Below are 57,671 nucleotides of genomic sequence, written 5' to 3' on the forward strand. Positions count from 1 at the left end.
GCAATACTGGTTTAGCTTTACGGGCAGCTTCACGGAAAGCGGATTTAGCGCACAATTCAAATGACATCGCATCAGAATCCACCTGGTGGTAAGATCCGTCGAACAGACGAACTCTCAGGTTCACCAGCGGGAAGTTAGCGAGTACACCCTGGTTGAGGGATTGTTCGAAACCTTTCTGAACCGCAGGGATGAATTCTTTAGGGATGGAACCACCAAAGATATCATTGATGAACTGGAAGGATTTACCTTCATTTTCTTTCAGCCATTCTGCGTCTGCAGGTCCGATTTCGATCTGGATATCCGCGAACTTACCACGACCACCGGTTTGTTTCTTGAATACCTCGCGGTGTTCAACTTTGGTAGTCAGTGCTTCTTTGTAAGCAACTTGCGGCGCACCCTGGTTAACTTCTACCTTGAATTCGCGACGCATACGGTCAACGATGATTTCGAGGTGAAGCTCACCCATACCAGAGAGGATAGTCTGACCGGTTTCTTCGTCAGTTTTAGCTCTCAGGGTAGGATCTTCTTCTACCAGTTTAGAGATAGCCAGACCCATTTTATCAACGTCTGCCTGAGTTTTAGGCTCGATAGCGATGTGGATAACCGGTTCAGGGAAAGTCATTGATTCCAGGATAATCGGTGATTTTTCATCACACAGGGTATCACCGGTTTTAATATCTTTAAAACCAACAGCAGCACCGATATCACCAGCTTCGATGAAATCGATCGGGTTCTGCTTGTTAGCGTGCATCTGCATGATACGGCTGATACGTTCGTTTTTGCCGGTACGGGTATTGAGTACATAAGAACCCGCATCCAGGTGACCGGAGTAAACCCGGAAGAACGCCAGACGACCTACGAAAGGATCGGTTGCGATTTTGAAAGCCAGTGCAGACAGCGGAGCTTTAGCATCTGGTTTACGTTCAACTTCTTCACCGGTGTCAGGGTTGGTACCTTTAACCGCTTCAACGTCCATTGGAGAAGGCAGGTAACGGCAAACCGCATCCAGCATTTTCTGAACGCCTTTGTTTTTGAAAGAGGAACCGCACATCATCGGGATGATAGCGATATCGATAGTAGCTTTACGGATAGCTTCGTGGATCTCGTCTTCAGAAATTGAATTCGGATCTTCGAAGAATTTCTCCATCAGTTTGTCATCGTATTCAGCAACTGCTTCCACGAGTTTAGCTCTCCACTCTTCTGCTTCAGCAACCATGTCTTCCGGAATAGGAATTTCCTGGTAAGTAGCACCTTTACCTTCTTCGTCCCAGATAATACCTTTCATGGTAATCAGATCTACCACACCTTTGAAGCTGTCTTCAGCTCCGATTGGTAATGTTAAAGGTACCGGGTTAGCGCCCAGCATTTCTTTAACCTGTTTAACCACGTTCAGGAAGTCAGCGCCGGAACGGTCCATTTTATTAACGAAACCGATACGTGGTACACGGTAGCGGTTAGCCTGGCGCCAAACGGTTTCAGACTGAGGTTCAACACCGGATACAGCGCAGAACAATGCCACCAGACCATCCAGTACACGGAGGGAACGTTCTACCTCTACGGTAAAGTCCACGTGACCCGGGGTATCGATGATATTGAATTTATATTGTTTGGTATCAGGTAAGGCTTTACCTTGTAAGGTTGGAAAATTCCAGAAACAAGTGGTTGCCGCAGATGTGATGGTAATACCTCTCTCCTGCTCCTGTGCCATCCAGTCCATTGTAGCAGCACCCTCGTGCACTTCTCCAATTTTGTGGGATTTACCTGTATAATACAGGATACGTTCTGTGGTAGTGGTTTTACCCGCATCGATGTGCGCCGCAATACCAAAGTTCCTTTGAAATTTTAAGTCTGCCATAATATTAAAGTGACTAAATAATGCAATTTGGGGGGCAAAGGTAACTTATTTTTGACAATAAATAAAATGACCTTCTTTTCCAAATTGTTATTTCTTTTTAACAAGCGCGGGCGTTATTCACATTAAATTTAATAACGATAAATAGTTCCCCGAAAACCAGTTTTTAGATGGTAGCAACCACTTGTATATGAAATTCAACCAAACGTTAAATTAGCATTTTCCGGGTGCCATAATTCTGTCATATTCGTAGTAAGTTATAAAAAGGATATACCCACTGAAGAAGAATGCTAGTAAAACAGTCCAAAAGTAGAATTGAAATATCGATTTCCCTAAAAATGAAAAACAACATGAAATAAAAGTTACTCAACGCGCTTGTATAACAGGCTGATACCTTATTTACTATTGTACCCTTTCCTGTCCCGGCGCTGTAGCGGTTCCCGAACACTTATTTACTTATAACCATACATAATATGAGAACAATTGTACTCAGATGCACTCACGCACTGTTGCTGCTGATGTGTGCCTGTATTTCGTCCTCCGCCCAGGTAGCACTTAAACGACAGGTAGTTGCCGTCACAGGTGGTTCCGCTGTCATCCAGAACATCCAGTTCCAGTATACCGTAGGAGAGCCCATTATTTTACCTGTTACAGATGGCAGGGTGTTGCTCACGCAGGGATTCCAGCAACCCGAAGATTTTTCAAAGCTGACGCCCGGCGTAAACCCGGTAAAGAGCTACCTACTGTTCCCCAATCCTGCAATTACCAATACCAGAATTGTATTTGACCTGCTGTCGAAAGTCAGTGTAACGATCGAACTGATTAACCCCGCCGGTCAGGTGATACATCACCAATTCCTGGAAATGGGTCCGGGTAAAAGCACGGTGGTATTGCCTGTGAACCATTTTGCCGCAGGTATTTACACCGTGATGCTGAACGTAAGCGGAAATGTATTCTTCGAGAAACTCATTGTGCAATAACACTACACAATCACCCTTTAACAGATGACACCATGAAATACGGTTATACAATTGTACTTCTTGCAGGTATACTGACAATCAGTATGCGGCTGTCGGCACAAAAAGCAACCCAGAAGCCTCCGAATATCGGCGCCAGCTTCCTGCTGGTAAACCCCGACGCCAGGAGCAGCGGTACCGGGGATGCAGCTATCGGCCTATCGCCCGACGCCAACTCCCTGTTTTCAAACGCTGCGAAAATAGTGTTTGCGGGCGACTGGGGCCTGAGCGCCAACTACTCCCCCTGGATGTGGGAACTGAATAATAATAAGTCAAATATGGCTTATGTATCCGGCTATAAAACATGGAACGGATCGGAAGGAGTAGGACTTTCCATGAAGTACTTCAACTATGGCTCCGTTACTTTCCGGGATGATAACGGCACGGTACTCCAGGACTATAATCCCAAAGAATTTGCGATAGACGGCGCCTATGCCAGGAAGCTGGGAAACCACACCTCGCTGGCACTCAGCATCCGGTACGTTCGCAGCCAGCTGGGACAAGGTTCTTACAATAATATTCAGCAGAAACCCGCATCAGCCGTGGCCGGCGACATCGCTTATTATTACCAGAACAGTGTGGATAAACTGGATTTCGGTAACCGCTACTGCTTTGGCGTAAGTATTACCAACATCGGAACAAAGCTGCAATACTCAGACGATAACAACCGGAAAAGTTTTCTGCCGATGAACCTCCGTATCGGTGGCGGCTATACGTTTGTGCATACCCACGAACACGAGTTTACCCTTTCGGTAGACATCAACAAGCTACTGGTACCTACCCCACCGCTGTATGCCCTCGATTCCAACGGAATAGAAACCAGCCAGATCCTGAAAGGAAAAGATCCTGACCGGGGCATAGTAGACGCTATGTTCTCTTCCTTCGGCGATGCCCCCGGCGGCTTCCATGAAGAATTAAGGGAATTCACTATTGGCTCCGGTATTGAATATGCCTACAGGCAGGCATTTTTTGTACGTGCAGGGTATTTCTATGAACATCCGAATAAAGGCTACCGGCAGCATTTTTCTGCGGGACTGGGCGTACGTGTATCAAACCTTGCGCTGGATATCGCCTATCAGCTTCCTACCGGAGAAAGCCTGATTCAGAAAAGGACCCTGAAGTTTTCGCTGGTGTACAACATTGGCGGAACGCGGGATGAAGCCATTCAACAACCGTAATTCATCTACTAAAATATCCAACATGAAAAGCGAATTTATAACACCCAATAATATGAAATCACTGATCATACTTGCATTTCTTTTGTTTGCCGGATTCATGCCCGGTGTTTTTGCACAGGAATCTGTAAAACCAGATAACACCGGCGGTAGTACCGGAAGAGTGAAGGACATGCTTTTCCCTACTTTTCAGAAAGATCTTGCTGACCTGAACCAGCGGTCAGCTATACCTCCTGCTGACCGTGCTGCCGTGTCTAAAGACAGCAAATCGCGTCTTTTCACCAACTACCAGGCGCCACGCAGCAATGCTGTTCCACAACTGCGGGCCGCTAAAAGCAGGCCGCTTCCTTCTGACAGTGCAGCAACTGCAAAACCGGATACCCAGGCTCCTAAAATTGTTCCTACACCTAACCAGGATGGCGGATCATCACCCAAAAAGAATTAAGCGCATCGTAAACTATCACAAAAATGATTATTATGAAAAAGATATGTTACCTGACCTTTCTCCTGTTGACGGTATCATTTCATATTGTATGGGCTCAAAGCGGATTAACCGGAACCAATTACCAGGCGGTAGCCCGCAATACAAATGGGACAGTACTCAGCAACCAATCCTTAACGGTGCGTTTTTCTATTTTGGGAGGTTCCGCAGCAGGACCTGTACAATACCAGGAAACACATAGTACTACCACCAATACCCTGGGATTATTCACTTTACAGATTGGTAAAGGAACTCCCTTAACAGGCACGTACAGCGGTGTTCCCTGGGCGAATGCCAATCAATTTTTAAAAGTAGAAGTATCTATAAACGGCGGCAACTTCAGTGAATTGGGTACTTCCCAGTTAATGAGCGTACCGTATGCGTTATTTGCAGCCAATGGCACTCCTGGTCCGGCCGGGGCAACAGGACCAGCCGGTCCTAAAGGCGATCCCGGTGTAGTTGGCCCTGTAGGGCCGATAGGACCAGTTGGTCCCGTGGGACCTGCCGGCGTTAAGGGAGATCCCGGTGTTGCCGGTCCTGTGGGCCCAATAGGACCAATAGGACCAGCCGGTGCTACCGGACCACAGGGTGCGAAAGGTGATCCGGGTGTGGCCGGACCAGTTGGACCAATTGGACCTATTGGTCCTGCTGGCGCCGTCGGACCACAGGGGGCGAAAGGTGATCCGGGTGTAGCCGGTCCGGTTGGACCGATTGGACCCGCCGGTGCTACCGGACCGAAAGGTGATCCCGGCGTAGCTGGTCCGCAAGGTATTCAGGGCGTACCCGGCGCACCCGGACCAGTTGGCCCGATGGGTCCTGCAGGTCCTGTGGGACCAATCGGTCCTGCCGGTGATATTAACGGTGTAGCCGCGGGTGGCGATCTTTCAGGTACTTATCCGAATCCTCTTATCGGGAATGGAAAGGTGACACTGGCGAAGATTGCCCCGGGTGTGATCCCAACTACCCTGCCTCCTAACGGTCCTGCTGGCGGAGATCTTTCCGGTACTTACCCCAATCCGGTTGTACAGGCCTTACAGGGTAAACCGGTAAGTAATGTAGCGCCGGCAGCAGGACAAATCCTCAAATTTGATGGTGCGCAATGGTTAGCGGGCGCACCTCCGGGAGGTGGTCTTACACTGCCGTTTGTAGCCACAGAAAACAATGCCGCTACGCTTTTCAGTATTACGAATGATGGAGACGGCACGTCGCTGGAAGGGGTTAACAATACCGCGACCAGCAGCATTGCAGCTGTGAGAGGCATTGTTTTCTCTACTTCCCCTGGTGGATTTTCCAGCGCGGTAAGAGGTATCAATAACGGCACCGGTGGTTTGGGTATAGGTGTATGGGGTTCCCAGGCTGGTTCGGGCTGGGGTGTGTACGGTGTAACGCCGAACGGGCTTGGTGTATATGGTAATAGCAGCGCCGGTGGAACCGGCCTCTATGGAAACAGTAATACCGGTACCGGCTTAACAGCTACCAGTAACAACGGTATAGCCGCCAGTATTGCCATCTTCAATAATGCCAATAACAATAATGCTTTAAATGCCAGCAGCCTTGGAAATGGTACTGTGGTGAATGTAACTTCCAGCGGTAACGGGGCAGGCGTACGTAGCAGTACCGGCGCCGGTTTTGCCATTCATGGTATTACAAGTGCGCAAACCTCAGCTGGTGTTATAGGCGATAACAACGGAGCCGGAGAGGCCGTAGTTGGACGGACCACCAGTGACATTGCGGGGGCCGTAGTTGGACGGAATGACGGTGGTGGATATGGTGTACGCGGTTTTATTTCGACCAACACTTCAGGCACGGCAATAGGCGTATTAGGCCAGGTAGGTTTAAACAACAGTACCGGAAGAGCCGGACGTTTTGAGAATTTCAATGCCACCAATACTACCGGAAATGTGTTGGAAGTAGCGACCAATGGTAACGGTAATATCCCGGATAACACACAGGGTAATGCTTCTTCCTTCCTGGTAGACAATACCAATAGTGTGGGCGCCGCAGTAAGGGGTGAGGTAAAAACTATTTTTGGCAACTTCGGAGCGGCTGCTTTGTTTGGTGTTTCTTCCGGTACTGGTGGATTTGCGGGGTTGTTCCATGCTTCCAATGCTGCAGGAAACGGTGCTGCACTGGTAGCTATAACGGATGGAAATGGTAATGCCATTACCGCCAATGCGAGCAAAAACGGCAATGGGGTAGAAACCAATATAGACGGCGGCGGAAATGCCTTGTATGCCTGGGTACCCACCTTTGCCACCGGCAGGGCAGGCAGGTTTAATATCTTTAATGAATCCAATACCAGCGATGCGGTTACTGTTACAACGGTAGGTAATGGCATTGCCGGCAACTTCAAGGTGGACAAAGTAACGGGCACCTCTCCGGCCGTAAAAGGAGAAGTAAACTCCCAGTTTTCCAATTTTGGTACAGCAGGCATTTTCGGATTATCGTCTGGTACCGGTGGTTTTGGGGGGCTGTTTTATGCATCGAACCCTTCGGGAAATGCGCCGGCTATTGTGGCGATTACCGAAGGCAGTGGTAATGGCATTACCGCTAATGCCGGCAAAAATGGTAATGGTGTGGAGGGAAGCTGTGATGGCACCGGAAACGGTGTTTATGGATGGGTACCTAATTTCGGTACCGGCCGTGGTGGACGCTTTTCCAACTTTAATGCCGCTAATTCCCGGGAAGTAGTATTAATCAGTAATGCCGGTACCGGCACCGGTTTGTTAATCAACCATACCGGTCCTTCCGGCAATTTAGCTGTTTTCCAGAGCGCCAGTGCAAATGTTGCCCGCATCAATAAGGCCGGACGTGGTTTCTTCAATGGCGGTACGCAGGCCAGTGGAGCGGATGTGGCGGAATCATTTGCCGTATCAGGCGAACGCAATACTTATGAAGCCGGTGATGTACTGGTGATTTCCACGCATACCGACCGGATGGTGGAAAAGTCATCCGAACCCTATTCCACCCTGGTAGCCGGAGTATTTGCCACTAAGCCGGGTTTGTTATTAACCGAAAAGGATATTGACGCCAATTTAGATGGTGAAGTGCCCATGGGGGTGATAGGTGTAATACCTACGAAAGTTTGCAATGAGAATGGCGCTATTCGCCGGGGCGACCTGCTGGTTACTTCCAGCAAGGCTGGTTATGCGATGAAGGCGGATATTGATAAAGTAAAGCCAGGTCAGGTACTTGGCAAGGCGCTGCAGGAATTCAGCGGTGCAGAAGGTAAGATCAATGTGCTGGTGAGTGTAAAATAAGTGATTCCGAAATAGCGAAAGGCGGGCATCTGCGGATGTCCGCCTTTTTGTTTGTGGCCTTCGGCCACTTAAATTGTCTTTCGCGGATTTTGTCTTTCTCAGGATTACGCTGATTATACTGATTAGCTGGATTTTTACTTTTTGGATTTTCTTTGGATTAAGGGAGATGGAAGCGGAGGTTATCTTTCCTTTATCAACACAAAAAGGCAAACAGCTCCAAAAGGAACTGTTTGCCAAATATATTGAGTTGCCTGTGACGGCTATAACTAGATTCTGAAGTGAGAGAAAGCTTTGTTCGCTTCTGCCATACGGTGAGTATCTTCTTTCTTCTTGAACGCTGCGCCTTCACCTTTGCTTGCTGCTACGATTTCATTCGCGAGCTTGTCAGCCATGCTTTTACCGTTTCTTTCGCCGGCGAAGCGTACTAACCATTTGATGCTCAGGGATATCTTTCTGTCAGGACGAACTTCCGCAGGAATCTGGAAGGTAGCACCACCGATACGGCGGCTTCTAACTTCTACACCCGGAGTAACGTTGGCCAATGCTTTTCTCCAAACCTCGTAACCGTTTTCACCGGTCATCGTGCTTACCTTATCCACAGCATCGTAGAAAATTTTATAGGCAATGCTCTTTTTTCCTTGTTCCATTACGTTATTAACAAAGCGGGTTACCAGCTTGTCATTGAACCGAGGATCCGGAGCCAGAGGCAATTTCTTTGCAGCTTGCTTTCTCATTTATTGAAAATTACGACTATTTATAATTATTATTTTTTAGCCTTTTCCTTTTTAGTACCATATTTGGAACGGCTCTGCTTTCTGTCTTTCACACCTGCAGTATCCAGGGAACCGCGAACGATGTGGTAACGAACACCTGGTAAATCTTTTACCCTTCCACCACGGATCAGTACGATGGAGTGCTCCTGCAAGTTGTGACCTTCACCAGGGATATAGGCAATCACCTCAACTTTGTTGGTTAAACGCACTTTCGCTACTTTACGCAGAGCGGAGTTCGGTTTCTTAGGCGTGGTAGTGTATACACGAGTACAAACGCCACGACGCTGAGGGCAGCTATCTAATGCCCTGGACTTAGACTTAGCCCGGATAATTTCTCTTCCTTTTCTTACTAATTGTTGTATAGTAGGCATTCTTTACCTAGTTTTTTTATGTCGGTTTACAATGACATCCAAATTCCCCACATAGGGATTTTGGGACGGCAAAGGTAAAACTATATGTGTGAATAACAAAATTGTTTCGAAAATATTTTTGCCGGAATGATCTCCCGGGTAAACAGGGAAGGTCTTATTATTCTGGTAGCAGCTCAGGATTACCAAAAACCGGATTGCAAAGGTATGATATCCGTTAGAAACTACCATAAAAAAATGGGGCCTTTTTATCGGCCCTATTCTTATCTCTATAATAATATATAAAACGCTTATTTCTTGTCTATTATGTAATTCCAGTGCCGGATATCGGTGGTGCGGCCGGTGCGGATATCATCGAGCCGCTGGATTACTTCCGCTCCTACTTCATATTTGGTAGTATCCAGTTTGATCTTCGTATCGAGGTAATCAAGCTGTTCTACATAAGCCACGCTGGAGGCGGTGCCGGTACCAAATACTTCGCGGAGGGTACCATTATTATAGGCAGTTACCACTTCATCGATAGAGATAGGCCTTTCTTCAATTTTAAGTCCCATATCTGCCAGCACGTCCATTACACTGGCGCGGGTAACGCCTTCCAGGATGGTGCCCTGGGTAAGGTCGGGCGTGATGGCGGTATTGCCGATAATCGCAAAAACGTTCATGGTACCGCATTCCTGCAGGTATTTATGTTCGTAGCCATCCACCCAGAGGATTTGGTCGTAGCCCTGTTTCCTTGCCTGCATGGTGGGGTACATGGTACCGCCATAATTGCCGGCAGCTTTGGCGTAACCAACGCCACCGGGGAAGGCGCGTACATACTTATCCTGCACCAGTAATTTGATGGGCTTATTAAAATAAGGGCCGGAAGGTGAGTTGATGATGGCAAACTTATAGGTATCGGACGGGCGGACGCCGATAAATTCATCTGCCGCAATCATAAAGGGACGCAGGTAGAGGGAACAGCCTTCACCGGTGGGTACCCAGTTGCGGTCCAGGTCTATCAGTAAATCCAATCCGCCTACAAACAACCACTCGGGTACCTGGGGCATGCCCATTCTTTCTGCGGAGGTATTAAAACGTTTATAGTTATCATATGGCCTGAAGATCATGGGATGACCTTCGGGATCTTTATAAGCCTTGATGCCTTCAAAAATGGCCTGCCCGTAATGCCAGGCAGCATTGGAAGGACTTACAGACAGGTTCTGGAAGGGCAGTATCTCCGCATTTTTCCATTCTTTACCATCAAAATCGGCCACCAGCATATGGTCGGCGTACATTTTACCAAATGCCAGGTTGTTGAAATCAACCTCACTGAGCCTGCTGTGCGTAGTTTTGGTGACTTTAATCTTCTGAAGTGCCTCTTCCTTAACTGTTGATTTATCTACCATCATGGTTAATCAATTTTATCTCAATATTTTTACATTTTAATCGCTGTGCCACCGGAGCCCTGGTGGAACCGGCAGTGCAAATAAACTGATTTTTCCCCAGAGGGGGTTTTCATATTAAACTAAACGATAATAAACATGTCGCTTGAGCAAACCCAACTTGACCCGTACTTTCTGGCTAAAATCTTTACCCAGCCAATCATTCCCGGGAAAAGCATGCCGGCTGAGGCCGTAGAAAAAGTGACGCCCAAAGTCAAATATTTAGGAGAAAATCAAAAAAACATTGCGCTCTTCATACAAAACGAAAACGAAGCGTATTTAAACGAAGAATTATTCAACCTCCTTACTAATATATTAAATGCCTGTAAACTGGGGATGCAGGATGTATCACTGATTAACGTAATCCACTACCCTTCCCTGACGTTCCCCGACTGGCAGGCGGCAGTGAAGATAGAACGGAGCGTTGTATTTGGGATTGCACCGGAACAACTTGGGTTAAATGATATACCACCATATCAGCTGGTGACTGTAAACGGTACCACCTTGTTGTTTTCCGATGAGCTATCCCTGATAGGCAGCGATAAAGTACTGAAGGCCAGGCTATGGGCCGGGTTAAAACAATTATTAGGCATTTAAACTTCTTTTCCAATCATATGAAATTGATATTCGCCACCAATAACCCAAACAAAGTAAAAGAGTTCCGGTCGTTGCTGGGAAACCAGTTTGAGATCGTTACCCTGCTGGAAGCCGGTATTGATATAGACATTCCGGAGCCACATGATACGCTTGAAGCCAATGCTACCGAAAAGTCGGTCACCATTCACCGCATGACCGGTGAAAACTGTTTCGCTGAAGACACCGGCCTGGAAATAACGGCGCTCAACGGTGCGCCGGGCGTTTTATCTGCCCGCTACGCCGGGGAACAGAAAGAGGCCGCCGACAACATCGCTAAAGTATTACGGGAACTGGAAGGCCAAAGCGACCGCAGTGCGCAGTTCCGCACCGTTATTTCCCTGATACTGGATGGTAAGGAACACCAGTTTGAGGGAGTGAGCAAAGGTCATATCACCACCGCTGTGAAAGGGGAAAAGGGATTTGGCTACGATCCGATTTTTGTTCCGGAAGGTGAAACACGCGCCTTTGCAGAAATGGATCTCACGGAAAAGAACAAGTATAGCCACCGGGCCCGGGCCTTTGAGAAATTTGTGGCCTTCCTGAAACAAACAGCAAACGTTTAGCATCTCCTAAAAAGTAAATATGGCAAGAGTCAAGATAGATTTACCTGCAACATTCCCGTTCAGCGTACAAATTCCCGTAAGGATACGGGATATTAACTATGGCAACCACGTAGGCAATGACGCCATCCTGTCTATTATTCATGAAGCCAGGATACAGTTCCTCAACAGCCTCGGCTATAAAGAACTGGATCATGAAGCCGGCGATGGTTTTATTATGGCTGATGTAGCCATTGCTTACAAAGGCGAAGGATTTTACGGAGATATATTTGACATCGCCATTGCGGCGGGCGAATTTAGTGCCCTGGGCTTCGAATTGTTTTATCGCATCACCACTAACCGTAACGGACAAACGATTACCATCGCAGAAGCTAAAACCGGTATGATATGCTTTGATTACAAAGCACATAAAGTAGCAAAACTACCGGCCGATATGAAGGCACGACTGGAAACAGGAAAATAAAAACAACAGATTATGGATGAAACAACCACCTCCACTGCAGTGGAGCAGGCGATTATAGCACGCCGTACGGTGAAACCCACCAGCATGAACGGCCGGAAGATTGCAGACGAAACGGTACAACAACTGTTGCAGCTGGCCGACTGGGCCCCCACACACGGATATACAGAACCCTGGTACTTTGTAGTATACAGCGGCGATAAGGTACAGCAGTTTTGTGCAGATCATGCAGATATGTACAAACAGTTTACCCCGGCTGATAAATATATTCCAGGTAACTACGACAAACTGAAAACACAGGGCAACCTGGCATCGCATGTACTGGCGATTTGCATGAAACGCGGGAACAATCCGAAGATCCCGGCGCTGGAAGAAATCGCCGCGGTATCCTGCGCAGTAGAAAATATCTGGTTGGGCGCTACTGCGCTGGGTATTGCCGCCTACTGGGGTTCCGGCGGGATGACCTACCACCCTGCCATGCAGGAATATTTTGGTTTGGGAGAAGAAGACCTGGTACTTGGCTTCTTTTATATGGGCTACACAGATGAGCCTGTGCAACCGGGAAGAAGAGTGAAACCTTTTAATGAGAAGTTCAAATGGATGTAATTTTATAAGAAGATGGGGACCTGTTGATCCCCATCTTCCTATAAATTATTTTAACAGATACCCGTTTACTTCATCAGCAAAGCTGCTGATCTGCGTAGCTACCCAATGTTCATCTTTATGTAATTCTTCCGCCATAATCCGGGCTACGGCAGGGGCTATACGCAGCGCTTCCCTTGCATCGAGGAACAGCAGGCGCGTACGGCGGGCCAGGAAATCTTCAATATTGCGGGCCATTTCCTCCCTCACAGCCCATACTACCTGCGCTTTAATGATATGATATTCCCCGCTCAGCACCTCCTGCAGATTCGGCTGACGCGCCACCATCTGGTGCAGGTGCAATACATCACTGCCATAGAAATACCAGGGATCTTCCCAGTTCACCTTATCGGTAGCGCCATGAATTTTCAGGTGATGGGTAACGGAGGCTGTTTCCTTCCACTTCAGCACCACTTCCAGCTTATGTATGACGTCTTCCGCCATCCTGCGGTAGGTAGTCCATTTACCACCGATTATTGTAATAAGATTTGACGCAGATACGATTATTTTATGGCTGCGGGAGATTTCCTTTGTTTTATGCCCCTCTGCTTTAGCGGCGGCAAGCGGGCGAAGACCGGCCCACACACTGCGGACATCCGAGCGTTGCGGCGCCCTTGACAAATACTGACCTGCTGTGCGGAGTATGAAAGCAATTTCCTCCTCCAGTGCGCGGGGTTCCAGGCTGATATGATTCACCGGGGTATCGGTAGTACCCATCACTACTTTATTATGCCAGGGCACAATAAACAGCACCCTTCCATCGCTGGTAGACGGGATCATCAGGGCGTTATGCCCGGGTAGAAATTCGCTGTCGAGTACCAGGTGTACTCCCTGGCTTGCCGCAATAGATTTTGGTGCAGCCGGGTTATCCATTTCCAGTACATCGTCTGCAAACACACCGGTAGCATTGATGACTGCCCGGGTATTAAGATATATTTCCTCTCCACCGCCCAGGGTATCCTTTACCGTTAGTCCGCTGATTTTTCCAAAGCCATCTTTTCGCAAACCGGTAACACGCATATAGTTCAGCACCGTACCCCCATTATCTGAAATGGACTGTACCAGGTTAATGGCCAGGCGCGAATCATCAAACTGTCCGTCGTGATACAGCACGCCACCAGCAAGCCGATCCTGCTTCAGCGTAGACAACCGCTCCAGGGTAGCCGATCTCGAAATATGTACGGACTTCCCCAAACTGAGCCGGCCTGCCAGCCAGTCGTACATTTTGAGGCCAACAGTATATTTCAGGTTCTCCCAGAAATTAAAAGTAGGAATAACGAAAGCCAGGTTACGTACCAGGTGTGGAGCATTGGCAGCCAGCAATCCACGTTCCACACTGGCTTCCCTTACCAGCGACACATCGCCCTGTGCGAGATAACGTACGCCTCCGTGTACCAGCTTCGTGCTTTTACTGGAAGTGGATTTTGCGAAATCCACCTGCTCCAGGAGCAAGGTTCTGTAACCCCGTGTTACCGCTTCCAGGGCGGCACCAAGACCAGTAGCCCCTCCCCCGATCACTATGATATCCCAGGGTTCGAGATCCTTTCTTAATGAGGTAACAAGCATTTCTCTGTTCATAAGCTAGTTTTCATTGGTCTGCCAATCCTATACAAAATACTGAGGAATCGGATACCGGACAAATAAAGCAGCCGATTCCAGAAAACTTAACGGCCGGGAGAGTTAAAAGTTTTAAATTCAGGAACATTTAGGCATTAAAAATGTTCCTCCTAGAGATCATTCAATTTTACAGCTTCATATGTTTACCAGGATTCACCTCAATTACGGATATTTTTTTCAGCTGCTGATACTGCTGGTATTGATGACCGGGAGCTACAACGCCGATGCACAAAGCCGTAAGCGTAAGCCCAAAACCGATACCATTCACCTGGTAGCTGTTGACAGTGCTACCATCAGCAAGAATATCCAGGCGTTATCGAAAGATACCAACCGGGTAAGAAAGTCGGACACTTCTGTTTCCATCCTGATCAACCGCATTGAGAGCTACACCTTGACGCTGAACGACCTTATGAGTTCCCTCCGCCGTGGGTTTGACACCTCGCGGATCATTGCCGGCCTGCCGCTGACAGATACTTCCCTCGCGCTGATCAGGTACAATATTGCCAGTTTGGGCCGCACACCGAATATCAACGATATATATACCAATAAAGTAATGCTGGAGCAGGTGCAACGAAAGCTCACATCGTGGCAGGGCGCCCTGTTTTCCTATTACGAGAAACTGAAAAACATTAACGACACAATCCGCCTTATCCGCGGAGATACCGCTATGCGGAACATCCCTTCTGAAGATGAGCTATATGGTTTTTACCTGGGCCAGGTGACCAACCTCGTGCTTAAATTCCGTTCCGTAGACAGCGCGAATAAGGCCAGTCTTATTAAGATAGGACTGCTGCAAAACAAGGTGGCGAACCGGTATATTGAAGCCTCCAATCTCTATGAGGACATGGACTACCGGTTGCAACAATACGCCTCCAACATGTTTGTACGGGATTACCGCTACCTCTGGAAGCCTCACCGCGACAGTATCAACCCTCTTGAATTTTTCCCGGTACTGAAAAATTCGCTGCATAAAAGCACGAAGGTGCTCGACATCTTTTTTTCTATACAATGGCCTGTATTTTTTGTATGGTTACTACTGGCCATACTATTTTCCTGGTGGGTACACAACAATATTAAACGCATCCGGCACAATCATCCTGAACAGGAAGGCGAAACCATCCTCCAACACGCCCGGTACCTGTACCGCAACCCGGTGGCCTGTACGGTGGTACTGATTGCCACTTTGTCCGCCGTACTTTCTGTACGTTATCCTATTCTTTTTACAGAAATCACCTGGGGTTTAAATGTGATAGCGCTGACCTTTATCTTTCGCACACATCTTCCTAAAACATTATTCAAAAGCTGGTTATTACTGGCCGGCCTGCTGTTTATTTACAGTTTGAATAACCTGTTGATAGAGGTTACCTATACCGAACAATGGGGATTATTGATAGGCGCCATTCTTTCGCTACTGCTGGGTAACCGGCTGCTGAAAGAATCGTCGCTTACCACTTTTGCGCAACCGAAATTTACCAGGCCGGTACTGATGCTATTTATGATCATCAGCGCCTTTTCCCTTATCATGGTAATTTTTGCGCGGGTGGGCACTGCCAAAATCATGGGATCTACCGCTGTTGTGAGCACAGTAATGGCGCTTAGCTTATTTACGCTTGTAAAAATACTGATGGAAGCTGTTTATCTCCAGGTGGAGGCCAATAAAGATTCCAGCACCTTCATTTCTTTTATGGACTACCAGGAAGTACAGAAAAAACTGAGAACATTCCTCACGATCCTGGGCTTTGTAGGCTGGCTGGCAATTTTATCCCGCAGTGTTTATTTGTATGATATTATTTATGAGGTTATTACCGATATCCTCTCCTCCAAACATAAGCTCGGCAATTCGGATTTTACTTTCAGCAGCGTCATCATTTTTATCCTGGTAATATGGGTGGCTACTGTGGCTTCGCAGCTGATTGCATATATGTTTGGTAACACCGGTCAAAGCGCCAATCCCAATAAAAAAACGAAATTCGGTTCCGCCCTGTTGTTACTCCGACTGGCAGTGCTTGCCGGCGGCGTGTTGCTGGCATTTGCCGCCTCCGGTATTCCCATGGATAAAATCACTATTGTAATAGGCGCTCTGGGCGTTGGTATCGGTTTTGGTTTGCAGAACATCGTGAACAACCTGGTATCCGGCATCATCCTCGCCTTTGAAAAGCCGATAGAAGTTGGTGATGTGATAGAACTGGGACCCCGTTCCGGCGTTGTAAAAGAAATAGGCATCCGTTCCAGTAAGATCAATTCCTTCGACGGCTCAGAAGTAATTGTTCCCAACGGCGACCTCATATCCCAACAACTGATCAACTGGACCCGGACCAACCGGAATAAACGTATAACAATTGCGCTTGGCGTTGGTTATGGAAGTAATATCGACCAGGTGACAGCTATTATCAACTCCGCCTTTACCGATCGTAAAGATGTGCTCACTGCTCCCGCTCCTTTTATACAGCTAACCGACTTCGGAGATAACGCGGTGAATTTCAAGGTTTACTTCTGGGTAGGTGACCTGGATAATGCGGGCAGGCTTCAAAATGAGGTGATGTCGTTTATTTACACCGCCCTTAATCAGGCCGGTATTGAAATCCCTTATCCACAGCGGGATTTGCATATCCGGTCGGTGGATGAGTCGTTGTTGAAAAAATGGGATAAGCCTGCTCCGGGCGATCCTCTTTAAAAAAAATTCTAAAAAAACGTTGGATTCATTTTGAATTTTCATTTTTAAGCCGTTATCTTTGCACTCCCGTTTTGGAGCAGCAGGCGCTACTGATAGTAGTTACAGCGATCCGGATGGAGAATAAGGCGAGGTAGCTCAGGTGGTTAGAGCGTTGGATTCATAACCCAAAGGTCTCGGGTTCAACTCCCGATCTCGCTACGAAATTTTAGAAGGCTTTCAGGCATGTGCTTGGAAGCCTTTTTAATTATATTTTACGCTTGGCGTAAAATTTGCGATGTACTTTTAATAAATCAGCACCCAGGTGTTCTGGAGGATGGTTTAGGGTTAGAAAGTTCTTTTTACTAGTGCTCTATATTTATTTAACAGGTATGTATGTAAAGCATGCAAAAGAAGAGGCAAGTCAAAACTCATCTGTTACTACACAACAAATACAAATAAAAAAGGAGGTTACTATGGAGAGAAAACAAATAAATATAAATCAACAAGAATTAAAATCTACAGAAACTAACTCTAAACATCCTTTAAGGAATTAATTATATAAAGCTCCTTTCGGAGCTTTTTTATTTTGCATAAATTCATTTTCGCTCTCCAGTAAATATGAGATTAGCTTTGAACACCCCATTTAAGCGCTTCTGTTTCCCCATCAATCCTAAAGATTCATATAGAGTTTTCAGATTTGCGTAAATGCGGTATAGCCTTCTCCAATCTGCTCATCTTTTCATTTATATTACTGCTTAGTTTTTCAATTTCATAGAACAAGACAGATTTCGCAACTGATAATTTATTATACCATCTTTTACAGGTAACTGGTTCAATTTCCTTATTTATTAATTGTTCCTCTACTTCCTCAATTGTCACTTAGCCGTGTGCACAGAATAAAATATTTCACTTAATGCTTCCTCCAACGCTTTTCCTGACAATGTTTTTCCAACTATAACTCCATCAGGACCGATCAAAAAATTCTGGGGAATTGCCTGGACGCCATATGATTTCGCAGCCGCACTATCCCAAAATTTCAGATCAGAAAGCTGAAGCCATGGAAGTCCGTCATTTTTAACAGCAGCCAACCACAACGCTTTGCTGTCAGGCTTATCGAGAGCAATACCGACAATTGTGAAGTTCCGGTCTTTGAATTTATTGTAGACTTTAACCAGGTTAGGGTTCTCTGCCCTGCATGGTCCGCACCAGGAAGCCCAGAAGTCAACCAATACATACTTGCCACGAAATGACGAAAGTTTAACCAGCTTCCCTTCTGCATCGGGCACTTCAAAGTCCGGCGCCGGTTGCCCTATTGCAGTCACTCTCATTTTATCCAGGTTAGCGGCTACTTTCTTACCTTCCTTACTATTTTTAATGCTGAATGATAACCCGTCGAACAAAGGCTTCACTACGTCATAGCGTTGCTCGTAAGCGATTTTGGGAAACAATTCCAAACTGAGCATTGATGCAGAATGGGACTGAAGGAACTTAATATAGGCATCTTTGGTCATGTCACTAAACCTTTTCCGGAATCCTTCCACTTTGGCCTCGTAATCCTGCGTGGTCTGTGGTGACACCTTTCCTTCCATGAATTGCCTGTCTTCATCGGTCATTTGTGAAAAGCCGGCATCAACCAGGTTATTAAGATCGTTATAATCATTATTCCTGGGGGTTCCGGTTACCTGTGATCCGGCAACTGTAGCCCCATTCGTTTTAATATGAATGCTACCCGGCTCAAGATAAACGGTTAACTGTTCAAGGCTGTTAGTTCTCCCAACACCTTTCGTATCAAAGATTAATGTAGCGGATACCGGCGAAGTGGACGCCCTGCCGGCAAATCTGAAAGTACCATTCTTCAATTCAACGGAATCAATAATGGATTCACCTCCCATCGTATACTCCAGGTAGGCTTTTTCAGGGGCGTTGCCTGTGCCATATTTGCCATCGATAGTAAACTTATTATTACTTTGAGCAAAAGCTGCCAATGGCATTATTGACAAACCGGCTATGATTAACTTTCTCAATTTAAGTAGGATTAATTAGGATTCAGAAATCGAATTATAATATGAATTACAATGGGTGATTACTACGTTGCCATCAGGAAAAGCATTTAGTTAAACAGTTCCATCAGCTTTGCTTCCAACTCTTTCCCATGGAGATCCCTGGCAACAATTACACCTTTATTATCTACCAGCAAATTCCTTGGAATAGCCTTAATGTGATATTTTTTAGTAACAGGAGAATCAAACCCTTTCAGGTCTGCCAGGTTTGTCCAGGTATAACCATCCTTCTCTATTGCCTTCTTCCAGGCTGCAGCATCCGTGTCAAGAGACACGCCAATTACACCCAATCCTTTGGTCCGATACCTGGCATAAAGCGGAACAAGTGCCTTTGCCTGCATTCTGCATGGCGAACACCAGCTGGCCCAGAAATCGATAAATGTATATTTGTTTCCGGAGATGATTGTTTTGGTGGAGATCTTTTTTCCTTTTACATCCGGCAGCGCAAAATCCTCATACTGCGCTGCTTCCTGCATACCCGGTACCGGTTCCGCTTTTTCATTCTCAGTAGTAACACCAACACCATTAGCATCATTTACAGTCAGCGTATACTCCTTTGATGAAGGAGGAAGACACATTTGATTATTGCATGCCATGTACCTGATCCGGAAATGCAATACTGTCTTCTCATCTGCCCTGAGTTTGATAGTTTGTGAAAACGTAACACCCTTCGCGTAATAAGCCACAGTTTCCCCGGTAGAAGATGCTGCTCCTTTTTCTTCCATCTCTCCTATCAACTGAACATTCGGATTTTCTCCCCATGTAATGGTAGTAGGCATTCCCATTCCACCATCATAAGACTGTGGATAAATATGAAACGGTTCGTTGATAGACGCCACGAAGGCAATCTTAAACGTGAGTGGCGCTATTGAGTCACTACGGAATTTCCACGAAACCGGGTGGTTGTCCTGCGCAATGCCGGACAAAGCTACCAGACTGGTCAATATCAAAAAAAACACTCTTCTCATAAATACTTTTTGTAAGGCAAAAGCCACATTCGTTTTAAATCGGGTTATTATCACCTAACAGGCACAAATTGCATTACCCTTTATACCTGGATTTTGTGATCTCTACCATAGACTTCAGTTTGTAATACTCCCTATCCGTGGAACCGGCGTAACCAGAACTAAAGAATCTTATATTACCTAATGGGTCAAATATGATTTTAGTAGGTGTTCCCTGGACATCAAAGAACTTGTTTTCCTCATCCTGTAAAACGTTGAGAGTAATCCCTTTTTTCTTCACGAAAGTTTTCACGGTAGCCCTGTCTTCAAACAGGCTTACCACAAACATTTGAAATGCATCTTTTTTATAGTCCGCCACCACACGCTCAAATCCGCTGAAAGCAGCTACACACGGAGTACATCCTGTGGACCAGAAATCCAGGGCCAGCACCTTGTTCTTATAATCCCTGAGATGAACGATATTTCCTTCCAGATCCGGCAGTGATATATCTTTTACAGGTTTCGTGGCGTGAAAAAGCGTAAACATTTTACCATCCCCTCCCGGGATAGGTACTGCACCGTCGAGCGTCGTTTTCGGTGATGCTATGTACAACTTTTCCACTTCCTTATAACAGTGATGATATGCTTCATCCTTCAGGGATTTAAGATATTCCTCAAATCCATTTTCGGTACCCTTTACCTTTTTATATACCAACCTGAATGTATTAACCATCACCGGGTTTGACTCCGCTTCCCTGAATGCTTTACTCAAGGTATCGAATGCCACCTGGTACTTGCCGGCAGCAAGCATCACTACGCCATACCGGTTCAGGTAATTGGATTTCGCATCCTTGAAATAGCACATTTCGCGCATGCCGTCTTTTACTTCGGATGATTTCGCCAATAACTGCAATGCCGTATCTGTATTTCCCAGTTGAGCATTAGTTGCTGCGTTTATCTCCATAACGGTCTGCGTTCTGCCAATTCCATCTTTCAATGCTCCTGTGCTCAGATCTTCCAACATCCCGGCTGAAACCTTTTCTACTTCGCCCGGATTGGCATTTGCATCAAAGAGGTTATCCAGCGCATAAGTCAGATACAGGAATTGAAGCACGTTGAATTTCGGCCTGGTGTTTTTATAATACCAATAACGTTCAAAATTCCCTTTGGTAAGCCATCCCATAGCCAGCTGTGCACGGTATTCCTCATACATTAATGGTTTGGCAGGGTCTATTGGATTTGCTTTCAGCATTTCATTGTATTGCCTCTCCTGGTCTTCCACGTTTACTATTGAAGTAAAATCCTTAAAGTTATACTTCATGGATGGCGATTGCTGTGCGAAGACGGAACCGGAAATCAGCAACAGCAAGATTAACTTTTTCATTTTCATCAGATTCAGATTAAACGGTATTGAAAATTTTAAATTATTACGATTGAATTTTCTGCCAGGTAAATATGGTGCAACTGTATGTTGTCATTAACTTAGCAGTTCTATTCATTTTCCACCAATCCCTTGTTCGCGGCCAGCATTCTTTCGCCGAACTTTAGGGCAAATCTCTCCGGATTGAGTGTATAGGTTGCGACCACGTTACCGGCGTCATCATAAAGTTTATGTGTGTACTTAACCGTATTGCTATAAACCGGATCTACTGAAAGCCGGCGCATATCCCACCAGCGCATGCCGGAGGTGGCGAATTCACGAATACGTTCATCAAGGATGTAGCGAACCAATGCCTCTTTACTTTCCGCTATATTCGCAGGTACAGTTGCGATACTGGCAGGCATCCTTTTGGACCGCAGCATTTCGAGATCACTCTTTGCCCCTGCGAGGTCGCCTGCCCTTGCTTTAAGCTCTGAGCGCATCAGGTAGAGATCAGGTAATGAAGGACCTATTTCCAATCCGGAAAAAAGTGATGCGGAGTAGCGCCTCATTCCCCCCGGAAAGGTTTTGTCGGGATTGAACATTTCAATTCCTGAGAACAGTTCCAGGCGTTTATCTGCCGGATCATATAAGGCAGCCGTTTCCGGGGAAAACACATAGGTATTGGCTTGTTGCAGCTGAAAATTAATCATACTGAGATTGTATATCACCTGCACATTATTAGCAGCCAATGGATAATTTGAAAGTCCGAAACCGAAGTCAGGAAACCATGAATTATCGTTATCGGGGTCAAGTACGACGTTATAATCGTATAATGTGAGAGGCACTGCAGCTTTGTCAAGCTCCGCGAATGCAGCATCCACATGTGTGCTGGCCTCACTGAATTTTGCCATATACAGATAAACACGGCCCAGTATGAATTCCGCCGCCAACCTGGAGAATTTTCGCCTATGTGTTAATGGGCCAAGGTCAGGCAATGCATCTGTTAAATCCTTAATAATAAAATCATAACATTCCTGTACAGAGGCCCGTACAAATGTTGTTTGGGTTACGTCTGCCTTTGTAAGCAGTGGCACCCCCAAATCCGTAGCAGCAGTAGCAGCATTATAGGGCAACGAAAAATCATTCAGAAAATAAAGATGGCAAAGCGCCCGTCCGACTTTGGCCTCCGCTAGGATGGAACGTTTTTGCTGATCGGTTCCTCCCTGCGATTGCATCACTTCGTTTATAACCTTATTAAAGGTATAAATGTTGGTCAGTGGCCAGGTTTCATTGGGAAGCTGATCTTCATCGTATATCCTTGCTTCAAACCTGAACAGTCTTTGCGATCTGATCTGGGCAGCGTCCATATAGGTCGCCTGGGCAGCCATTTCATCACCCATGTATAAAGACGGAGGATAGGCAACCTGCAGGCTCACTGCGTTCATTAATTGCTCGTAGTCCAGCATTGTTTTTGCCACACGGGAGCCTTTAGGCTCAATTTCCAAAAAGTCTTTGGAGCATGAAGTCTGAAGCATCAACGATATAAACAGGATGGGTAGTAATACCCTATGAATGGATTTCATCATCTTAAGCAGGTTTAATTAAAGAGTAATGTGTGCGCCAACTGTGAATGTACCTTGTCCTATACGGATACTTCTGACACCTGCAGGTGATTGAAACTCCGGATCGATCCCGAAGTGGTTCTTCTTCCAGAGCATGAGATTGGATACCTGTGCCCTGAAAGTCAATCCTTCCGCATGCAGTCTCCGAACCAACGTCTTACCCACATCGTAGGAAAGCGTGATCTCCCTGATTTTTGCGTAAGAAGCGTCAAATGAATTCAGGTTGGAGTAAGTATAGTAATAGATATTTCTGCCGTTGTCGATGGTAGTGTTATAGGCATACCTGGGAATATTGGTTTTATTTTCATCTCCCGGCGCCTTCCAGCGATTAGCAAATTCAGGTTGAAGCGTGTTCTGATAAAGGGGATCTTGCCAAAAATTATTAAAATCCCGGAACAATACATGTCCTAAGTTAAAGCTGATATTAATTCCCAATTGAAATCGCCTGTAATAAAATGTGTTGAATAATCCACCTGTCGCGATAGGCTGAGAAGTTCCCGCCAAATGAACGTCTTCTGGTTTGGATCCATTTTTATCAGACAGTATTTTTCCGTCGGCCTGGATGATCTGTGGATCTCCCGCAGCGTTAAGCCCGCCGTTGATGAATTCAAATACAGCGTATGCAGGTTTACCTTCCGCGAAGGAAGTTCCAATCATTCCTGTACCGGTTGTGATGGCAGTTGCTGTTGCCATCCTTGTTATCTTATTTTTGTTGTACGACAGGTTTAGGACAGTATTCCAGTTAAAATCCCGGGAAATGACATTAAGTGAGGTCAGACTAAACTCAAACCCTTTATTTTCAAGGTCTCCATAATTACCGATAACGGTTGCATATCCAGTCAACGGCGCCGTCATCAATGAGCCGATCAGGTTACTGGTCTTCTTTATATATCCGTCTATTGAACCGCCCAATCTGCCACCCAGCACTGTAAAATCCAGTCCTGCGTTATAAACAGTGGTTCCTTCCCATGTAAGCTTATCGTTGCCGGGAGTGCCAATAACCAAACCAACTCCTGTTACATAGTTTACATTCGATGCGGACTGCAGGATATCGAATGATGCTGCCTGGGCAGGCTTGGGTGCATTACCTGTTATACCATAAGTGAGTCTCAAATGAAGCCGGTCCAGCCATGTAAATGATTTCATGAAGTCTTCCCTGTTCAGCAGCCATTTACCGCCTATGCTATAAACGGGCCTGTTTTGAGCAGATTTGGCAAGGCCGAATAAATTGCTCTCATCAATCCTCCAACTCGCATTCAGCGCATACTTCCATTGGTACATGTATCCCAATGTGGAATAGTAAGAGGTGGTTCTTGCGATAGCCCCTTCTCCTCCACCCACATTATTTGATGGCAACGCTCTTCCCAGCAGGCCGGATACCGTTCCTGTAATCCCTTTCATCAGTGTATCAATATTTACCGGACGGGAAACCTGCAACTGATCATCCCAGCCATAGTAGGTAGCAGATGATGTCAATGGTGTGGAACTTGTAGCTTCCTGTCCTGCCATCACAGTCAGTTGATGCGGATCCCAGTTACGGTCAAATATCAGCTGATTTCTTACTGTCCAGTTTTTCTGAGACGCATTATTTACATTGAGCATCCCACCATCCTTTGGCAACCAATACCTGGGTGTACCGTTTACAGTTGGCGCCTGCGTAAAACCTACCAGTTGGTCCCTTACCGCGTAACTTTCCTGGTACTGAACTGTCCGGTTGTTTCTTGCAAATGTCTGGTAACCATAAGTACCCTCAAAGCGAAGTCCTTTCAGCAATTGTAATTTCGCGCTTCCCACCACTCTTCCGGATATACTGCTACTCTTTGAATATCCCCTGTTAAACTCATCAAGCGGGACATAGTCCAGGTTAACCCGGCTCCTGGCGGCATAATTAAGCCTGAGAGAATCGCTGTAATTTCCCAGGAAATTCACTGCCAGCGGATTTCCTGCCTTATCGCGGAACCGCTGATAAGGCACCATGGAAATATCCGGCGCCAGCACTCCTATGCCCAGATTTGAAGTACTTGCTACTGTATTGGTAAGATCAGTGATTACTGATAACTGCAATCTCTTATTGAAATTGAAATCCTGTCTGACATTTACCTTATATGAATTGTTTCTTTCACCAGGTGTGCTGCTTTGAATACCGGTATAGCTCAGTGATCCATAAAAACTGTAAATATCACCGCCTCCTGAAAGCGAGACGGTATGATTAGTTGAGGCTGCATTTCTGTAAAAAATACTGGAAATATCACTCCTGTTATCAATGGCAGCCAAACTATCCAGCGCCTTATTCGCCTGCGCACCGGTGATTAGTCCACGATACTCATCATATTGAATTTGCAGATGCGGAGGAACCGGGGCAAAGACCTGTACTGCATTCCAACTATAAGAAGGTGCAAATTGAGGAAAGATTTCTTTTGCAGTAGCAATAAAATCCCTACTGTTCATTTTCGGAATATAGGATAGATCCGGTTTTCCCTGGAAATTATAATAACCGTCGTAATCGACCCGCATTTTTTGTCCTGTTTTACCCTTTTTGGTAGTAATAACAATTACCCCATTCGCCGCTTTGGCGCCCCAGATAGAAGCTGCGGAGGCATCTTTCAGAACAGTTATATCCGCAATATCCTGCGGATTGATGTTGGCGATAGGGTTGGAGTTATTCAGAATATTATTGCCGGATGTCTCACTTGTATTATCACCCGGTAATTCCACGCCGTCCACCACGATCAATGGCGACCTGGTGGAGTTGAGGGAAGTCAAACCACGAACCAGTAACGGCTCTCCACCCGGCGAATTGTTTACCACCAGGCCGGGTACAAGCCCATCCAGTCTTTGAAGAATATTGGTACTGCTGGATCTGTTGGCAACAGTGCCCATATCCACTTTCGCCACTGCCCCTGTATTTCGTTCCCTGGTAATATTCTGATAACCTGTAGAAACAATTTCAATAGATTCCAGCTTTTGTTCCGAAGGCGTCAGAATAACCGAAATCATTTCTGAATCGTTCACCTTCATCTCTTTTTCATTGAATCCTATGAAGCTTATTATGAGCACTGCGCCTTTTTCCGCTTCTATATGAAACATCCCCTTTTCATCGCTCACGGCTACTACCTGGCTGCCTTTAATACGGATGGTAGCTCCAGGCAGAGGGTTTTTATCAGCGTCCGTGATTAATCCTGACACTTTCGTTTTAGACTCCGCAGCAGCGGATAAATTTCCTTTTTTCTCAGATGCGCCAGTATCTTTGCGCATCACTACTACATTACCCTGCTTTATCTCAAAAGCAAGTTTTTCTGGCTTCAAAATAGCGGTCAAAAAATCATCCAATGGCATCTGTTGTGCCTCAATAGTCACAGGATGCGCATTCTTAATATGCTCATCATTATAGAAAACAGTTACTCCCGTCTGTTTCTCAATAATTTTAAACACATTATGCAAAGGCTCTTTGTGTAGTTTGGCAGTAATAGATTGCGCCAGTCCTGTGGCTTGTGCCTGCACTAAGAAAACAGTTAATAAAACAAATGTTAGTTTCATCGCGAAGCGTATTTTGGTTGATACTGGACGGCAGAAGAAGCCACACCAGGCTACTCCGAGCCTCCACGGCTGGTTTAAAGCAGAAAAATGCATACTTTCTAAATAATTTTGGTTGGTTTTTGTAGTTGATCCCGAACAAAATGCTTTATAGCCATCAGGGAAGTATAATTAATGTCCTGTTTCCTTCCAGTTTGTAGTGAAGTCCCACGTTGCTCAGAAAATACAGCACATCGGCAAAGGGAAGGCTCCTCTTAATAGTACCGCCCAGCTGTACTTCCGGAATTGGTTGCTGATAAATTACTTCAATATCATACCATCTTGCAAGTTGCCGCATAGCCTCTTCCAGCGAAACATCATTAAAGTCAAAGACGCCATTTTTCCAGGCAACAACCGAAACTGCATTTACATCGTCAAAAACCTGGATAGGCCTGTTTCCGGTGGTAGTAAGGGCTTGTTGTCCGGGCTTAAGTAGTTTGTAGGCTGCTCTTTCCGATCCTTTCATTGCAACCCGTATCGCTCCATCCAGCAGCGTGGTTCGAACGGATTGCTCATTGTCATATGCATTCACGTTAAAACTTGTTCCAAGTACTTCAACAGCAGTTCCGCCGCTGACCTCTACCCTGAAAGGAATGGAAGGGTTTTGAGCTACCTCCATATAAACCTCTCCTGTAACACTAATAAGTCTTTCCTTACCAGTAAATGCTACCGGGTATTGAATGGAACTTTCCGCATTCAGCCACACGTTGGTTCCATCTGATAATCTAAGTTGGAACTGTTTGCCCTTCGGGGTAGATATTGTATTATACTGAACTTCTGAACCTGTTCTCTCGTATTCAAATACTCCATTGGTGACTTTGGCAACCGTCCCTCCCCGTAGTGCTATCCGGCCATTTTTAATAGTATCTAAAGGTACCTGTGATCCGTCTGACAAGGTAAGTAAAACGCTATTTTCTCCCTGTTGTCCATTTGTTACCGACTGCACAATACCCGCTGGCGTTTCTGCCTGCTTTTTGTGATACAGGTAATAAACACCAATACCAATTATCAATGCCACAGAAGACGCTACAGCCCAACTCCATTTCCGTATGAGGGCATTCCGGTGACCAACATACATACTCTTCACTGCTTCTTTATCAACAGGGAACTTCCTGCCTGGATAGCGATCCAGGATATTTTTGATCATCGTTTGCTGCCGGGCTTCACTAAAGAGGCCTTCATCCTGTATTTTTTCCCACATATCCTCCAGTACAGGAATGATTTCCTGTTCAGTAGAAGCCGATTGCAACATATCAATAAGCTCCTGTCTTTCTGCTTCGGTAAACTGGTCATTTGACCACCGTTCCAATAGGTGTTGTAGTCTGCTATTCACAGTCAATCAATTTATCTCAACGGATATGATCCATCTTATCTTAGGAGAAGGCTTCTGTAAAAAAGGGGGTATCCCAATGGGGAAAAAATTTACAATTTTATAATCAGGAACGAAATTATGATTGGCAGGCCATTATTCCTGATGTGGTCAACGATAGATGAAGAGGCAATTTGAAGGTATTTTTTTACGGTTTCCCGGCTAATCTGCATTTCCGCTGCTATTTCGGCATATTTTCTCCCTTCTAACCGGGCAAGCATCCAAACCTTCTTTTGCTGCGGCGGGAGCCGATCTACTGCACTTTTCACCAGTATATCGTAGGCATCCTTTAAGGCGGCCTCGTCCTGTGCCTCCATGCCGCCGGCCACAGTTTGTGTTATTTGATGCCACTCCTCCCTTTTTTTGTACTCTCTGTCAATGTTCTTCAGCATCCTAACTGCATGATGCCTCGAAATTACAAATAACCAGGAACGAAAACTCTCCACTTCTCTCAGAGACTCCCTTGTTAGCCATAGCTGGGTGAAAATTTCCTGCACCACGTCGGAAGCTATATCCTGATCTTTGGTAATTTTGACCAGGTAAGTAAAAAGAAGGCCGGAATACGCTTTCACAAGCATAGTAAACGCCTGCTCATCCCCTTCGGAGATCTGCAGCAGCAGTTGGCGGTCACTATTATGTTTAATACCTGACAATTAATAAGTTGATTGATCCGAATTAGCCACAATGTTATTAAAAATTTCACACAATTATAATTAGCCTTTGACTCATAACATAATTCTTTCTTCGGTAGATCAGATCGGTGATCTTAAAACAAGATAGTGATTTTCCTGGCTTCTTCGCATTCAGCTACCAATTGGGTTGCTGGATTCAAGATGGTATCAACGGGGCTGAACATGAACCGCAGGCATAAAAAGCAGCTGCCTGCAAGAGTAACTCCCTCTGATATCCCTCCTGGAATTAACTGTACCTGGAAATACTCAGTAGGAGCATGTCCATTCACAGAAAATTAATATATTGGAACATGAAAAAAATCATCCTGATTTCTCTTTTACTAATAGCGGCGATAGCACTGAACGCACAGCAACTGACCTACAAAAATCCCCTGGCTGTTGATTTGGGCGATCCTTATGTATTGCATGTCGAGGGCGACAAATACTATATGTATGGGACCGGTGGCGCCAGGAACGGCTTCGCCGCCTATTCTTCCACCGATCTGGTTAATTGGAAAAACGAGGGCCAGGTATATTTTCACAATAACAAAAATGGCTGGAGCGATCCAAAAGCCGCCTGGGAGGGCGCTTATTGGGCCCCGGAAGTATATGCTATTAATGGCAAATACTACATGTTTTACAGCGCTCAATGGAAAGACAATCCAACGAAGGAACTCGAAAACTTTCGCATTGGCGTTGCTGTAGCAGATAAACCAACCGGGCCATTTATCGATGTAAACAACAAACCCGTTTTTGACCCTGGCTATCCTGTCATCGATGCAAATGTGCTATTCGATCCAAGTGGAAAAGTATATCTCTATTATTCCCGTTGTTGCTACAAACATCCGGTACAGAGTGAAATAGCTGCCTGGGCAAAAAATAAAGGCTGGTTCAATGAGATCGAAGAAAGCTGGGTATATGGTGTAGAATTAAAACCAGATTTCAGTGGCGTTATCGGTGAACCGGTGCTGCTATTGCGCCCACCGGTGAGCATGAAAGATAAACAAGCCGAATGGGAAAGCCGCTCGGTTACATCCAAAGAAGTGAATCGCCGCTGGACAGAAGGTTCCTCCATCTTCAAAAAAGGAAATACCTACTACATGATGTATTCGGCGAATTACTTCGGCGGCAAAAATTATGCGGTGGGTTATGCTACGTCTAAAAGTCCTTTAGGGCCTTTTAAAAAGGCTGCTAACAACCCGGTGCTGCAAAAGAACGTTGAGCAAGGCGGTGTGGTAACAGGGACTGGCCACAATAGCATCACGTATTCACCGGATGGTAAAGAAATGTTTTGTGTATACCATGGCCGTACATTGGAAACGGGTGATAAGCGTGTCGTTTTTATCGACCGGATGAATATATTGCCTGGTGGAAAATTGGTGGTGCAGGGCCCAACAACAGCACCGCAGCCATTTCCCGGTGGAGCCAAGTAGCATTGATCTTCAGTAAAGTTTTTTAGTTGTAACAAAAACAACTTGTTCCCTAAGTCGCCTAAAATATAGCGTTATGGATCATCTTAAAAAAGTCTTTTTACTGGCAGGCATAGGAATGTTTTTCAGCATTCACGGGTTTTGCCAGCAATTAGCCGATGCCAGCTGGCTACTGGGAAAATGGGAACAAAAAACGAATAAAGGGACTATTTATGAAACCTGGAAAAGCAGCAGTGATTCCAGCTATTCCGGGAAAAGTTTCCTGTTGAAAGAAAAAGATACTGTTGTTTTAGAGACTGTTAGCCTGCTGCAAAAAGATGGCGCTTTGTTTTACATTCCAACTGTGACCAATCAGAATGATAATATGCCGGTATCTTTTAAAGTAACATTTTCTTCAGATAATAAATTAATTTTTGAGAATCCGGCGCATGATTTCCCGCAGAAAATAACCTATACACTTATTTCATCCGATTCCCTGATAGCTGAAATATCGGGGGTAATGAATAATAAACAACAGTTCCGGCAGTTTCCAATGAGAAGAGTACAATAACCCTTACCGGTAAGTCGCCCATCCCAGCCCTAAAAATCCCTTATGCTTTTCAATATGAAAAGTATCTCCTTCTTCAAACTGCGCGTATGTTGATTCCGATATATTTTTAGCCTGAAAAGGACCATTTACCTGCTGCATTAAAAAATAATACTGACGTTTAGCAAATGGCGTTTCTTTTTTAGCCAATATCATATATTCTGCATCCCCAAATTTCATCCTTTTATATTGCTGACCGCCACGATATTGACCATAGGTTTTCTGGTTTACTTCTACCCATTGGGCAGGGTTAGAAATACTGTCTACATGAATGAGATCAAAATAATATTGATCCGATCCTGCATCCCCATGATCATATGGAACGCTTGCATAATACTTGTTTGCCAAAAAATATTTCTCCACCGCAGGATTAGACGAATCAAACGCATAATTTAACGTGAGAAGGAAAGTCAGTATGTAAGAAAGTAATCCACCCCAAAAAATTCTTTTACTCATTACGGGAACAGGTTCCCGGCCAAATAAAAAACAATAAATGATGGCGGGTAGAAAAAGGCTGACGGAAAGCGATAAAAATTCTGACTGATATACGGATAAAACATGAAACAGTATAAAGCCATACAGGCACGGCGTGATCAAGTCGAGCAGTAAATTATATATATTATCCGGCCTGGGTTTAATGAAATAGAAAAGCAGATGCCTTGCAACTGAAATAAGGAATAAAATTATAAGGAGATACCTGAACCGGAATGACAGCGGATCAGTGTATAGCAAATTAATACCCAATGCGAGTCTCACCATCGCAAGAAATATACCGCCAATTGAAGCCGCTCCGGTTGGATTAACAAACGCTTTATTTTTTCCGTTACTCATGTATAATACTATAATGGATTCCCTTTCGTAATACAATTTACCATTTTTGTACAGCATTTGGTTACAAAGAAAGAGGAGCATGTTAACCATACCGGTTACATACAAAAAAGTATATAAAAAGAGTCGCTTCCGGAAAGGATATAGATTTGCCGGATAAAAAATAACGGCTCTTATGAACACGCTACAAACTAAAAAAGAGTGGATAACAACTCCCATACTCCCCTGTTCTTCCATTGAGGAAACCTTGGCATTCTGGGAGGTACTTGGATACCGTACCACCTATAAACTGACGCGCCCTTACCAATATGGGATCAGTGAGCGCGGTGGCTATGAATTACATTTTGCCCGTGTTAAAGGCATGAATACTGCTTACAGTGGTTGCCTGGTAACGGTTGCCGATGCAAGGGCGGTGTACCTGGAGTTTACCGGAAAACTAAAAGCTTCGCTGGGAAGAGTACCTAACACCGGCATTCCCAGAATTTCGAGAATGAAACCAGACGCCACACGATTTACGTTGACAGATGTTTCCGGCAACTCCATCATCTTTGTTAGTTTTGGAGAGAAGGATGAAGAAGTGTGGCAGCATGCGGATAATAAAAACCAAAGCCCGTTGCAAAAATCTATTGCCGTTGCCGCCAGGTTCCGCGACTACAAAAATGATGATGTGGCCGCTGCGAAAACATTGGATGCTGCATTAGCCCGACGCGGGAATGAATCAAATGCTGATATCGCGGAAGCATTAATACTTCGCATTGAACTGGCCGGAGCGCTGAATGAGCCGGAGCGTGCAGCAGCGTGCAGATCACAGTTGGAAACTATCTCGCTTTCAAAAGAAGAACTGAATGTTTTGAAGTTAAAGCACTCAGTAGCGGTGTAGTGTCATTTCTTCCATTTTTGCGCAATCTGCATGGCGGTATCAATCATATAAGGTTCCCAATGCTCGATTTGCCAGGCGGTATGTGCAAGCGAAGAACGGTTGAGCGATCGAATAGCCTCGTCGCAGGAGGTGGCTGATTCCAGTATAGCAGAAAGTTCCAGCTGCTGATGGTGTAAAACTTCATCTTCCACAACCTCACCTGTTACTATGGGGAATGATGGTAAAAAAGACTGGTAAGATGATATACCGGGCGTACTTTTCTTCTTTACAATATTTTCCATCTTTCCAAAATCATTGTAAAAAGTAGTCCTGCTTTCCGCGGTGGTAAGAGCATTTCCAAGTTGTTCCAGCACAACATATTTAAGATGGGGGCAACGCGCTATCGTGTTTTCCAGTAAATGAAATACTTCTGCCGGAACGGCATCATCATGTGTATCCCTCCTTATTCTCTTCACCGGGCTATTGGGAGCGTCCTCCCAGCTACCGCCGGAAATATGTATCTCCCTTACTTTATCTAACGGGTAGCGGGTAATTATTTCTTCGAACGGAATATTAAAATTGTGGATCTGGCAATAGAGGTTGTGCAGATCGAGGATGATAAAACCATTTACAGGTTCCAGGAGTTGTTCCAAAAAGGCGCCGTGACGTTTTACCTCGTCGAGCGAATAGGAAAAGGCCAGGTTCTCCAGTCCTACCGGGCATTCACTTGCTTCATAGATCCGCTTCAGCCTGTCTCTCCCAATGTCAAGTGTGGATTTAGTATAGGGAATATTCAGCGGAGCGCCGTGATGAAAGTCTTTCCCCGTCATGAAGCCAAAATGTTCCGTTACATGATCAAACCGGAATTCTTCCCTGACCCTTTTCAATTGTTTCAGCCAATCGGCTTGCTCCTGGCGCCACTTTCCTGAAAAAAGGGAAAAGAATACGCCATGACCAATGAGTCGTTGTTCATCGCTGTAGGCTGTCAGCAATTCAAGAAACCAGGATGGTATTTCCTGCACTTTAAACAATGCATCAAACGACCATTCAATGGCTTGCAGTCTTGATTCCTCCATTAGCGGAAGACATGCTGCCAATATATCGGCGTCCAGGTTACAGGCGGCTGCTGACAGAATTTCCGGCACCTTTTGGAATTAAATGTGAATGATGAAAGATGGGATCAACCCATTCCGCAGGCAGGACAACCATTTTCATATGGCTTTTTCACTTCCTCTTTCTTTTCTTTTGGCTTAACTGATTTATCCTTGTTACAGGAACTGGTTGTTTGAACGGTGATACCGATCAGGATGGCGCCGAGTAATGATTTTGGCAGTTTCATTTGATATTATTTAAGGGATGAAATGCTACAATATGCTTGTCAAAACAAGATTACCTGTTAAACGGAGGGGAATATGAAAAAGTTACAGGAAAACAGATCCTTAACATTGGGGAGCTGGTGTAATTATCATGAGCCTAAAGGAAGATGGTAACTGCAGGAGAGGCTGCTTCTCCTGCAGTTATTGCTTAAAACTTAATGGTGAGGTTAGCCGTTACGCGTGTTGGGTTTTGTGCTGCAAGCCGGTTCGACCAGTACTTTTCATTGGTAATATTATCCACTTTTACCCCGATGCGGTAAGCGGGTTTGTCGTAGAACAGGGAGCCATCCAGCACAGTATAGGAAGGTATCGTAAAGGCGAAGGTGTTGGTGTTGGTTTGAAACGATTGGCTGCCATAATTACCGCCGAAAGCAAAACCCAGTCCTTTGGCAGTGCCATGCACCAGGCGGTAGCTCACCCACAGGTTGGCTGTAGTGGCTGGCCCGGCCGAAGAGGGCCGCAATCCCTGGAATTTAGCATCCGCCTTATCCATTTTACTTTCGTTGTAGGCATAACCTGCAATAATATTTAATCCCGGAACGGGGTTAGCAATTACTTCGGCTTCAAAGCCTTTGCTGAGCTGGGTTCCATCCTGGAGAGAAAATCCGCTGTGAGCGGGATCATCATATACAGAGTTGGTAACCGAAATATCGTAGTAGCTAAGCGTGGCATTTAATTTCTCATTAAAAAGATCTGCTTTAATACCGCCTTCTATCTGGTTGGCCTGTTGCGGTTTAAACGTGTTGCCGTTGTAATCAGTACCCGACTGATTCTGAAATCCGTTCATGTAGTTGGCAAACACGGAAACCCGGTCTTTAATGACCTGGTATACGACGCCGAATTTAGGTGATAAAGCAGTTTGGGTATAATTGCCTGTTGTAAGATCCTTACTGGGATAATAAGCACCAAGATTGTGGTAGTTATCCAGCCTCAGGCTTGCCATCACCAGCAGCTGCTCTGTGATATTGATAACGTCTGAGAAATAGGCGCTGTAAGTGTTTTCGCGGTTGCTGTCGAACGCCAGGAATTTTAATTTTGCGAACAGCGGTGTTACATTGTCCTTATTGAAATTATAGTAGGCATCGCCGGGAGTTCTGTAATTGATGGCCGGCATATTCACGATGGTATCATTCCGGGAGGCGCGCAGGCTATAAAAATCCACACCCACCACCAACCGGTTACGCATTTTACCGATATGGAAATCGCCGATAAAGTTTTGCTGGATATCTGTACCATAGTATGGATAGGTTTGCGAGGTAACTGCCTGCCGCAGGGTGCTATCGCTTAAGATGTTCAGTTGTGTAGTGAATCCGTCGGAGCTGGAGCGGGTGCGGGAAAATACGGTTTGCGACGTCCAGTTTCCGGACAGTTTATATTTGATCTGGCCAAAAACGTTTAACTGCTGGCTGTTATAGCTCATCGTATTGTTGGCATAGGAGAGTTTATAGGGCATGCCCAGTTCCGCTACGCTATGCGCCTTTCCTTTTGTGTAAGGACTCACCCTCATGGGAGAAGTAGCTTTGTAACCGCTCATTTCCACGTCCAGCAAAATGGTGAGCCGGTCGTTTACTTTATAGGAAAAGCTGGGCGCGAGCAAATAGTTTTTGCTGAAGCCGGCGTCCTGGAAACTGCGTTCGCTGTGGATAGCGCCATTGAAGCGGAACAGCGCAGTTTTCTCTTCGTTTACGGGAGTATTGATATCCAGTGTTAGGCGGTTCAGGTCCCAGCTTCCGCCGGAGTAAGCCACTTCTCCTTTGAAGCTGTCGAACGGCTTTTTGGTAACCCGGTTAAACAGCCCTCCGAAAGAAGAAAGGGTGCTGCCAAATAAAGTAGCCGAGGGACCTTTGATCACTTCTATGCGTTCCAGGTTGGCGGGATCTACATTGGTATACACGAAGCTGCCTACACCGTTGCGTACCAGGTTGGCGGTGGTAAAGCCTCTTGATGTAGCGGAGCTTCTTCCCTGGTTATATACAATTGGAATGCCTGCCCCCGGAATATTTTTGAAGGCGCTGTTATAGTCTGTAACCAGTTGTTCTTTCATCAGCTCTTTCCCTACTACGCTGTATACCTGTGGGTTTTCGAGGTTTTTTAGCGGCAGTTTGGATACATCTTCGCTTTCCTTTTTGGCAAAGCGGTTTCCCCCAGTGGCCACCACCACTTCTTCGAGGTTTTGGGAAGATGTTTTTAGTTCTATTTGCAGCAGTACGCTTTTGCCGTTTACTACAGCAACCGTTCTTCTGATGGTTTCAAATCCCACCATAGATACCTCCAGTTCGTAGTTGCCATCCGGAATATTTTTAAAGAGGAATTCGCCGCTCTGGTTGGTGATCATTCCTTTTGAAATGCCTTTCAGGATAACGGTTACGTTGGTTGCCGGGTGACCGTCTGATGTGGTAATAATGCCCTGAATGGTATTGTTGGCTCCTTCGTCCGGCACGCCGGCATATATCAAGGTAAATGGGAGTAGAAAAAGTGTTAGAAACAGGTATGCCCTTGTCATGTTGGTCTTATCGTTTACCATGCAAAGGTGCATTGAGAAAAGACCAAATTATCTACTGTATCGGGAAAACGATTTACGCAATCGGGAAATAATTATTTATGCACAGCGGCAACTGGTTGACTGGCGGGGTGCGTCAACGCAAAATACGCCACCAGCAAGGATAATAGCTTATCATTTTTCAAAAGCCATTAGATCCCTGGCGGACCTAAAAGGTCCACCAGGATGACCATATAAAGCAAATCCCTGCCACTACCCATTGAAGGGCGGTGGGCAACAAGCGTCAACTTGTTTAAAGTAAGGTTTCCCGGATTACAGGTGGGCAGGTGTAAAATAACCGCGTAAAATCTTTACAGCAGTACCAATCTGGTTCTTCACCGTTTGAATGCTGGTGTTCATCTCTTCCGCTATTTCTTTATGGCTTTTCTGATCATAGTGTCTTAAACGGAAAGCCGTAGAGGATTTAGGCGGTACTTTTTTCTTCAGTGCGATATTCACCTGGCAGTAAATTTCTTCGCTTTCCAACGGATCGTTCGGTACAAAAGCTTCATCCGGAATAACACAGGAAAATTTCCTTTCCCGCGTAATTTTGTTAAGACAGCGGTTCCGTATGCTCGCATACAGGTAGCTTTTCATAATACAGGAACTGTCCCGGTTCTGGTAATTAGCATCAATCTTCAGGAACAATTTCTTCTGCCAGAAGTCCAGAAAAAATTCCTGGAGAACATCTTTTGCTTTTTCTTCGTCCTTTAGCATATCTACAGCCAGCAGTAGCAGGATGCGGCTATATTTTTTGTACACACTTGTAAATGCTTCGGTACTACCATCTTTAAGCAGTTCCAGCAGGACGGCATCTTGGTTGTTATGTTGCATTCTCATTTCCTTTTTGAGAGACTGGTTTAGGAAAAATATTTCGACTTTTATTGACAATACAGGTGTTAGAAAATCAAGCTTTCTAATGGTTTACTACGGTGGTTGAAAGTGGTTTATTTTGCATTCCGTTTTTCTAAATCTGGAATAAAAGTAACGTTATAAAACATCCCGACTGGTTAATCCATTGTTAAGCACGAATGTTTTAGAAGTGGTAAGATTCAATGCCATGGCTGTTTGGCAAGGAAAAATAAATATTAATTAAAAACACAATGTAATTTCCGTGGGTGAAGTGCAAGGGAGGGCTTAACGGGCGTAGCAATAGCACCCGGAAGGACGGATTAACCGGCCGGAAAGAAGAAGAGAAATAAGAGAGGAATTATATGGACTGTTTTCGGGATCAATGACCAATCGATAGTTTGAAAGGGAATATTGCTGCTCATGGTAAAATAACTTAACGTACACGGATATACGCTTCCAGGATTTCCTGGTTAACGTTCAGGCTATCAATCTTTTCTATACCACGCTGAATCAGCGTATCATGCTGTAAGCTAAGTGTGAAAGTGAAATGCATGTCTTCCCAGGCGCGGTAGCTGCAATACTGCAAGTGTTCCTCGTATTTGTCGCCCGTTAACTCATAAGTGCCTGCACCGGAATCGAAAACAGCGGTACTGCTGTCGCTTCCTTTCGAAACATCATGCTTGAAAAACGCAAAATGACTGCCATTAAACATTTTGATCATCTCCTGACCTTTTACGGGATACGTATCAGTGGTATCTCCGTTCTTGATCATCTTACTGTATGCTAATTTCCACGTACCTATTAAAGATAACGCTGTAGCGGCTTCCGGCGCCTTTGCTTCCCCGCAGGAAACAACGGTCCATCCAATAATACCAATAATGGCGGGTAATCGCAGGTTCATAACGTTCAGGTGTTTGAATGAAAAGTTAATAAAAAGATGTTGATTTTAAAATATACAGCAAATAAAAAGGGAACAACATAGTGATATGCTGTTCCCTTTCCTTCATAAATCTCTTATATCACCGGATCACCGGATCACCTGTAACTGGTCACTGCCTGCCGGCTTATGCAATAACAGGTTGTATATCTTATACTTATTGTCGGTAATGCCAGCCAGGGCCGATTCTCCTCTCAGTTCATCATCCGTGCGGATCAATCCCACTACCCTTCCGTCGCCAAAAAAACGCAGTTCATAATGCTCCAATGGCAGCATCTCCAGGTGATAAGCCTTGATCTGGTCAAACCGGTTCCAGGTTTCTGCAGCATCGGCAGGCTTGTTCTGAAAATAAGCCTGTTCTGTTTCGAGTTCCCTGTTGTAGATCAACTCCGCCACAGCATTCATGTTGCCATCTGCCATTAGTTTGCGGTACTGGTTGTAAAAGGCCAGCACTTCTTTTGTGAGCTGCGTTTTATCTTCTTTCCGCAGATCCTGGCTCTGGCCCCATCCCTTCAGCTGGTAAGGGGTAGAAGCCTCAAAGGTGCCTTTAAATTCGAGGTAGGGCACATTATCCAGTTTTATCTCCGGCATTTTATAATAAAAGAGTTGTTTGTATTCTTTAGGCTTTTCTTTTTCTTCATCGCCATACAGCACCTTTACTTCCAGGCCGCAGTTTTTTGCCAGTAAAAACGGTTCCATTTTATCGTCGTCATCTACTTTTGGGAATACCCTGATAGTAATGGTTTGCTTACCGCTTTTCAGGATATTGGGAGATACAGGCCATACTGCACCGCCCTGGTTCCCGCCGTCAAAGTCCGAATAGGCGGGCATATCATTAACCAGTATTTCATAGGTACAATTGTAGCTGTTAAAATCCAGGATAAAACGTGGATTATAGTCGTATTTTTTTACCAGTTTATAACTGTTCAGATATTTTTCCTTTATACCCTGATTCATGCTTTCTTTTTTTGCATTTGTTCCCTGCCCGCAGCTATGCAGGCCGATCAGTAAAATTAATGAGATGATGATTGCTGGTTTACTCATCCGTCCGATTCTTTTTTTGTTAAGTATATTTTTTTCAAAGAGATCTTTTTCTCATCGATACCGATTTCAAAAGACGCTTTGGGATTGGCTTCCACCAGTTTATTGTATTCGGCCGGTTTTTCGGGGGCGCCTTTCTTCTTCTTTACCTCTTTCGTTTTTTCCCCTACGTTCACCTTTGCCTCCACATACCCTTCAATTTTTATGCCTTCAAAAATCAAATCAAATCCTACAAATAGTCCCGCGTCATCAGAACCAATCCTGGCCTGCAATCCCAGGCCGGAACTTCCTTCCAGTCCTATTCCCAGCGCCACTACTACCTTTACCTTGAATGCGGTGGCCGTTTTACTCAGATACAGTTTACATTCCAGCTTCACTGACACTGCTGCCCCTCCCTTTATCAGGTCTTCCTTCTTTTCTGATGCACCGGCTGTCCGGGTGAATACATTCCCTCCCACCGTGTTGTGTTTAAAGGTGGCTTCCAGGTCTATTTTACCGGAGAGGGTTACACTGATATCCACTTTACTGTCGTCGTCCGCACATATGTACAGCAACGCGTCTACAGCCTTTAAGATGGCATAGGCAATGGGGTGCCGGCGACAAAGCAGTTCCAGGAAATCCCACTTCAGGTCGATCCCTACCAACGGTTTGGCATCCAGCTTTACCAGCACGGTTTTGCCCGCGCCCCACAACTTGCTGTCACCTTTTTGTGGCGGCATGGTTTCATAGTACCACGAAGCTGCCAGCCCCAGCTTTGGAAACTGCAGCTCATAATCAAATGGCTTGCGCTGCATCCGCTGAATGAGTCCCTGGATGTTTTTATCAGGGTTCCCTTTGTTTTTATTGATAAACTCGTCGGGGTCTTTCCCGTCGTCGCCGGAAGTATCTGCTTTATTGGTATGGTTGCCATGAATAATGTTCCTGAACTCCTTTACCAGGTTCCATCCGGCCTTCAGCACATTGTAATATTTGGCGATCATATCCTCAATAGGATCCACGCTCTCAGTATCATTATTCCATTCCACCTTGATGGAAAAATCGAATTCTTTCAGCAGTTCCACCAGCTCTGCAAACTTGCCTTTCGATTTCACCGGGGTTGGCGCCGCCTTTTTATCTTTTGGCAGTGCAAACATTTCACCCAATTCAGTACCCAACTCTTCATTGTGCCGGTCCAGTGTAGGTGTGGGCTTACTCCAGCGGCCTTTCGCCGCTTCCCCGATCTTTTCCACGCCTTCCAGCCGGTTCATGGTAAACCGCTGCAAGGCATTCTTTATTCCTTTACCATTATTTGCTTCCGCGAATTTGGTTTTCAGCGCATCAAAATCTGCTTTGTCCATGTTAAACGCCAGGGCTGCTGTCCACTTTATATCGGGATACACCGCAAATTCGATAACATGTTTCCAGCGGCAGGTTTGGATGGTTACCGGGAAATGATCGGCTTGCGCCGCAGGAATCCACAAATAGCCCAGGATCCGCTCAAAAAGCACATGATTGTTTTCATCAAAGAAATTATACTTGTACTGCGCATCAAATTCCAGTTCTTCATCCGATACCTTTATCACACCGGAGAAAGAAGCGTTTGTATCTCTTTTAAACTTATAGTTATTGGCCTTTATTTCAAATTTCCCCTTGGCGGCACTCTCTTTCTCTTTTTCCCGTTTTACACCCGCCTTCACATCTTCTTTCTTATATCCTTTGGCGCCAAAGCTGCTCAGGTCTATTACATGGTCCTTATGCTTCGGTGACGCTGTACATTCATCTTCATGAGTCACCAGGCTTTGCACGCTAAGCTTGATGGTTTTCTTCGCGGTATCGCTTCCCGCCACTATGTTATAGGTAAGATTTTCCGGGGGCTTAAAGTCCAGTACATTTTCATCAAAAATGGTTTGTGTCCCGTCTTTATCTTCCACGGTGATCATGCCATACTTACAAGGCTGGAACTTGCGCGTATTAGTAGGAATATCTCCTGCCAGCACCGGCTTATTACCGCCATACATCAGGGGAGATTCTTTTACTTTGGGATCTTCCTTTACGTTAAGGAAGCACTTCGACAATGTTTTAGAGAGCTTGCCATCGCGTGTTTTTACGATGGGATATATTTCCAGTACTTCGCCTGCACCAGGCTTCCAGAGGTCGTCCAGGAAAACGTCTACTACTATTTTTTGCACAAAGTTCTGGTAGGTGATGGAGCCGGTGGCCACCTTCATATCTTTCCCCGACTTATCTTTTATTACAAAATCACTTGTCTGCAGCGTTTCCCCACGGCTGGTTTCATCCGGCAGCATGGGCATTATTTTCACCTGCCGGGTGAAATATTTGATGGCATCATCGGGGGTTTCTTTCCCTGGCTCCTTCTGTGCTTCTCCTGCAACCCGCTCCCAGGGTGGCAGATCATCATCCGCTGTAGCAGTATCATTGTCCATCAGAAAAATCCGTAGTTCCTGCCCGTACAAGGCGCGGGTATAAATATGCAGCTGTACACTTTCCCTGAATTTCTTAGTACCAGCGGTGATAATTTTACCGTCATTATTAGGTGTAAACTCCCGCCACTCGGCCGACTGAATCGCCGGCTTTCCGCGCGCAGCAACAAAGTAGCCATGCGCTGCTGAATTGGTAGGTTCATGCCCGTCGAGGAAAGGTTCCAGCCAGCCAAGTCCGCCACCTTCCACTATCTTCGGGAAATTGGGATGCACCACCGGGCCGTTCAGTGCTTCGTTCACATCCGTTTTCTTAAATGTAAGCGTGCGCAACATCGACCAGATCCAGCGGTAAGGGGTTTTATCACCTTCCGGCATTTTCATGGGAACGCTGATCTTGGCAGGCGCCGGCAGTTTCTCCACCATCGTGGTAATGCGTTTCATTTCTGCCCGCACTGTTCCGGCCTCATTTAATACGGCGGTGGAAGTTTTTACATCTACCGATCCTTTCGCTGCCGGGATGGTGACTACCAGCTTTTTATTATCAGACATGGCAACTATTTTTAAAACGGTTGTCCCTGTGGAAACCGGATCAGAAATAAATCTTCTTCTACTTTCTGTACATCCATCATGGGATTCAGGTGTGTTTGTACTTCCTTGTCAGCTTTCTCTGCGTCTTTTTTTGTCATATCGGCTGTTTGCCCGTGAAAGATGATAGAGATACAATCCTTTCCACCGGTGGCGCAGGTCGCCTTACTATCTTCCAGCAAAATATAAGCATTTCCCGGTAATACCACTTTATCGTAAAACCCGCTCCAGGCCGTAACTGACGGCGTACAGGGCGTGTTATTCTTTTTACTGCAGCTGCCAAAGGTATTGGCTTCAAAAGGCTGACCAATATCTTTGGTATTCCCTAACGGTTTCTCTGCACCGTCTTTGTCGTTGATATAATGCACCTGCTGACTCTTCACTTTTAGTTTATCGGGGGCGGTACCAAACTGGCACTTACAAACGGCGCCCTGGCAAACCAGATGTTTTTCGCTCATATCTTTTTAATTTTCCCTGCGGTTGAAAAAGAAGGAAAAAAGGCTTTTCTTCTTCCCGGACAACTCCTTCTCCGGCAACAGCACTGACATTGCCGGCGTCTGCGTTTTATCTTTTTCCCGCAAATGATAGATCGTAAATGTTACTTTTTTATCCTGGTCAGGAGTGAGCTGCAAACTGCATTCTCCTGTTATGGCATTGATCGAATAATCGGTCTGGTATAATTTATAAGTGATATCCACCTGCCCTTTTGCGGGTGTGTGAATACCGTGTAACTGCCGGGACAAGGGAATTTCCTTCTCCGCGGAAATGTCTTCCACACTACGCGGGTCGCTGCAACCACCTTTCTGCTGGAGCACCAAACTACCGCTGGCGGTATTGTGCTGTATGGATTGCTGCGTAACGTTAAACAGCACGGGCGCGGTATAAGGCATTACCGGCAATGCCGTAGTAAGCTGGCGTTTCATGATATCGCTGCCGGGCTGATACAGGTCGGCAAAATAAAGGGCCATAAACCAATCGCGGCATAGCGACTGGTAAATATGTGGTTCACTGCTTACTGCCAGGTCCATATATGCTATTATTTCGTCTGTAATATCGCCGGTATAATACTGTTGAATGCCCGGTTTGGCGGCAGCCCAGGCAGCAGCAATCTGTAACTGGTTGGCGATACCGGTAAATTGCCCGGCTTCGTTCACCTTTATCTGCAACGGGTACAATACTTTCCCACATTGCTCTGCAAGCTTATCAATCATTTTTTCCGGCGCCTGGTCATTCATATATACCTGTCCTTTATTGATTTCAAACAGGAACATATTACCGGGTAATCTTTTGGAGCAGCTTACCGTTATCTCATAACTGATCGCCTGTTCCCTGCCGGCCGATTGAATAATATAGGTTACGCCGTAAGTTCTGCTGAGATGTACCGGGTTAAACCGGAAAGAACGATTACTCATATCGGTATGGCTACTTTTTTTTATTCCCTTCAGTAATCAGTTGCGATACCTCTTTTTTTACGCTTCCCACGTAATGCCTGATAGCTGCCGGAATGCGGCTGGTATCGGCATCTATCTGGTACGACATAGGGGGCCTTTTATCTTTAAACCCAACTTCCACTATGACCATCGGCTGCTCTCCGCAATACAGGCAACCCCAGCTATGAGTAGTAGTACCGGCGGTTAACAACAGCGACGGAATGGAATCCAGTATAAAACGGCTTCGCTGCCATTGACCGGAGGATAATGTTTGTACGGACGAATCTATTTTTACGCCAGTGGTATCCAGCCAGTATCGCTCCAGTGCTTCAGGCGTAACGCGGTACTTCACCCGGATGCCAGTGGAGAAAACACCAAAGTGAACCCAGGCCACTGCACCGGTTCCGGATTTTGTTTGTGCCGGTGGTATATCCATTACCGTTAGCATCAATAAAAGCGTTATCAAACTCCCGCGCATACTAGTAATTTAAAATTAAACTCCGGTCCTGTCTCATGATGTCCCACTGGAACTTAAAAAAGGACCGCATATTATCTTTGGCATTGTGTGGATTCAGATTACCGTTTGTTTGCCAGGTATAATCCATGATGTTATCCGTGTGGCCCTGGTAAAAAGTATAGGGCGGCGGCTTTAGTCCCGCCATAGGCTGCCCGGCGCTGAACGTATGCTGCAGGCCGAGCGAATGGCCGGCTTCATGCAACAGGGTACGCCGTTGATTGAGCCCTTTCAGGAATACAACGAAGGCATTTCCCCATACAAATTCCTTTATCACGTCTCCGTTGGCGGCAGCAGCGATGCCGTTAAAATCGGCGGGTAAATCCGTGAGGAATATATAGGTGCGCTTGTTAGCATCGGCGTTAATGCGGCCGCCATTGGGTTTGTGCTGCCCGTATTTTTCATACAGCTTCATCACTTCCTCCAGGAACTGTTGCTCATTGAAGGCAGTTGCTCCACCAAGAACATTATTCCAATAGCTGGTAACGTCATGGTCAGTTAAAGGGAGTACGCCGGTTTCAAAAATGGTGTCGGTTTTAATTTCGGCGCGGATAAGCGCCTGGTTATATGAACCTCTTTTAAACTGGTACTCTATGTCCTTTACCATTTGCTGATCAATAGCAGGAAGACTGTTAGCCTGTGTGCCTACCTTCACCAGTATCAACTCCATTTTGGGAATGACGTGATTATTATACACCATCAGCTTGCCCACTTCTTCCTTCTTATTGCCGAGCTTTGCAAACACTTTTATTTCTTCATGCTGTTGTAGTGGTGCATTGGCACTTACTACAGTCACGGCGCCTTTCAACGTATAGTATTTAACTTTTACGCCGCCTGGCCGGAAGCGCGTTTGCTGGCCGCTTCCCATTAATGCAGCGATATTTATTTTCTGCGGGGTTATTTTCAGGTTAGGATTTTTTGATTCGAAGATAATCTCGGTACCATCGCTGATTACTTCCTCTATCTCTTCCAGTTCAAGGTCCAGCCGGGCGCCGTCTTTATTCATGGAAGAACCGTATTTAAACTGTTGTGAAGTAGTATAAGGAAAAAGTGACAACCATGCGGGGTAATAGTCAACGCCGTATGGCTTCACCGGGTTCTTTACATCTTTCAGGTACTCGCTTTTTGCGGCGGCTACGTCGCTAACCAGTGGCACTGTGCTGTTACACGGCTGGTTATTATTATCGCGTTCAATGTAAATAAGGGGATAGATATATTCGTCCCGGAGCCAGTCGAACCCATATTCCCCTTTGTAACCTGCCGGCCGCCTGAAGTGTACCAGAAACTTTTTCAGTTCCTTTTCTTTTGCTGGCGGCGCCTTATACTTATCATAAATGATTTTCTCTGTGCTGCGCAGTTTTACCTGGCTGGCGGCATTCAAGCTGATATCACCATTGGTGGCATAGGTAGTTGACAGCTCGGAGCTTTCAACAATTGTTTTTGCTACTGAGATCATATTTCCCATCTGTACCTGGTTGTGGGGTTAAAACATTTTCGCCTTGTCGCCGCTTTTATTCACGATCTGTTTGGCGCTGTGCATTTCAATATTTTCTTTGGTACTGTTCATACTCACTTTTTCGGCGGTCTTCTCCATATTTTTAGCGGTGCGCTGGAGCGTATCGTCCGCCACCTCTTTGATATTGGCAGCAAGCAGGCTAAAGTCTTTCACCGCAGTTTGCGACAGGTTTTTACCTGCGCTTACCTGTATGTTTTCTTTTGCCGTAAAGCTGATATTTTTAGCATTGATGGTGATGTTTTCCATCGCGGCAATGTTAATACTTTGGGCACTGGTGTCCATTGTAACGATGTTACCGGATTTATCGGTGATGGTGATGCTTTCCGCGCCATCGGTATCATCCAGGCGGATGATATGCCCGCTGCGGGTTTTAATGACCTTCAGGTTATTTTGCGCATCACCGAAGCCCGTTTTCGCGTTTCCGTTATACACGGTGCCAAGTACCACCGGTACTTCAGGATTACCGCCTTCAAAATCTACCCATACTTCCTCCCCGTTTTCAGGTATAAAATAAAACCCTTTCTCAGTACCTCCATGCGGGGATACCAATCGTAGCCAGGGAGTAGCTCCTTGTTGCTGCCACTGAAATTTTACCCGTACACGGCCCAGTCCTTTGGGGTCATTGTTATCGGTTACCACAGCGCTTTGCGCTTCACATACCGGTGTGCGGTAGAGGTCTACCTCCGGCATGGCGGCTGCGGCAGGTATGGCTTCAAAGGTGTTTTTATATAATCCGTTTTCTGTGCAGTAGTGCGCGAGTTGCGTTACTACAAACTCGCCATGGTGCTCATTGGAAAGTACCGATTCATTAACGGTAATGATATCCCCGATGCGTAATGCACTTTGCTGGCTGGTACCTTTCAGGACGGCCATTTGCGAAAGCCTTCCTTTCTTTTGTACCTGCGTATATTTATCCAGTTGCGATTTTGCTGCGGTACCAAACGATTGATTCAGTTTATACTGCGACGTTTTTTTATACAGCCGTTCACTTACTTCTTTCAGGTGGCTCGTATATACGTCGGTGTTACCTGCGGGCACCGACAGGGTATCATTGCTTACCGCCTGGTTTTGCCGGTAATCATAGCCATAGAAGCGGCTATTATTGGACTTCACGGTAAGATCGAGGTTAAACCCGATCAGGTCTACCTGGTGTGTAAGTGTTGTTTTCTGCGGCCGGTAATTTCCAAACACCACCTTCTCTCCATCATAAAAAAACCATTCCCCGAAACGGGCGGCGAGTCTGTCTATAAACCCGTAGGTGGTTTCTTTATACTGTACAATATATTTCAGTGCGTCGGTATGCGCCGGATCTACCGCGGGCGATTTGGCGTAAGGCCCGCATCCCTTCAGGGCTTCATTGACAATAGCCGACAATGTTTTCTGCTCATAACAGGCAATATGTTCATCATCTTCCAGCAGGATAGTTACACTATGTCCTTTGATCACGCAAAATCCGTGGGTACCATCGGCTTCTTTTCCCATGCTGATACCACTCACAATACCATTAAAATTTAAAGGTTTGTATACGGCATTTGATTCAACAGGTTTCACAGAGATGGAAATTTCTTTTCCCAGGAACTCCTTACCGGCATTAAACAATCCTTTTCCAAGTTTGGTAAGCCAATCGTACCCGATCATGATCTCAAAGCTATGATGGCCGCGGATAGTCTGATGCAGGGCAAGGGAATGAAAAGAAGTAAACTGATGATCACCAATAGTGAATGAGGTGTGCGTATACAATGACATTTCGCAGCTTTTACGGTTTTAAATATGGTTATACCTTTTTATCACCATAGAAATGATATCGGGTAACTACTTCAAAAAATTGGAATTAATATCTACTGTTGCCATTAACGGGTTAAAACACACAACAGGAGATTGACATGGTTACAGTCAGCAACTAATATACAACAAGTGTCACAATTTCAATCATACGCCAACAAAAAAATAACGCCGCTGATGCGATAAAATAAAAGAGCTCTGCCGTTAAATAATAAGCAGGATACCTAATGTTTATAAGATACAACGGCGGCGAAAGATTAACTTATCTAGCAGGCCAACACTCGTCAACGCCAGTACTGTTGTTGAAAGCAGCTTTCAGGATGCAGCGGTAATTTATCATGTAAAGTTTATGAAATAACGATTAATTTAACCCCTGCTTCTCCGTACGGAGGAAATTGCATTTTATACAACTTAAAACGGAAATAATGAATCTGAAAGGATGGATGCTTGCCTGGATAGCCATTACAGGAAGCATAGCAGCAGCGGCGCAGGAATATACATTACGCTCGCCCGACGGTAAAATAAATATACGTATAACCGTAAAGGATAGTATACAGTATTCCTTATCCTACAATGGCCAGGTATTGTTGCAGCCGGCCACTATCGGCGTGGCTACCTCGGTCAGCCCTGATGGTAACTGGAAAGTTACCGGCACTAAAACGTCGTCGGTAACACAAACGCTTCGCCCGGTAGTAAAGCAGAAGAGTACCTTCATTGAAGATCACTACGATCAGTTGCAGCTCAATTTTAAAAACCGCACCTCCCTGCAATGGCGCGCCTACAACAATGGTATTGCATGGCGCTGGCTCATTAATAACAAAGGCGCCTGGCAGGTGGTGAACGAGCAGGCCGGCTTCGCCCTCCAGGCAAAAGACAGCGCCTGGTACCCGGTTGAAAGCGGGTTCTTCTCCCATAACGAACGTCTCTATCAAAAACTGACCATAGATAGTATCCGCGGCCCGAAAAGCCTGGCCAGCCTGCCTGCACTGTTCAACGTAAACGGCACCAAATTACTGATCACCGAAACAGGTCTCCTTAATCACGCCGGGATGTGGCTTCAGGGAAATGGCAGCAACACACTGGAGGCCGTATTTCCCCACTACCCGATAAAGAAAAAAATAACTTCCGACCGTGATGAAGAAGTAGAAACCAGGGAAAACTTTATCGCCAAAAAAGAAGGCGCTTCCCAATTGCCCTGGCGCATTGTGATGATAGCACCGGAAGATAAAGACCTGCTGGTAAATGAACTTCCTTATCAACTCGCGCAGCCGGCTACCGGTGACTACAGCTGGGTGAAGCCCGGCAAGGCCATCTGGGACTGGTGGAACGATAATAATATCTACCAGGTGGATTTCCGGGCAGGTATCAATACCGACACTTACAAATATTACATCGACTTTGCCGCCAAATACAAACTGGAATATGTAGTACTGGACGAAGGCTGGAGCGATACCCGCAACCTGCTGAAAACAGTACCCGACATAAATATGGAAGAATTATCGCGCTACGCAGCTTCCAAAAATGTAGGCATCATCCTGTGGACGACGTGGCTGGCACTGGATCAGCAGCTGGAGGCAGCAATGGAACGCTTTGCCAAATGGAATATCAAAGGGATCAAGGTCGACTTCATGCAGCGCGATGACCAGCCAATGGTGAACTATTACGAAAGAGTAGCTAAAGCCGCCGCCGCACATAAAATGTTAGTAGACTTCCACGGCGCGCACAAACCGGCAGGGCTCCAACGTACATACCCCAACGTAATTTCTTTTGAAGGCGTGTATGGACTGGAGCAAAGCAAAGGCGATCAAAGCAAATCCATTGCACCGGATCATAACGTTACCTTCCCTTTTATCCGTATGGCAGCAGGACCGGCAGATTATACACCCGGCGCCATGCTGAACGCACAAAAGGGAGACTGGGCTCCTCATTTCAGCAACCCAATGAGCATCGGTACCCGTTGCCACCAGCTGGCAATGTACGTGGTATATGAAAGCCCGCTGCAAATGCTGGCAGATAATCCCACGCACTACTATAAAGAACCGGAGTGTATGCAGTTCCTCGAGGCGGTTCCCAGCGTATGGGACACCACCATTGCCCTGCAGGCCAGCGTTGGCAACTATATCCTTACCGCGCGCAAGGCTGCTAACGGCGATTGGTATGTAGGCGGTATGACCAACTTCACACCACGCACCTTAACACTGGATTGTTCTTTCCTGCCGAAAGGTACCTATACCATGCATGTCTGGAAAGATGGTATCAACGCCGACAGGAACGCACAAGACTATAAAATGGAACAGATAACGATAGATAAAAACTCGAAAGTACCGGTAGTAATGAACGTTGGCGGCGGCTGGGCCGCAAGGATCGTGAAGCAACAATAAAATAACATTGTCGGTAAACCATTTATATTCACTTTGCAATGATGAACCGTACTTTATTTTTAGCTGTCCTGGGTAGCCTGTTTACCAGCAGCGCAATAGCACAACACCCGATAGATGTACAGGCACATCGCGGGGGAATGGCCCTGATGCCGGAGAATACCATTCCCGCTATGATCAACGCCGTAAAATTAGGCGCCAGAACACTGGAACTCGACTGCATCATTACAGCAGATCAACAGGTAGTCGTATCGCACGATGCGTATATGTCGGCAGAATTTATGCGCAAGCCTGATGGCTCGGATATCTCCAAAGCCGAAGAAAAAAGCCTCGCATTGTATAAAATGTCTTACGACAGCATCCGGAAATATGACGCAGGTACAAAACCACATCCCCGCTTTCCGCAACAGGAAAAAATGATGGTTCACCGGCCACTGCTAACAGACCTGATAGATAGTGTGGAAACGTATATAAAAACACATCACCTCAAACCGGTGTTTTACAACATGGAAACCAAAAGCGCTCCCGATGGCGATGGCATCTATAATCCCGGACCAGCGGAGTTTGTAGCCCGCGTAATGGAAGTCATCAACAGGAAAAAAATTACGGACCGCGTTATTATCCAGTCGTTCGACATCCGCCCCCTGCAGGAATTGCACAAAACCCATCCCGGTCAGAAAACTGCTTTGCTGATAGGTAACAAAGACAGCTTCAGCGACAACCTTGAAAAGCTGGGATTCACGCCCACCATCTACAGCCCGAACTACCTGTTGGTAACGCCAACCCTGGTAAAAGAAGCACACGATAAAAAAGTAGCGGTTATTCCATGGACGGTAGATGACGAAAGCGAATTAAAAAAACTCATCTCCTGGGGAGTAGATGGCATTATTTCCAATGCCCCTGATAAACTGATAAAACTGGTGGGCAGCTATCAGAATTAATACTTACTTTAAAATAAGGAGCGGGCCGACATCATTTGTGGGCCCGCTCTTTACTTTTTATTCTTATCTATGCATTTTCTTTAAACTGTTCCAGCACCTGCCCGATCTGCTTCAGGTACTTCCCATAACTTTGTTTGATCCATATTTCCGTTAAGGCGGTAATCAGTAACACCAGCAAAACAAAAGCTGCAGCTAAACCCAGCGCAATTCCCCGGTGATCAGCAGCCTTTGCCAGCAAGCTGGTCATCTCACTGCTTTTATGGCTCACCATGTACATAACGCCAATGATCAGCGCAAAAGGAAGCAGTGTATAGGTGTAAGCTTTATACATTTCAATATTCAGCCTGGCCTCGTAATACAAAGCATATAGATTGTCTTTTGAGCTGAGGGTATTTGTACCAAGACTCTTATAAAAAGTATTGAACTTATAATAATATTGAACAGAGATGGCTATCACCACCAGGTACACCGCATAAAAAGGCACCACCATCACGGGATCGAGTGGAAAAATTTTAGGTGTAAAGGCTATCAGTACCAGGCTGAAAAGCTGTACAAAAAATTCCATTTGCATCGCCTTGCGCAGTTTTTCCACTGGCAGTTGTAAGGTTTTTAACTGGTCTACACTGGAAGGAACCACTACATTGCCGCTTTCATTATCGTTGTTCCATGCAGATTTTATATCATCAAAATTCATAACCTTGTTTTTTAATCAGTTCTTTTAATTTGTCTTTTGCCCTGCTAAGCTTAATTCTGGCATTTCCTTCGGAGATACCCAGGTTTTCCCCGATCTCTTTGTGGGAATAATTTTCCAGGTGAAGAAAAACCAATGCCTTTTCCAGTCTTTCCAGTTTCTGTACCGCCCTGTAAAAGTGTGTCAGTTGCAGTTCTTTTGTAGCTGTTACATTTTCTTCCATGGCCATGTGTTCCGGCATAGTGTCTGTAACAACCATTTTTCTTTTTTCTTTTTTGAAGAATACCAGTGCGGTATTCAGCGCAACCCTGTACATCCAGGTGGAGAAGCGGCTTTGGTGCTGAAAGGAGTCGTAAGATTTCCATAGCTGGTAGATAATTTCCTGTGTAAGATCCTGCTGATCATCTTCAGCATCCATATACATCCTGGAAATCTTATGAATAATTCCTTTGTGGGCTTCAACCAGTTCAAGAAATTCTTTTTCCTTGTTTTTCAATCGGTGATAGCTTTAGTTCAAAATAGGTGTAACCGTATATCCTTTCTCTCTTAATAATTTAATCAGTCCGATAGGGCCTGCAAGATGGGCGCCGCCCACTGCAAAGAAAGTGCTTTCCTGCTGCATCATTCCGGGCATTTTATCAACCCAGTTTTTGTTCCGCACTTCCAGCATCCAGTGAATGGCATTTTCATCCATCTGGTCCGGAGTAGTCATCAGGTTGTACATATTACTCAGCTCTTCTGCTTTATAGGCTGCCACCAGTTTGTTCATGTTTATACTGCTGCTGTCGAAAGCTTTTACCTGTTCAACAATTTGTTTATCGGTATAAGATTTCAGCAGGTATCCCACCTGTTCTTCCAATCCTTCCAGGTAACCGATATGCTTCTTATCTGCCTGCATTGTTTGTATAAAAGTAGTTTCATAAGATTTTAATTCCTGGCAGGGAAATGATTTCATGGCCAGCAGGGAGATAGTAGCGACCAGCTGATAATTTTCAAACGGCGCCAAAGGCACGCCACATTTATTTTTCAGGATAGAATCCACGTCGTGGTAGTCGGCAGGAGACAATTTTTTGCTCAACGGCACATCAGACGCCATGGCTTTAGCCATGATGGTGTTAATATTGGGGTCGAGGATATTGGCTTCAATGACCAGTTGCGCCGACTTACTTAATGCCTGTTTGGTTTTTTCTGTTACTTTAAAATCATTTTCACAAATCATGTGGATGGTGCCATACAAATAAGAGGGCTTCGATAATCCGTTACCGCTGACTTCCCACAATAATGATTTGTCCTGGCTGGTTGGCTGCTGTGCAACCGCTTTACCTGCAAATAAGCCTGTGATTACCAATGTAGCTGCTGCGATCTTCCTGAAGATATTTTTCATATGCTTTTGATTTTCTTTTCAGAATTGGTAGGCGATGGAATCACTTCGTTACAGATTATTTCAATTTTTTTTCAAAAAACTCCTAAACCAGCCACCAGTAAAGAGAAAGGTCTGCTTTGCAGCAGACCTTTTCCTGTAAAAGAGGTATCGTTATTTATCAGCGGGCAATTCAGACCTGCGGATAACGATGTGGTTCAGGTTATGATGGATCATTTTCTCCAGCAGGTCGTAGCCTGCATTAGGCCGGGAGTGCGCATATTCCCTTTCCAGTTTCGTGATGGGGGCCAGCCAGTACAAGTTCACCTTATCGCCATATACCTCCGGCAACCCGATGGCGGGGCCATTATATAAGGCGGAGGATACCACTACGCTCTCGAAAGGCGCCGGGAGTTCCTCTGAGCTTACCGTATGGCCTTCTCCCAGCCAGGTAACCTGTTTCCAGGGCCTGTCGGCCATATCAGACATCAGGCCGGCCATCGCCATGATCTCTTTATCCGTATAATCTTTGCTGCTCACTGCCATCGCCAGTTCCATCCGGCGGAACCCGGGGGCCCGGTCGCTGTACAGGAGTTCTACCCATGGCATCGGGCGGATACTAATCCCCAGGGTGAGCAGGTATACCACGTCATCTTTCTCAAATTTACCCAATGCCATCGGGGGCCATTGTCCGCCGTCGATGGCGTAGTACTTCTGGATGGGACCAAACTCGGCTTCATAGGCTTTCAGATACTGGTCCTGCAAAATGCTCCATGCCTGGCTGGTTTCGCCTTCCCAGTCTTTCCAGAAGGCAATGGCCTGGTCTACGCGCTCATACATGGCGTTGGCGCCCCGTTTGCCCAGTGGCATCAGCCGGTCGTTTTCGCCGGCGCCGGTACAATCCGCAGCATAGGCTACCGCGTGTTCATCATTATACAAACTCCAGCCGGGTATCACACCCAGTATTTCATTATCATATAATACCGCTGCTCCATCTCCCTCTTCCGTCCATACAATTGTTATACGCTCTTTTTCCAGCGGTTCACGGCCTTCGGGGTGGTTGCAGTAGGCTACTTCCAACATAGGCGCCATGCCTTCTTTCATGGCTGCAACGTCTTTCGATGCGGGCGCCGGCTGCAGGTTACGCAACCAGCATGGTCGCGGCGAATACTTTGTGGTCAATAATTCCGATGGATACAGGTAAAAATAAGCCACTCTGTCGTCCTGCTCCACTACGGCATATAAAGTTCCCCTGTTATTAGGCTGGTCTATCAACATTACCGGCTCAGACATAATTATTCTTTTAAGATCGAAAAATAACACAATCCCGGCAATACTATAATTCCTGCCTCAATTGCTGTATTTTGTCAGGTATACAATTAATTTTTTATGAAAAGATATTCCACCCTGTTAATGGCACTCATGATGTTTTGTTCAGCTACACTCACTGCCAAAGAACGACAATTTTATCAGATCAAAATCTACCACCTGAAAACAAAAGCGCAGGAAACACTGGTAGATAATTACCTGGAAAAAGCATTCCTCCCGGCATTACACCATGCAGGCATCAAACAGGCCGGCGTGTTCAAACCGGTTACTGCCGATACGGCCGAAATCCGGATCTACGTATTGATCCCATTCCAGTCGCTCGAGCAGTTCACCAACCTGGATAAAACCCTGCAGGCCGACAAGTCCTTCCAGGCTAACGGAAAAGACTATACGGATGCAGCCTGGAACAATGTTCCTTTTACCAGGATAGAATCCATCCTGTTACAGGCGTTTCCCGGGATGCCCGTACTGGAGGCTCCCTCATTGAAAGCTCCCAAAAATGAACGGGTATATGAACTGCGCAGTTATGAAAGCCCTTCCGAGAAATACCACGTCAATAAAGTAAAGATGTTCAATACCGGCGATGAAATCGGCATTTTCAAAAACCTCAACTTTAATGCGGTATTTTATGCGACTGTCATTTCCGGTTCACGCATGCCCAACCTGATGTACATGACCACTTTCAACAATAAGGAAGACCGCGATGAACACTGGAAGGCATTTAGTGCAGATCCGAAATGGAAAGCCCTGTCGGCGCTGGAAGAATACAGTCACAATGTATCCAAATCAGATATCCTGTTCCTGAGACCAACAGATTATTCAGACCTGTAATACCTTGGAGTGGCAGGCATGCACCTGCCACTCCATTTATTATACCGCCACCGTAGCCCCACTGTTACATATTACCGCCGTGGCTTTGTTTCCAGGCCGGTAAATGCTGACCCACATTTGTCGTAAAAGTATAAATAATATTTCTACGGGCAACACCTTCCTGCACAGGTGCTTACCTGCCCCGCGCCCAGATTAAAAATGTGCCCGATAATTAAACAAAAAGGCTTAATTTAACTGCTATTAAACCCACCGGCGGGAGTGAAAATGAGCCACCACACATTTTTGCTCCCGGTCAATGACACCACAATTATTTAAAATTCAAAAACTGATCCCCACATGGCTGATGAAACTCAACAGAAAGTTCAGACCGCACTAGGCGACGTCGCCGCAAGACAGCTTGCCATTGCCACCCGTACGGTCCCGCAAATGTCTACCATTACCCCCCGCTGGCTCACGCGATTAATGAGCTGGATCCCGGTAGAATCGGGCGTGTACAGGCTTAACAAAGTAAAAGATGAAAGCAATGTAACCGTGGATTGTTCCGGAAGGGATGAACGCGAACTGCCGCAAACTTTTGTGGATTACATTGATAGCCCACGTGAGTACAATCTCAGTGCAGTGAACACCGTGCTGGATGTACATACCCGCGTGTCGGACCTCTACAGCAAGCCTTACAACCAGATCAGCGAGCAGTTGCGGCTGATCATTGAAACCATTAAGGAAAGGCAGGAAAGCGAACTGATTAACAACAAGGAATATGGTTTGCTGAACAGCGTAGTGGCCTCGCAGCGTATTAAAACACGCACCGGCGCGCCTACTCCGGACGACCTGGATGAACTTATCACCAAAGTATGGAAGGAGCCGGGTTTCTTTTTACTGCATCCGCTCACCATTGCCGCCTTTGGCCGGGAATGCACCAGGCGGGGCGTACCTCCTCCCACCGTTTCCCTTTTTGGCTCTCAATTCATTACCTGGCGCGGCATTCCGCTGATACCATCCGATAAAGTGCCTATCGAAAACGGAAAATCCAAGATCATTCTTTTACGCACCGGCGAAAGCAGGCAGGGAGTAGTTGGCTTGTACCAGCCTAACTTACCGGGAGAACAGTCGCCCGGGTTATCTGTGCGCTTCATGGGCATTAACCATCAGGCCATTGCTTCCTATCTCGTATCCCTTTACTGTTCACTGGCAGTATTGGTAGACGATGCCATTGCTGTTTTGGATGATGTAGAAATAGGCAAGTACCATGAATACAAATAATTTCCAATCCGATGGATTACCGGATATTGCCGCTTTGGAAAAACTGGCCAACCAGTTGTTTTCCTCCCTGCAATCCGGTAATGATGCGCCTTCCGCAGGCTACGCATCTGCTGCCCCCATCCAGGACCCGCTGCTGCAACAGGGAAGCGTAACGGATGTTACGCAGGCGCCTACCAGTTTACCGGATCCTCACTTTTCCGGTAACGGCGGCATTCCAGCTTCTGTGGCAGGCAGTGGTATTTCACCGGCTGCGCTCACGCATCCAACAACGGCCTATGATCCTTCTTTTGAACAGGAACTGCAACGGGCGCTGAAAAGTATACCGTCATCCACCTATACATCGCAGCTGCCTTCCGCAGGCACCTCCTACTATTTCTTACCAGAAAAAGCAGCAGGTATCACCGGCGCCACCCAGCCTCCGCTGGATATCAACCGGGTGAGGGCGGACTTCCCCATATTGCAGGAGCAGGTGAACGGCCGCCGGCTGATATGGCTGGATAATGCCGCCACTACACAGAAGCCGCGGAGTGTCATTGAACGGATCAGCTATTTTTATGAACATGAAAATTCAAATATTCACCGCGCCGCTCATGAACTGGCAGCACGCGCCACAGATGCTTATGAAGGTGCCCGCGAAAAGGTAAGGGCCTTCCTGAATGCTGCCTCTGTGAATGAAATCGTATTTGTTCGCGGCGCCACGGAAGCTATTAACCTCGTAGCCAAAAGCTGGGGCGAACAATTCCTGCAGGCTGGCGATGAAATTATTCTGAGCCACCTGGAGCATCATGCCAACATTGTACCGTGGCAACAACTGGCAGCCAAAAAAGGATTGGTGATAAAAGTAATTCCGGTGGATGACGACGGGCAGATCATACTTTCTGAATACCAGAAACTGCTTGGCGCTAAAACAAAGCTGGTGTCTTTTACACAGGTATCCAATGCACTCGGCACCGTTACACCTGCGCAGCAAATAGTGGAACTCGCCCACCAGGCCGGCGCTAAAGTGCTGGTAGACGGCGCCCAGGCGGTATCGCATATGCGCGCTGATGTACAGCGGCTCAACTGCGACTGGTACGTATTTTCCGGGCACAAAGTTTTTGGCCCCACCGGCATCGGCGTATTGTACGGCAAAGAGGCATTGCTGAATGAAACACAACCCTGGCAGGGTGGCGGTAATATGATCAAAGATGTAACCTTTGAACATACCCAATACCACGCCGCCCCCGGGCGCTTTGAAGCCGGTACCGGCAACATAGCCGACGCCGTAGGACTAGGCGCTGCCATTGATTACGTAAATCATATAGGCATTGATGTTATATACCAGTATGAACATTACCTCCTCGTATATGCCACACAGTTATTGAAAGACGTACCTGGTTTACGCCTGATAGGTACCGCTCCCGATAAAACAAGCGTGTTGTCTTTTGTATTCAAAGATTTCACAACTGAACAGGTAGGTGCGGCGCTCAACCAGGAAGGAATTGCAGTAAGATCCGGCCATCATTGCGCACAGCCCATCCTTCGCAGGTTTGGCGTGGAAAGCACCGTGAGGCCATCACTGGCATTCTACAATAGTTGTGCGGATATTGATACGCTCGTAAATACTTTATTAAGATTACGAAGAAGCAGGATATAATTTTTTTTAGAAAGAAGAGATGGCTGGCAGT

Annotated in this window: 46 protein-coding genes and 1 tRNA gene (1 of these 47 running past the window's edge); 18 read left to right on the forward strand and 29 right to left on the reverse strand. The window is 45.9% G+C overall.

What is annotated here, in order from left to right:
• Positions 1-1,855, reverse strand: the 5' portion of a protein-coding gene (fusA, locus tag AB6805_RS26640) for an elongation factor G (RefSeq protein WP_370912478.1). Its footprint begins 290 nt before the window's first position; only the first 1,855 of its 2,145 coding nucleotides appear in the window; it begins with the start codon at positions 1,853-1,855; the stop codon falls past the left edge of the window.
• 470 nt (positions 1,856-2,325) lie between these two features.
• On the opposite strand from fusA, the gene AB6805_RS26645 reads away from it, so the two are divergent.
• From AB6805_RS26645 to AB6805_RS26660, 4 genes are read left to right on the forward strand one after another with little or no spacing between them, the layout of a single operon-like run.
• Positions 2,326-2,832, forward strand: coding sequence for a T9SS type A sorting domain-containing protein (locus tag AB6805_RS26645; protein WP_370912479.1), 507 nt, complete (start codon positions 2,326-2,328; stop codon positions 2,830-2,832).
• Between the two features lie 32 nt (positions 2,833-2,864).
• Positions 2,865-4,046: a type IX secretion system outer membrane channel protein PorV gene (gene porV / locus AB6805_RS26650; RefSeq protein WP_370912480.1), complete on the forward strand. Its 1,182-nt coding sequence runs from the start codon at positions 2,865-2,867 to the stop codon at positions 4,044-4,046.
• Between the two features lie 22 nt (positions 4,047-4,068).
• A complete protein-coding gene (locus AB6805_RS26655; RefSeq protein WP_370912481.1) occupies positions 4,069-4,488 on the forward strand; it encodes a hypothetical protein in 420 nt (139 codons plus the stop codon).
• A 32-nt stretch (positions 4,489-4,520) separates the two neighbouring features.
• Positions 4,521-7,784 (forward strand): hypothetical protein, encoded by a 3,264-nt coding sequence (locus AB6805_RS26660; protein ID WP_370912482.1) that lies wholly within the window; start codon positions 4,521-4,523, stop codon positions 7,782-7,784.
• A 266-nt stretch (positions 7,785-8,050) separates the two neighbouring features.
• Here the strand turns inward: AB6805_RS26660 and rpsG are convergent, their stop codons facing one another.
• From rpsG to AB6805_RS26675, 3 genes are all read right to left on the reverse strand, one after another.
• Positions 8,051-8,518, reverse strand: a complete 468-nt coding sequence (gene rpsG, locus AB6805_RS26665; RefSeq protein ID WP_079470783.1) for a 30S ribosomal protein S7 — start codon at positions 8,516-8,518, stop codon at positions 8,051-8,053.
• Positions 8,519-8,547: 29 nt separating this feature from the next.
• Positions 8,548-8,928: a 30S ribosomal protein S12 gene (gene rpsL / locus AB6805_RS26670; protein ID WP_012789278.1), complete on the reverse strand. Its 381-nt coding sequence runs from the start codon at positions 8,926-8,928 to the stop codon at positions 8,548-8,550.
• Positions 8,929-9,215: 287 nt separating this feature from the next.
• Entirely contained in the window at positions 9,216-10,316 is a 1,101-nt protein-coding gene (locus AB6805_RS26675; protein ID WP_370912483.1) for a branched-chain amino acid aminotransferase, read from the reverse strand.
• A gap of 132 nt (positions 10,317-10,448) precedes the next feature.
• Between AB6805_RS26675 and AB6805_RS26680 the strand changes: the two genes are divergently transcribed.
• From AB6805_RS26680 to AB6805_RS26695, 4 genes are read left to right on the forward strand one after another with little or no spacing between them, the layout of a single operon-like run.
• On the forward strand, positions 10,449-10,946 hold the full coding sequence (locus AB6805_RS26680) for a hypothetical protein (RefSeq protein ID WP_370912484.1): 498 nt from the start codon (positions 10,449-10,451) through the stop codon (positions 10,944-10,946).
• 17 nt (positions 10,947-10,963) lie between these two features.
• The gene (rdgB, locus tag AB6805_RS26685; RefSeq protein WP_370912485.1) at positions 10,964-11,548 is read left to right on the forward strand and encodes an RdgB/HAM1 family non-canonical purine NTP pyrophosphatase; all 585 of its coding nucleotides are present in this window, start codon (positions 10,964-10,966) and stop codon (positions 11,546-11,548) included.
• A 19-nt stretch (positions 11,549-11,567) separates the two neighbouring features.
• A complete protein-coding gene (locus tag AB6805_RS26690) occupies positions 11,568-12,008 on the forward strand; it encodes an acyl-CoA thioesterase (RefSeq protein WP_370912486.1) in 441 nt (146 codons plus the stop codon).
• Between the two features lie 12 nt (positions 12,009-12,020).
• Complete coding sequence (locus AB6805_RS26695) at positions 12,021-12,611, forward strand: nitroreductase (RefSeq protein WP_370912487.1); 591 nt, start codon at positions 12,021-12,023, stop codon at positions 12,609-12,611.
• A 45-nt stretch (positions 12,612-12,656) separates the two neighbouring features.
• On the opposite strand, the gene AB6805_RS26700 is transcribed toward AB6805_RS26695, so the two are convergent.
• On the reverse strand, positions 12,657-14,225 hold the full coding sequence (locus AB6805_RS26700; protein WP_370912488.1) for a glycerol-3-phosphate dehydrogenase/oxidase: 1,569 nt from the start codon (positions 14,223-14,225) through the stop codon (positions 12,657-12,659).
• Positions 14,226-14,403: 178 nt separating this feature from the next.
• Here AB6805_RS26700 and AB6805_RS26705 point away from each other — a divergent pair, with 178 nt between their 5' ends.
• Together AB6805_RS26705 and AB6805_RS26710 are read left to right on the forward strand one after the other, a co-directional pair.
• Complete coding sequence (locus AB6805_RS26705; RefSeq protein WP_370912489.1) at positions 14,404-16,938, forward strand: mechanosensitive ion channel family protein; 2,535 nt, start codon at positions 14,404-14,406, stop codon at positions 16,936-16,938.
• A 124-nt stretch (positions 16,939-17,062) separates the two neighbouring features.
• Positions 17,063-17,136, forward strand: a tRNA-Met gene (locus AB6805_RS26710).
• Between the two features lie 656 nt (positions 17,137-17,792).
• On the opposite strand, the gene AB6805_RS26715 is transcribed toward AB6805_RS26710, so the two are convergent.
• The 7 genes from AB6805_RS26715 to AB6805_RS26745 all read right to left on the reverse strand — a co-directional run bounded on the left by AB6805_RS26715 (position 17,793) and on the right by AB6805_RS26745 (position 28,501).
• Positions 17,793-18,941 carry a redoxin domain-containing protein gene (locus AB6805_RS26715; RefSeq protein ID WP_370912490.1) on the reverse strand — a complete coding sequence of 383 codons (1,149 nt, stop codon included), beginning with the start codon at positions 18,939-18,941 and terminating at the stop codon, positions 17,793-17,795.
• An 86-nt stretch (positions 18,942-19,027) separates the two neighbouring features.
• On the reverse strand, positions 19,028-19,945 hold the full coding sequence (locus AB6805_RS26720) for a TlpA family protein disulfide reductase (protein ID WP_370912491.1): 918 nt from the start codon (positions 19,943-19,945) through the stop codon (positions 19,028-19,030).
• A gap of 73 nt (positions 19,946-20,018) precedes the next feature.
• On the reverse strand, positions 20,019-21,305 hold the full coding sequence (locus tag AB6805_RS26725) for a TlpA family protein disulfide reductase (protein WP_370912492.1): 1,287 nt from the start codon (positions 21,303-21,305) through the stop codon (positions 20,019-20,021).
• A 107-nt stretch (positions 21,306-21,412) separates the two neighbouring features.
• Complete coding sequence (locus tag AB6805_RS26730; RefSeq protein ID WP_370912493.1) at positions 21,413-22,870, reverse strand: RagB/SusD family nutrient uptake outer membrane protein; 1,458 nt, start codon at positions 22,868-22,870, stop codon at positions 21,413-21,415.
• A gap of 15 nt (positions 22,871-22,885) precedes the next feature.
• Positions 22,886-26,443 (reverse strand): SusC/RagA family TonB-linked outer membrane protein, encoded by a 3,558-nt coding sequence (locus tag AB6805_RS26735; RefSeq protein WP_370912494.1) that lies wholly within the window; start codon positions 26,441-26,443, stop codon positions 22,886-22,888.
• Between the two features lie 154 nt (positions 26,444-26,597).
• Complete coding sequence (locus AB6805_RS26740; protein WP_370912495.1) at positions 26,598-27,812, reverse strand: FecR family protein; 1,215 nt, start codon at positions 27,810-27,812, stop codon at positions 26,598-26,600.
• An 89-nt stretch (positions 27,813-27,901) separates the two neighbouring features.
• The gene (locus tag AB6805_RS26745; RefSeq protein WP_370912496.1) at positions 27,902-28,501 is read right to left on the reverse strand and encodes an RNA polymerase sigma factor; all 600 of its coding nucleotides are present in this window, start codon (positions 28,499-28,501) and stop codon (positions 27,902-27,904) included.
• Between the two features lie 329 nt (positions 28,502-28,830).
• Between AB6805_RS26745 and AB6805_RS26750 the strand changes: the two genes are divergently transcribed.
• A complete protein-coding gene (locus AB6805_RS26750; RefSeq protein ID WP_370912497.1) occupies positions 28,831-29,952 on the forward strand; it encodes a glycoside hydrolase family 43 protein in 1,122 nt (373 codons plus the stop codon).
• Positions 29,953-30,025: 73 nt separating this feature from the next.
• Complete coding sequence (locus AB6805_RS26755) at positions 30,026-30,499, forward strand: DUF6265 family protein (RefSeq protein WP_370912498.1); 474 nt, start codon at positions 30,026-30,028, stop codon at positions 30,497-30,499.
• 3 nt (positions 30,500-30,502) lie between these two features.
• Here the strand turns inward: AB6805_RS26755 and AB6805_RS26760 are convergent, their stop codons facing one another.
• Positions 30,503-31,366, reverse strand: a complete 864-nt coding sequence (locus AB6805_RS26760) for a hypothetical protein (protein ID WP_370912499.1) — start codon at positions 31,364-31,366, stop codon at positions 30,503-30,505.
• A gap of 172 nt (positions 31,367-31,538) precedes the next feature.
• On the opposite strand from AB6805_RS26760, the gene AB6805_RS26765 reads away from it, so the two are divergent.
• Entirely contained in the window at positions 31,539-32,243 is a 705-nt protein-coding gene (locus tag AB6805_RS26765) for a hypothetical protein (RefSeq protein WP_370912500.1), read from the forward strand.
• A 2-nt stretch (positions 32,244-32,245) separates the two neighbouring features.
• Here AB6805_RS26765 and AB6805_RS26770 read toward each other — a convergent pair whose 3' ends face one another.
• The 12 genes from AB6805_RS26770 to AB6805_RS26825 form a co-directional block, all read right to left on the reverse strand.
• Positions 32,246-33,367 (reverse strand): DUF692 family multinuclear iron-containing protein, encoded by a 1,122-nt coding sequence (locus AB6805_RS26770; RefSeq protein ID WP_370912501.1) that lies wholly within the window; start codon positions 33,365-33,367, stop codon positions 32,246-32,248.
• A 35-nt stretch (positions 33,368-33,402) separates the two neighbouring features.
• Positions 33,403-33,561, reverse strand: coding sequence for a hypothetical protein (locus AB6805_RS26775; protein WP_370912502.1), 159 nt, complete (start codon positions 33,559-33,561; stop codon positions 33,403-33,405).
• 185 nt (positions 33,562-33,746) lie between these two features.
• Positions 33,747-36,122 carry a TonB-dependent siderophore receptor gene (locus tag AB6805_RS26780; RefSeq protein ID WP_370912503.1) on the reverse strand — a complete coding sequence of 792 codons (2,376 nt, stop codon included), beginning with the start codon at positions 36,120-36,122 and terminating at the stop codon, positions 33,747-33,749.
• Between the two features lie 288 nt (positions 36,123-36,410).
• Positions 36,411-36,971 (reverse strand): RNA polymerase sigma factor, encoded by a 561-nt coding sequence (locus tag AB6805_RS26785; RefSeq protein ID WP_370912504.1) that lies wholly within the window; start codon positions 36,969-36,971, stop codon positions 36,411-36,413.
• Positions 36,972-37,422: 451 nt separating this feature from the next.
• On the reverse strand, positions 37,423-37,890 hold the full coding sequence (locus AB6805_RS26790; RefSeq protein ID WP_370912505.1) for a hypothetical protein: 468 nt from the start codon (positions 37,888-37,890) through the stop codon (positions 37,423-37,425).
• A 126-nt stretch (positions 37,891-38,016) separates the two neighbouring features.
• Positions 38,017-38,970, reverse strand: coding sequence for a hypothetical protein (locus AB6805_RS26795; protein WP_370912506.1), 954 nt, complete (start codon positions 38,968-38,970; stop codon positions 38,017-38,019).
• Positions 38,967-41,936, reverse strand: a complete 2,970-nt coding sequence (locus AB6805_RS26800) for a hypothetical protein (RefSeq protein WP_370912507.1) — start codon at positions 41,934-41,936, stop codon at positions 38,967-38,969. The genes AB6805_RS26795 and AB6805_RS26800 overlap by 4 nt, the downstream gene beginning before the upstream one ends.
• Positions 41,937-41,947: 11 nt before the next feature.
• The gene (locus tag AB6805_RS26805) at positions 41,948-42,430 is read right to left on the reverse strand and encodes a DUF4280 domain-containing protein (protein ID WP_370912508.1); all 483 of its coding nucleotides are present in this window, start codon (positions 42,428-42,430) and stop codon (positions 41,948-41,950) included.
• Between the two features lie 6 nt (positions 42,431-42,436).
• Positions 42,437-43,384 (reverse strand): hypothetical protein, encoded by a 948-nt coding sequence (locus AB6805_RS26810; protein WP_370912509.1) that lies wholly within the window; start codon positions 43,382-43,384, stop codon positions 42,437-42,439.
• A gap of 10 nt (positions 43,385-43,394) precedes the next feature.
• Complete coding sequence (locus AB6805_RS26815) at positions 43,395-43,880, reverse strand: hypothetical protein (protein ID WP_370912510.1); 486 nt, start codon at positions 43,878-43,880, stop codon at positions 43,395-43,397.
• A 1-nt stretch (position 43,881) separates the two neighbouring features.
• Positions 43,882-45,381 (reverse strand): zinc-dependent metalloprotease, encoded by a 1,500-nt coding sequence (locus AB6805_RS26820; protein ID WP_370912511.1) that lies wholly within the window; start codon positions 45,379-45,381, stop codon positions 43,882-43,884.
• Positions 45,382-45,399: 18 nt separating this feature from the next.
• On the reverse strand, positions 45,400-47,178 hold the full coding sequence (locus AB6805_RS26825; RefSeq protein WP_370912512.1) for a type VI secretion system Vgr family protein: 1,779 nt from the start codon (positions 47,176-47,178) through the stop codon (positions 45,400-45,402).
• Between the two features lie 461 nt (positions 47,179-47,639).
• Between AB6805_RS26825 and AB6805_RS26830 the strand changes: the two genes are divergently transcribed.
• Both AB6805_RS26830 and AB6805_RS26835 read left to right on the forward strand, forming a co-directional pair.
• A complete protein-coding gene (locus AB6805_RS26830; RefSeq protein ID WP_370912513.1) occupies positions 47,640-49,595 on the forward strand; it encodes a glycoside hydrolase family 97 protein in 1,956 nt (651 codons plus the stop codon).
• Between the two features lie 38 nt (positions 49,596-49,633).
• Positions 49,634-50,533 (forward strand): glycerophosphodiester phosphodiesterase family protein, encoded by a 900-nt coding sequence (locus AB6805_RS26835; RefSeq protein WP_370912514.1) that lies wholly within the window; start codon positions 49,634-49,636, stop codon positions 50,531-50,533.
• Positions 50,534-50,600: 67 nt separating this feature from the next.
• Here AB6805_RS26835 and AB6805_RS26840 read toward each other — a convergent pair whose 3' ends face one another.
• The 4 genes from AB6805_RS26840 to AB6805_RS26855 all read right to left on the reverse strand — a co-directional run bounded on the left by AB6805_RS26840 (position 50,601) and on the right by AB6805_RS26855 (position 53,877).
• A complete protein-coding gene (locus tag AB6805_RS26840) occupies positions 50,601-51,227 on the reverse strand; it encodes a hypothetical protein (protein WP_370912515.1) in 627 nt (208 codons plus the stop codon).
• A complete protein-coding gene (locus tag AB6805_RS26845; RefSeq protein ID WP_370912516.1) occupies positions 51,217-51,720 on the reverse strand; it encodes an RNA polymerase sigma factor in 504 nt (167 codons plus the stop codon). Before AB6805_RS26845 ends, AB6805_RS26840 begins: the two co-directional genes overlap by 11 nt.
• Before the next feature lie 12 nt (positions 51,721-51,732).
• Positions 51,733-52,608: a TraB/GumN family protein gene (locus AB6805_RS26850; RefSeq protein WP_370912517.1), complete on the reverse strand. Its 876-nt coding sequence runs from the start codon at positions 52,606-52,608 to the stop codon at positions 51,733-51,735.
• A 150-nt stretch (positions 52,609-52,758) separates the two neighbouring features.
• Positions 52,759-53,877 carry a suppressor of fused domain protein gene (locus tag AB6805_RS26855; RefSeq protein ID WP_370912518.1) on the reverse strand — a complete coding sequence of 373 codons (1,119 nt, stop codon included), beginning with the start codon at positions 53,875-53,877 and terminating at the stop codon, positions 52,759-52,761.
• A gap of 96 nt (positions 53,878-53,973) precedes the next feature.
• On the opposite strand from AB6805_RS26855, the gene AB6805_RS26860 reads away from it, so the two are divergent.
• The 3 genes from AB6805_RS26860 (at position 53,974) to AB6805_RS26870 (ending at position 57,640) form a co-directional block, all read left to right on the forward strand.
• Complete coding sequence (locus AB6805_RS26860) at positions 53,974-54,744, forward strand: NIPSNAP family protein (protein ID WP_370912519.1); 771 nt, start codon at positions 53,974-53,976, stop codon at positions 54,742-54,744.
• Positions 54,745-55,080: 336 nt separating this feature from the next.
• Positions 55,081-56,004 (forward strand): family 2A encapsulin nanocompartment shell protein, encoded by a 924-nt coding sequence (locus tag AB6805_RS26865; RefSeq protein ID WP_370912520.1) that lies wholly within the window; start codon positions 55,081-55,083, stop codon positions 56,002-56,004.
• Positions 55,991-57,640, forward strand: coding sequence for a family 2A encapsulin nanocompartment cargo protein cysteine desulfurase (locus AB6805_RS26870; RefSeq protein WP_370912521.1), 1,650 nt, complete (start codon positions 55,991-55,993; stop codon positions 57,638-57,640). The genes AB6805_RS26865 and AB6805_RS26870 overlap by 14 nt, the downstream gene beginning before the upstream one ends.
• Positions 57,641-57,671: the final 31 nt, after the last annotated feature.

This window comes from Chitinophaga sp. RCC_12 (genome assembly GCF_041360695.1).
In the GTDB taxonomy this organism is placed as follows: Bacteria; Bacteroidota; Bacteroidia; order Chitinophagales; family Chitinophagaceae; genus Chitinophaga.

Excerpts from the sequence above, each read along its gene's own strand:
- AB6805_RS26760 (WP_370912499.1), bottom strand. The coding sequence starts at position 31,366 with ATGAGTAACGGAAAAAATAAAGCGTTTGTTAATCCAACCGGAGCGGCT.
- AB6805_RS26855 (WP_370912518.1), bottom strand. The coding sequence starts at position 53,877 with ATGTCTGAGCCGGTAATGTTGATAGACCAGCCTAATAACAGGGGAACT.
- AB6805_RS26655 (WP_370912481.1), top strand. The coding sequence starts at position 4,069 with ATGAAAAGCGAATTTATAACACCCAATAATATGAAATCACTGATCATA.
- AB6805_RS26795 (WP_370912506.1), bottom strand. The coding sequence starts at position 38,970 with ATGAGTAAACCAGCAATCATCATCTCATTAATTTTACTGATCGGCCTG.
- AB6805_RS26800 (WP_370912507.1), bottom strand. The coding sequence starts at position 41,936 with ATGTCTGATAATAAAAAGCTGGTAGTCACCATCCCGGCAGCGAAAGGA.
- AB6805_RS26645 (WP_370912479.1), top strand. The coding sequence starts at position 2,326 with ATGAGAACAATTGTACTCAGATGCACTCACGCACTGTTGCTGCTGATG.
- AB6805_RS26790 (WP_370912505.1), bottom strand. The coding sequence starts at position 37,890 with ATGAACCTGCGATTACCCGCCATTATTGGTATTATTGGATGGACCGTT.
- rpsL (WP_012789278.1), bottom strand. The coding sequence starts at position 8,928 with ATGCCTACTATACAACAATTAGTAAGAAAAGGAAGAGAAATTATCCGG.
- AB6805_RS26730 (WP_370912493.1), bottom strand. The coding sequence starts at position 22,870 with ATGATGAAATCCATTCATAGGGTATTACTACCCATCCTGTTTATATCG.
- AB6805_RS26815 (WP_370912510.1), bottom strand. The coding sequence starts at position 43,880 with ATGCGCGGGAGTTTGATAACGCTTTTATTGATGCTAACGGTAATGGAT.
- AB6805_RS26700 (WP_370912488.1), bottom strand. The coding sequence starts at position 14,225 with ATGAACAGAGAAATGCTTGTTACCTCATTAAGAAAGGATCTCGAACCC.
- AB6805_RS26660 (WP_370912482.1), top strand. The coding sequence starts at position 4,521 with ATGAAAAAGATATGTTACCTGACCTTTCTCCTGTTGACGGTATCATTT.
- AB6805_RS26860 (WP_370912519.1), top strand. The coding sequence starts at position 53,974 with ATGAAAAGATATTCCACCCTGTTAATGGCACTCATGATGTTTTGTTCA.
- AB6805_RS26720 (WP_370912491.1), bottom strand. The coding sequence starts at position 19,945 with ATGAGAAGAGTGTTTTTTTTGATATTGACCAGTCTGGTAGCTTTGTCC.
- AB6805_RS26850 (WP_370912517.1), bottom strand. The coding sequence starts at position 52,608 with ATGAAAAATATCTTCAGGAAGATCGCAGCAGCTACATTGGTAATCACA.
- AB6805_RS26840 (WP_370912515.1), bottom strand. The coding sequence starts at position 51,227 with ATGAATTTTGATGATATAAAATCTGCATGGAACAACGATAATGAAAGC.
- AB6805_RS26865 (WP_370912520.1), top strand. The coding sequence starts at position 55,081 with ATGGCTGATGAAACTCAACAGAAAGTTCAGACCGCACTAGGCGACGTC.
- porV (WP_370912480.1), top strand. The coding sequence starts at position 2,865 with ATGAAATACGGTTATACAATTGTACTTCTTGCAGGTATACTGACAATC.
- AB6805_RS26765 (WP_370912500.1), top strand. The coding sequence starts at position 31,539 with ATGAACACGCTACAAACTAAAAAAGAGTGGATAACAACTCCCATACTC.
- AB6805_RS26755 (WP_370912498.1), top strand. The coding sequence starts at position 30,026 with ATGGATCATCTTAAAAAAGTCTTTTTACTGGCAGGCATAGGAATGTTT.
- AB6805_RS26870 (WP_370912521.1), top strand. The coding sequence starts at position 55,991 with ATGAATACAAATAATTTCCAATCCGATGGATTACCGGATATTGCCGCT.
- AB6805_RS26825 (WP_370912512.1), bottom strand. The coding sequence starts at position 47,178 with ATGTCATTGTATACGCACACCTCATTCACTATTGGTGATCATCAGTTT.
- AB6805_RS26805 (WP_370912508.1), bottom strand. The coding sequence starts at position 42,430 with ATGAGCGAAAAACATCTGGTTTGCCAGGGCGCCGTTTGTAAGTGCCAG.
- AB6805_RS26830 (WP_370912513.1), top strand. The coding sequence starts at position 47,640 with ATGAATCTGAAAGGATGGATGCTTGCCTGGATAGCCATTACAGGAAGC.
- AB6805_RS26785 (WP_370912504.1), bottom strand. The coding sequence starts at position 36,971 with ATGCAACATAACAACCAAGATGCCGTCCTGCTGGAACTGCTTAAAGAT.
- AB6805_RS26680 (WP_370912484.1), top strand. The coding sequence starts at position 10,449 with ATGTCGCTTGAGCAAACCCAACTTGACCCGTACTTTCTGGCTAAAATC.
- AB6805_RS26810 (WP_370912509.1), bottom strand. The coding sequence starts at position 43,384 with ATGAGTAATCGTTCTTTCCGGTTTAACCCGGTACATCTCAGCAGAACT.
- AB6805_RS26695 (WP_370912487.1), top strand. The coding sequence starts at position 12,021 with ATGGATGAAACAACCACCTCCACTGCAGTGGAGCAGGCGATTATAGCA.
- AB6805_RS26735 (WP_370912494.1), bottom strand. The coding sequence starts at position 26,443 with ATGAAACTAACATTTGTTTTATTAACTGTTTTCTTAGTGCAGGCACAA.
- rdgB (WP_370912485.1), top strand. The coding sequence starts at position 10,964 with ATGAAATTGATATTCGCCACCAATAACCCAAACAAAGTAAAAGAGTTC.
- AB6805_RS26725 (WP_370912492.1), bottom strand. The coding sequence starts at position 21,305 with ATGAAAAAGTTAATCTTGCTGTTGCTGATTTCCGGTTCCGTCTTCGCA.
- AB6805_RS26820 (WP_370912511.1), bottom strand. The coding sequence starts at position 45,381 with ATGGGAAATATGATCTCAGTAGCAAAAACAATTGTTGAAAGCTCCGAG.
- AB6805_RS26750 (WP_370912497.1), top strand. The coding sequence starts at position 28,831 with ATGAAAAAAATCATCCTGATTTCTCTTTTACTAATAGCGGCGATAGCA.
- AB6805_RS26775 (WP_370912502.1), bottom strand. The coding sequence starts at position 33,561 with ATGAAACTGCCAAAATCATTACTCGGCGCCATCCTGATCGGTATCACC.
- AB6805_RS26675 (WP_370912483.1), bottom strand. The coding sequence starts at position 10,316 with ATGATGGTAGATAAATCAACAGTTAAGGAAGAGGCACTTCAGAAGATT.
- rpsG (WP_079470783.1), bottom strand. The coding sequence starts at position 8,518 with ATGAGAAAGCAAGCTGCAAAGAAATTGCCTCTGGCTCCGGATCCTCGG.
- AB6805_RS26835 (WP_370912514.1), top strand. The coding sequence starts at position 49,634 with ATGATGAACCGTACTTTATTTTTAGCTGTCCTGGGTAGCCTGTTTACC.
- AB6805_RS26690 (WP_370912486.1), top strand. The coding sequence starts at position 11,568 with ATGGCAAGAGTCAAGATAGATTTACCTGCAACATTCCCGTTCAGCGTA.
- AB6805_RS26780 (WP_370912503.1), bottom strand. The coding sequence starts at position 36,122 with ATGGTAAACGATAAGACCAACATGACAAGGGCATACCTGTTTCTAACA.
- AB6805_RS26705 (WP_370912489.1), top strand. The coding sequence starts at position 14,404 with ATGTTTACCAGGATTCACCTCAATTACGGATATTTTTTTCAGCTGCTG.